The following is a 57519-nucleotide window of genomic DNA, read 5'->3' as shown; positions in this document are numbered from 1 at the left end:
TTTATTTCCGTGACCCCGTCCAGCGAAGTCAGGGGTGAAGGGAGGGGTTGAGGCAAGGGTTGAGGCAAGGGTGCCTGTACCTCGGTGGCACAGCGCCGGTAACGTAGGCCTTCCATGATGCCGGCGGCACCCGCGGCCCGCGCCCAGTAGATGTTCCTGTATCCACACAAGGCGTTAAGTTCATCCGTGTGGTTTGCGACGGCGATGCCAAAGGCGGCGTGGCGCAGGAGGTCCAGGTCATTACCAGAGTCTCCTGCGGTGACTACCTCCGGATGTTCGATACCGTACTGGTTGCGAATGAAGTCCACAGCAAGTGCTTTGCCGCTGTGCAACGGCAGTACATCGAGCAGGTTACCGTGAGAACAGACCAGGCGAGCTGCGTGTCCAGCCATCGCCATCGATTGCTCAAGCTCATTGACCAGGCCCCGTGCGGTCAGGCCCATATTCACAAGTCGGGATTGGCGGATGAAATAGCTGAGCTTGAAGCGGGACTGGGCACGACCTGGCTGTTGCACCAGCGCGGGGTGGTCATCAAGCAACCGCTGGCAGCGAGCCCTGTGCCAGTCCCCCGTAAGCTGCCGTTGCCAGTCTTTCATGGGCCGGGGCTTGCCGGAGTCGTCGAACTGATAAACGGAAGACCCCACGTCCGCAACCAGAATATCCGGGCGGGGTGCACCCCAGGTTTCCAGCTCTCTCAACGCGTCACGTAACGAGCGTCCGGTTGCAATGACGAACAGGCAATGGGGATTCTGGCGGAGCCAGTTCTTCAATTGTTCCAGTCCGTCACGGTGGCCGAGCAATGTGCCATCCATATCGGTGGCAAGCAGACCCGGAGCGAATTGGAATTCCTTGTCTTGCGGGTAGATCTGGTGGGATAAGAAGCCCGTATCCCGCAGGTATTGGCCGGCGTGGCGCGACCAGCTGTAGAAGTCCACGTTGCGGTGCCCGCAGGCGCTGTAACGCTTCCACGCCAGGCCGTCCTCGAGCAGGTGCTGACAGGCGTTGGCTATGGCCTGAATGTCCGTAGGCGGAACCAGCAGCCCGTGCTGGCAGCGATGGATAATATCCACGGGCCCGCCTTCGCGAGTCGCAACCACCGGCATACCCGCGGCTGCAGCCTCGAGCAAGGTCAGGCCGAAGGGTTCGTTGAGGGCCGCGTTCACGAATACTCCGTGGCGTTTTGCTGCCCACTGGTAGATAGCGGGGACCTGTTCGAATTCGTGGTGTTTGGGATACGCAACATCGCCATACAGGTCGTACTCGTCAATCAGCTGTATGAGCCGATCCCACACCTGGCGCGCTTCAGTTTCCCGGGTGTCGATGTTCCTTCGGGTCCCGGCGTAGATAACCAGATTGGCCTGTTCACGAAGCCTGGAGTTTTCGCCATAAGCCTTCACCAGGGCGCACAAATTCTTCTTCTCCACCGGCCGCGCGATGGCCAGCAGGCAGGGGCGGTCAGGATGACGCAGAAACCGTCGGAGCTCCGCATCAACCTGGCTGATCGTCTCGGGAGATGCCGGTTTACGGAAGCTGTTCACGTCACAGCCAGGGGGATTAACCTGGGTTTTGTGCAGATCGTGGTGGCGGTACATGCCGTACTGAACCCGCGCTTCATGCTCGGAACTGGCGATCACGCCGTCGGCATTTTTCAGGACCAGCTCCTCGAAACGTATTCTCCGCCTCAGCTCCGCAGGGACCACCCGCTCGCGGGGTACATGTTTTGACTTGGGAGCTCCCAGAGAGTGCGCTGTGAATACATATGGGATACCGAATGCCGCTTTTAACCGCATGGCCATTACGCCGGCATCCGCATAGTGGGCATGGATGAGGTCCGGGTGCACCCCTTCCCGACGCATCCTCGCCATCAGCGAATCCACCATGGGAGGCAGTTCCCGCCATAAGGCTTCCTTGGGTAGGTATTCCGACGACGCCCCCCGGCAACGCCAGAGTGTGGCGTTTTGCCCCAGCGGTTCCTCGAGGCGCGCGTATTCAGGGCCAAGATGCGGGGCATCGAAGGCCCGGGTAACTACGATCTGATGAGAAATTTCAGGACGTTGGGAGAGCGCCTCCACCAGCTCCAGGAGGTAGCGGATATGGCCACCGGTGTCGGCGGTGCGACCATAGGGAATGGACCCGGACTTCAGGCAACCCTGAAGCGCGATGTGCATGATCACTCCGCGACCTGTGCGGAACCTTCCCATTGGCTTGCCTCCTTTCTTCCAAATGGGCGCGCAGCCCGGCATCAGTGACATTATGAGTAGCGCGGGTGGCATTCATTCCACGCAGCAATATCGCGGATCAGGGCAAACGATTCAGCGTCTTGCAGCTTGGCTTTCAACAGCACTTCGGGCATTCGAAAACCTTCGGCGTGGGCCGGGTCGATGACGCCGAGTTGGGAGCGATGCTGATAAATTGCCTCCCGCTTCAGGGCAACCAGATCCGAAATATCATGGGTATATTTACACTCATTGGCTGAAACCCGGGGTGGACGCTCCTCGGGTGGCCAGATCTGATAACTGAAAAAATGCCCGACCGGATGGTCCACGACGACGTTTGCCAGCAGTCTCGCGGTCATGCGGTGGTCGGCATGACAATCATCGATGGCCGGTACAAACACCGTTCTGATGCTGCGAGACTGCATTACCCTCAGAATGCAATCACGAAGTTGTGAAGACTGCTCAGGCTCGAGGTGCTCCAGCCCGCCATCCGGAAGCGCCAGCCGGATGATGTCCGGATCGGTCAGCCCCAGAACCTTCAGCGCGTTTCGCTGTTCGCGCTCGCGGATACCCCCAAGCCTCGCCTGCCAATCTGTATCGCCGGGATGGGAAGCTTCGCCACGAGTCATGGCCAGCACGGCGACGGCACAACCCAGCGCGGCGCAGCGCGCGATCAGCCCTCCGCAGCCCAGGGTCTCGTCATCCGGGTGGGGCGATGCGATAAGCATCGGACTCAATGCCACAATAGAAATGGCGACAAGGTCGCTCTGGTTTACGGCTTTAAGGGTGACTACAGGGAAACGTTCAGCTGGTTGGCGAGCGCGAGCGATCTGTTCCATTGATCAATCCTCCTGATTTGCAACATACGCGCACCTGGCGGCGTGCAGAAATAACATAAGTTAAATATGGCGATTTCAGGATTACGGACGGCGTAGGCGAAATGAACGTTCTGACCTAATCAAAAGCAAGATGATGTGGTTCTGGAGTCAACGATGCAGAGGCAAAGGAACTATACTTTGAGGATTACCATCCAGCCTCAACGCGGAGCACAGCAGACGCGATCAGTGTTAGCAACCAGTTTATATCATTTATCCTTTTGGTGAAGGCAACGACTACTGAGACATAAATACTGCTCGCCAAACAACTTTGACAGGAGTAGCTTAAAAGTTATCAGCTGAGCATGTAGGGCCAGTTGCTGGCAGTTTGTTTTCAGTGGCCGACTGGTGTGTTTCGTGCCAGCTTCACCAGCAAAACGGCCGACTGGAGTCCTGTCATGAACACGACTTTGCGCTTTGCAATGCTTACTGCTGCCCTGAGTTTCTCCTGTCTTCCCGCCATGGCCTACCAGGACGCCATCGGTAGCGTCGATTTCAATGCGGACTGTGATAAAAATGTACGCGCTGATGTTGATCACGCTCTGGGAATGATGCATCACATGATGTACACCCAGGCTCGTGCCGAGTTTGAGGCCATTGCCAAGACCGCCCCGGGCTGTGCTATGGCTCACTGGGGCGAAGCCACGACCCTGTTCCAGCCGCTGTGGGGCACTACCCCGAGTGCTGGCGACATTGCCCGGGGTCGCCAGGCAATCCAGAATGCTCGTGACAATGTCGAAAATCAGCGGGAACAGTTGCTGATTGACGCCACCGCCGCCTTCTTCGACCCTGATACCGATCAGCTCAGGGAGCGTCTGGCCGGGTGGATCAAGGGCATGGACAAGGCTTATCAGGCCTTTCCCGAAGATCTCGACGTTTCGACACTGTACGCGCTGTCTCGCCTGACCCTCGCACTGTCCGCCGACGACCGTAAAGCGCTGCATAACGAAGCGGAGGGAATTCTGCGTAAAGCCTGGGAAACCACGCCCACTCATCCGGGGGCTGTGCATTACACCATTCACGCTACGGATGCCGATGGCCGTTCAGGCAATGCCCTTGAGATTGTGGAGTCCTATGGGGAGATCGCCCCCAATGTACCCCATGCCTTGCATATGCCCTCACACATTTATGTTCGGCTTGGCGACTGGCCACGGATGATTGACTGGAATCGCCGGTCTGCCGATATTGCGGTTGATCACAAGGTCGATGGCGCTACCTCGTTCCACTACATCCACGCCCTGGATTATCTGGTTTATGGTCATCTCCAGCGTGGAGAGGACAGTGCGGCAAGGGGCGTTTGGGAAACCGCTCAGGCTAATGGGCCTCACGAAGGGAATTTCCCCGGGGCCTACCACCTGGCCTCCATTCCCGCACGGTTGGCGGTTGAATCCCGGGACTGGAAGGCGGCGGCTGCCATAACCCCTCGTGCTGTAGAATACATCAGCTGGGACCAGTTTCCCTGGCCGGATGGCCTGAGCTGGTTTGCACGTGGACTGGGTGCTGTTCACACCAGTGATCTGGACACCGCCCGCGAGGCGGAGCAGCGGTTAGCGGCACTGGTGGAAAGTGCCAGTTCCGCTGCCGATCAACGGTTCTCGACCTACCTTGAAGTGGATCGCCGGATTCTTGCCGGCTGGATTGCACAGGCGGAAGACAAACCCGAGAGGGCCATTGAGCTGATGCGTTCAGCGGGGGAGCTGGAAGCGACGGCCGAGAAACATCCGGTCACACCGGGTGCCCTGCTTCCTCCCTATGAGTCGCTTGGCGACCTGCTGCGTGCACAGAATCGCCCGGGGGAAGCTCTGGTGGCGTATGAGAATTCCGATCGCACCTGGCCGCAACGCTACAACACCCTGGAAGGGGCCGCCCGAGCGGCCAGTGCCAGCGGTGATACCGAGTCCGCCGTGGCATGGTCCCGCCGGCTGTTGGAAGCCGCGCCAGCAACCGAGCGTCACTCGATCAATCAGATCAAAGCTTTGGCGGAGCGTTGAGCAAAGGGGAGACCCTCTTCATGGCAGCCACCGGCCAGACCAGGCATTCTTCTTCCACCCCGGGCTTTGACCGCCTGCAAGGTGCCTGGCGGTCGCGAGGCTACGGCAAGGTTCTGCTGATCGAAGATGACGAGTACACCTTCTTTGAGGAAACTGCCATCAGTTGCCTGAGGCTCCACACCGGGCCGCTCGACGAGCTGGGCCACAGGTACGAGGACCTTAAGGTATCGCCCGGCCAGAAGGCGTTCAGCGCCCGCCGGGCAACGGGGGTGACGCGCGTTGGTTTCCGTCGCCTGCAGGCGCTGCCCGACACCCTCGCCGACCCGCACGGCCGGGACAAGGAGGATCCGGAGTATAACTTCGAGGTGTTCTGGCACACCTTTGCGGAACAGTACGCGCTGTTCCCCCTCAAGGAGGTGGACTGGTACCAGATATACCTGCGGTTTCGTCCCAGGATTACGTCCGACAGCGAGCCGGAAGTGCTGTACGCCACCCTCGCCGCCATGCTGCGCCCGCTCAGGGATGGCCATGTCCGGCTGGACACTCCCTGGGGGCACTACAACGCAGGTGCGCTGCCGGCACTCTACAAACGACTTGATGCCGAGCTCGAGGAGGCCGGTGAACACCGGGAAACCACCAGCTATCTGCGAGAGCTCAGGGACTGGTTGCGCGAGGTGATCCACTTGGATTATCTCGGCGGCCAGGTCCGTCATGGCTGCAATCACATGGTGGAGTGGGGGCACCTGAACCAGACCACCGGTTACCTCAATGTCCGTGCCATGGCGGGGCAAAGCGGCAAAGTGGGGCACCCAGCGGACGACCTCGCCGCTACCCATGCCGTGATGCAACAGGTATTGGCTGAACTGGGCAGCCTGCCCAGCCTGGTCGTGGACGTGCGGGGCAACGGTGGCGGCTACGATGGCGTAGCCCTCTGTTTTGCCTCCTACCTGATGGACCGCAAACGCCTGGCGTTTACCAAATCTGCCCGGCAGGGGGACGGGTTAACGGGACAACAAGCGGTGTATATCACCCCCGCGACCGGGGACACCTACGGCGGCAATCTGTTTGTATTGACCAGCGAACTCACCGCCAGCGCCGCGGAAATCTTCGTGCTTGGACTGCTGCAGCATCCCCGCTTGACGCTTATTGGCGATCCTACCTTGGGCATTCTGTCCGACACCCTCGAACGGCACCTGCCCAACGGCTGGCACCTGACCCTGTCGAACGAGGTATACCGGGCCTATGATGGTGAGACCTACGAAGATATCGGCATTCCGCCGCACATTCGCCTGCCGTTTCTCAGCCGCAGGGGCAGGGAATCGGGCCGGGATCCCATGCTTGACCGGGTGCTCAAATTGGCGCGCTGATACCGGCGTCATGCGAGGGCGGGGCATATTCTTAACTCGCAGGGAGCGGCAACTTGCCACCCACCATGAACGTGTCGAGGGCGAACGCCGAAGCTGTTTTCTGTCCATCCTCGTTTGTCAGGCTCATAGTGACAGTGGTCGGGTCCGCCATTATGATCAGGCGATAGCGATTTCGCGGTTTACTGTCCTTCAGCGCGCGTGGGGAAAACAAGGCGGCGTTAACGCCTTCCGTCCCCGTTGCCGGTGAGTAAGGCAGCCGGTATAGGCCAGCTTGCCGAGCCCGTGCCGACAGGAACTGAAAACCCTCGATTCCGGCTTCCCGCATGGCGGTCCCCACCTGTTGGCAGGCGTCGTAACTGGCGGGATCGGTAAGCTCTTCGTGGAGATCTTCCCAGGCGTTGTCCTGCAAGCGAATGCCTCGACCGGTGCGCATCCTGGTGGCAAACAGGGTGTGCAGGGTTTTGAGGGGCCTGGGGTAGGGCGAAACCATGTCGTTGATAAAAACGAAACGGTAGAACGCCGCCTCGGCAAGCGCTGTATTAATAGCCATGGCCCCGTAAAAGAGGCTTTTCTCGAAGGGCCGGCCAAAACGGGAGCCAAATTTCAGCGGAGGGTAACGGAAGGGTGTGGCCAGCAGGTAATGGAGGTCTTCCGTGTCTTCGGGTCGCCTTGGCTTGCTGCGTTCAAGTAACTCTTCGAGCCTCATCTGCTGCTGGATGTTGTCCACCAGTGCGGTGGTGGCAATCTCTTCCTGGGACTCCACCACGCGATAGATAGTACCCTGAACCACCGTGATGCAAGACTCGATGCGGTCCGCGACGCTCAAATCTTGCCCCGCATGGCGTCAAGGTAATAGTTCACCCGTACCAGCCCTTCCGCCGATTTGACCAGATCGCGGGGCACCGCCCCGAAGTAACGGTTTTCTGTACAGAGCCAGTGCCTCATGGCTTCCTGGTCTCCACCTACCAGGGCGTAAACACTGCGATAGAGGCGAATAAACAACAGGGCCAGTTCGCCTGCTTTGCTGGTTGGATCGATGCCGTCCCGCAGCAGGCCGGTTCGATTGCGACCGACAATCTCCGCTACGTCCGTTTGGGTAAGGCCCAATGCTTTGCCGGCATTCAGCAGGGCTTTGCCAAGCAACGCTTTATCGTTGATGTCGGGCCGGGCGTGGGATGCAACGGTCATAGCAACTCCGATTTCGATGTATACCTTTCACATTATAGCTTTAAATAGTGAAAATGCGACAAACACCGATAGATCATCACTTCGGTGGAGTAATGGCCGGTCAGCCCGAAGGTCATTAGCGCATAGCGTCGATCAGGCGACTGTTGACGTCCTGCCAGCGCTCGAGCCCTTCAGGTTCGCCGATGCGCTCTTGCTGGCCGCCGGGTTGGTTGAGCCACAGGCCCTCACCGTTGAAGCTGTAGACAGGTTCCAGGTCCTGGCGCTGGGATGCAGGTTTGATCTCGTTGATCAGATTATCGAGAATCAGCGGATCGGCGTCGGGTTCCGGGTACCAGGCGAGAACCATGTGGGCCTGATTCAGTTCCAGCGCTTTGACGTACACGATGCGCATTTGCTCGTCAGGAACGCCCATGGATTTGAGGGTGAGATACTTGGCGATTGAAAAATCTTCGCAATCGCCTCCGTTGGTGGTCAACAGCTCCACGGGAGTGGCCCAGTAGTCTTCCTCGCCCCAGTGCTCGATGTCGCTAACAAAGCGCGCCCGGTTAAAGAAGGCGTTGACCAGTTGAAGTTGTCGATCGACGGGCGCTCTCGATGCCAACCGATGGAGGTTTTCCCAGTTTTCGAGGCGTCCGTAGGCCTCACTACCGAATTCTTCGCGAACGTAGTCCATGAGGCGGTCGCTCAGCTCGAACGCGGTAACGGTGGTCACCAGTATGATCAACCCAAGCAGGACGGTGCAGCGGGGGAATGGGCGGGCTGCCGTCTCCATCATCAGGCTTAGCTGTTATTGTTCCGCAGGCGTTCGCGGAGTTGTTCAAGCCGGCGTCGGATTTCTTCGCGGCGCTGGTCATCGTTAGCGGGGGCGGAGGTTTCGGGTGAGGCGTTCGGGGACTCCTGGGCAGCCGGTGAGGTTTCATCATCACCGTTGGTGTTGGCGGCGAAATCGACGCCTTCGCGGTTGTCGACTTCGGGGAAATACAGGTTTTCGAGCTTGCCGTCACGCGCGATGATCACGCGGTTCGCATGGACCGACCGGAGTTCCGCGTTGCCAGGCAGTTCGTCCCCTACCAGGTAGGCTTCGGTTTTACTTTTTTCATCCTCAATCAGAGCACTGCCGGGGAATTCACCGTCCGCCGCCAGCACGCCGCGCAGGAACAGGCGAAGGTTGGTTTCGGGAAGGTTCTCGGTATCAATGTCCGTTGGGCCGGTGCTTTCTCCTGCTTTGCCGAACAGGTCAAGTGAGGCCAGTTCTACATCCGGCGGGCCCTGTTCATCCCCAACGGCCGCCGCATCGGTGGGGCCGTTGCTTGCCTGTTGCGATTTCTGACCTTCTGCTTGCCAAAAACTGTAACCTTGCCAGGCGGTTAGTCCAATCATGGCCGCTGCGGCGATGGCAGCCAGAAGCAGGGGGATGCGAGTGTCGTTCAAAGGCATTGGGTGTTCCGGCTGTGAGTTGTCGGCCTTGTGAAAAGACCACAGGTTATCAGACTGCAGTGCTTAAATGGCAGTATAGTGTATAGAGTTATTCAGCGGTTCCAAAACCTGTGGTAGCCTGCCTGAATCGATTGAATAAAAAGGGTTTACGGAGACAATTTTCCCGTACCTGGCAACAAAACGAGGACGACCTTGAACACAGATCACGAACTACAGCCGCAGGATGCTCCGCTGGGCCGTCTTCCGTTCGCCTTTGCCAAGCGCAACGGCGTTATCCTGACCCGTGATGACGGCGGCGATCCGGTCATTCTCGTTCGTCCGGGGGCAGGGCATTCCGCCCTCGCAGAAGCGAACCGTATCAGTGGCGGCCGGGCGCGTTTTTCTACCGTCGCCCCGGATCATTTCGACGCGGCCCTGAACGCGGCCTATCAGAATGATTCTGCCGAAGCCATGCAAATGGTCGAGGGCATTGGTGATGATATGGATCTGGCCTCCCTGGCTGATTCCGTGCCGGAAACCGAAGATCTGCTCGAGCAGGAAGACGATGCGCCGATTATTCGTCTGATCAACGCCATCCTGACCGAAGCGGTCAAAACCAACGCCTCGGACGTTCATATCGAGACCTATGAGAAACGGCTTGTGGTCCGGTTCCGGGTGGATGGCGTTTTGCGGGAAGTGGTTCAGCCGAAGCGGGCTCTGGCACCGCTGCTGGTGTCACGCATCAAGGTCATGGCGAAACTGGATATTGCCGAAAAGCGTGTGCCTCAGGACGGGCGTATCGCGTTGCGGGTGGCTGGCCGTGAGGTAGACATCCGGGTATCCACCATGCCCTCCTCAAGCGGGGAGCGGGTGGTGTTGCGTCTGCTGGATAAACAGGCCGGCAACATCCGCCTCGAATCGCTGGGGATGGAAGGCCGGGACCTGGATGTATTACGCAAGCTGATTTACCGCCCGTACGGCATTTTGCTGGTGACCGGCCCGACCGGCTCCGGTAAATCCACCACGCTTTATGCCTCTTTGCTGGAAATCAACGACCGGACACGCAACATCCTGACGGTTGAGGACCCGATCGAGTACAACCTGCCGGGCATCGGCCAGACCCAGGTCAACACCAAAGTGGATATGACCTTCGCGCGGGGACTCCGGGCGATTTTGCGGCAGGACCCGGATGTGGTGATGATCGGCGAGATCCGTGACCTGGAAACCGCTGAGATTGCCGTGCAGGCCAGTCTGACAGGGCACCTGGTGCTATCGACACTGCACACCAACACGGCGGTTGGTGCCATTACCCGCCTTATGGATATGGGCATTGAGCCGTTCCTGATTTCATCCAGTCTGGTGGGCATTGTTGCCCAGAGACTGGTTCGCAAGCTGTGCATCGAGTGCCGGGAGTCCTACGTTCCGACCGCCGAACACTGCGAGTTTCTCCAGCTTGATAAAGACAACCCGCCAATGATTTTCCGTGCCACGGGTTGTGACCACTGCAATCACCTGGGATATCGGGGGCGCATCGGTATTTATGAAGTCGTCGAGATAACCCGAGAGATCAGTGCACTGATCCACAAACGGGCAGGGGAGCTGGACCTTGAGCACGAAGCGCGGCTGTCGGGCCCAAGCATTCACGCAGACGGTGTTAACAAAATTATGGATGGCGTAACGACGGTAGAAGAAGTTCTTCGCGTAACCCACCGGAGCCAATAGCGCCATGCCTGCATTCGAATACAAAGCGCTGGATGCCCGGGGCAAGCAGAAACAGGGTGTGGTCGAGGCGGATGCCCCCCGCGCCGTCAGGCAGCAGCTCAGGGAACGCGGCCTTACACCACTGGCGGTTGAGCCAGCCGCCGAGAAGCAGGCCCGTAGCAGCAACCCGTTGAGCAGCCGTGGCAGTCTGGCCGCCGCGGATCTGGCGCTGGTTACCCGCCAATTGTCGACGCTTATCCAGTCTGGTATCCCAGTGGAACAGGCTCTGTCCGCCGCGGCTCAGCAGTCAAGCAAGCCCCGGCTTCGCAGCATGCTGATCGCGATTCGTGCCAAGGTGATGGAGGGGTACAGTCTGGCGGATAGCCTTGGTGAATTCCCCAGGGCGTTTCCCCGGCTTTACCGGTCGACGGTCGCGGCTGGGGAACACGCCGGCCATCTCGACCTGGTATTAAACCGGCTGGCGGATTACACCGAGGCCCGCCAGGAATCGCGGCAGAAAATCCAGCTTGCGGCCATTTATCCGATCATTCTGAGCATCGTGGCCATCGCGATTGTGGTGTTCCTGTTGACCTACGTGGTTCCGGACATCATCGAAGTGTTCGTCAGGCAGGGGCAGGACCTGCCGGGCCTGACGGTGGCCATGCTCGCGGTGTCGGAATTTTTGGGCAGTTTTGGTGTCTACCTCTTCATATTGTTGGTGGTCGGTATCGTTGCGTTCCGGGTTGCCCTGCGCAAACCGGCGTTCCGGCTGAAGTTTCATCGTGCGTTACTGCATATGCCGCTGTTTTCCGGAATGGTGCGGGGCGTTAATACCGCCCGTTACGCCAGCACCCTCAGCATCCTGACCACCAGCGGTGTGCCGCTGGTGGATGCCATGCGGATTGCCGGGGAAGTGCTGTCAAACGATTACCTGCGGCAGTCATTGCGTGATGCGGCGCGAAAAGTGAGCGAGGGCGGGTCCTTGCACCGGGCATTGGACCAATCCGGGTATTTCCCGCCGATGATGTTGCACATGATCGCCAGCGGCGAGTCCAGTGGTGAGCTGGATAGCATGCTGGAGCGCACTGCGAAAATGCAGGAAAACACCCTGCAATCACAAATTGCGGCCATCGTTGGTTTGTTTGAGCCGATGATGCTGTTGTTCATGGGCGCGGTGGTTCTGATCATCGTGCTGGCCATCATGCTGCCAATTCTCAATATGAGTAATCTGGTCGGCTGACCTGAAACCTTATCCCGACGACACTGGAAAGAGAGTTCTTCAAATGACCCATACAGCAATGCCCCCTCAAACGAATCGAGCTCTGACGGCTAAACAGAAGGTGAGCGGCTTTACCCTGATCGAAATCATGGTTGTCATGGTTATTCTGGGCCTCCTGGTGGCGATCGTTGCGCCGAACATTATGGGCCGCAGTGACCAGGCGAAAGTGACGGTGGCGGAAACCCAGTTGAGCAACATCGCCAATGCGCTGGATCTGTATAGGCTGGATAACAGCCATTATCCGTCCACTCAGCAAGGTCTGGAAGCGCTGGTCGATAAACCCAGCGGTAGCCCGGAGCCCAGGAACTGGAACCCGGACGGTTACCTCAAAAACGTTCCGGAAGATCCCTGGAATGCGGAATACGAATACGTCAGCCCCGGCACGGAAGGCCCTTACGACCTTTATTCCCTTGGTTCTGACAACCAGGAAGGCGGCGATGGCGATGCGGCCGATATCAGTGTCTGGAAAGCCCGGGACTGATGACAGGTGGGTAATCGAACAACAGCCTCAGGCTTCACGCTCATCGAAATACTGGTGGTCCTTGTTGTGGTTGGGCTCCTGGCGGCATTGGCGGTGATGAACCTTGGTGGCGGCTCCCAGCAACGTGAGATGGAAAACCACGTGCGGGAAACGTTTCTGATGATGCAGACAGCGTCGGAGCAGGCGGTGTTGAACAACATCGAACTGGGGTATGTGCTCGAGAGTGAGGGTTACCGGTTTGTGATGTTTGACGAGCAGGCAAACGAATGGACCGAGCCGGCGGAGCGTATGTTCCGTGAGCGAAGCTACCCGGAATGGCTGGTACTGACCGAATACATTGAAAGCGACACGCCGCGCCTTGCCTCGAAAGAAGATGAGTTGCGCCCCGATATTGTGTTTTTTTCAAGCGGCGAAACAACCCCTTTTGAACTTGAATTCACCATTGGTGACGACAGTTCACACATGCACGTCCTGGCGTCTGATGGTTTGTCTCCCATGGAGTGGCGAAAACCTGGTGGTGACGGGGACGACGAATGAATCGAAACCGCGGCTTCACGCTCATCGAAGTGCTGGTGGCGCTGCTGGTGTTTGGCCTGATAGCAACAGCGGCTGCAGAAGTTGGCAGTCAGTATATCGGAAGCTATGAGCGTGTTCGGGATAAAACCCTGGCCGCCTGGATTGCCGGTAACCGGATCAATGAATTGCGGCTTGACGAGGCGTTGCCGGCTATCTCCGAGAATTCCGATGACATGGACTACGGGCCTTTTCGCTGGCAGGTTACCACGGCGGTGCTCGCCACAGAGGAACCTACCATGCGCCGGGTCGAGGTGACGGTTGCCCGCTTTCGGGAAGACGGCAGTGAACCGCTTCCCGTTCATACACTGTCAGCGTTCCTCGGAGAGAACTGATGTCCCAGAAGGGCTTTACGCTGATGGAAGTGCTGATCGCTGTCACGATCACTGCGGTGATAGGCCTCGGTGTGTGGCAGGTGATCAGCAGTGTTGTGTTGTCCCGGGATCGGGTGAATGAAGCGGCGGATGCGTTTGATCAGGTTCAGCGCACCATGCTGCTGCTCGAGCGCGACCTGACACAACTCGTTAACCGGCCCGTTCGGGATATGTACGGTGATTTTCAACCGGCGTTGACCAGCCGCGAAGATGAATTCGAACTGATCCTCACCCGGCAGGGGTGGCGTAACCCGCTGGGAACCCGCCGTAGCTCGCTGCAACGTGCCGGATGGGAATATACCGGTGAGGAGCTCAGGCGCAGACATTGGCTCACCGTTGATCAGGCCCAGGAAGACAACAGCCGGGACCTGCTCGTGCTGCCTGACGTGACGTCCTTCGAGGTTCGTTTTCTCGATTCCGATCGCAACTGGTCAGACGGTTGGCCAACCGAAGAGGCCATGGCCAACCTCAGCCCAGGTTCCCGCCCGGAGATACCCATGCCCATTGGCATTGAGATAACGCTGGAACACGAGCAGTTCGGCGAACTCGCCCGTACCTTTGCTTTGCCTAATTTCGATGGCAGCGGTGCCCAGGGTATGGTGAATGCCGTTAATGAAGCGGGGGCTGAGACGGATACGGATGAACAGGAAGAGGATGACGCCCAATGATCCGTCATCGCCAGCAGGGTGTGGCATTGATTATGGTGCTTCTTGCCATGGCTCTGATCGTTATGCTCGCCACAGGCATGACGCAACAGCAAAGCGTTCGGGTTTTCCGCGCCGGGCACTACCTGGCGCAACAGCAGGGTCAGGCCGTTGCCTTGGGCGCGGAAGCGTTTGCGCGTCAGATTCTGGTTAAGGACTTCGAAAAAGATAAAGAAGACAATGTCATGGTCGACAGCCTCGACGAGTTCTGGGCCGCCAATGCCGCCATTCTCCCTCTGGATGACAATGGCGTGGCCGAGGTTCAGATCGACGACCTGGGCGGGCGCATCAATCTCAACGATCTCGTGTCCGCCAATGGTCAGGTTGATCCGCTTACCCGGGACCGGCTGACCCGGTTGCTGATGGCGCTGGGCATTTCCGCGTTATCGGTTGATACGCTGGTAGACTGGGTTGATCCCGATGACCAGACGGTCAGCGCTTATGGTGCGGAAGATGGCCAGTACCTGATGGCCGACCCTTCGTTCCGGGCGGCGAATCAACCCTTTGTCAGCGTGTCGGAACTGCGACTTCTGGAGGGGATGACGGAGGAAATCTACCGGCAACTGCAGCCCCATGTAGCCGCGTTACCGGTCAGCGGTCTGGGCATTAATGTTAACACCGCCAGCGCCCCGGTTTTGCGCTCCCTGCATGAGGAGCTGACACAGGCACAGGCAGAGTCTATTCTTGAGAAAAGGAAGGAGGAACGATTCGAAAACCTTCAGGATTTCCTCGCTCTGCCTGAGTTTTCAGGCCTGGGTCTCAAGTCAAACGGGCTGGGGCTGCAGACCCGGTTCTTTGAAGTCGTTTCACGAATTACCTACGATGATCGCGTGGCGAACCTGGTCAGTACCGTATTCCGCAGCCCTGAGGGTGAGGTGCAGACGGTTCACAGGGACACCGGCCAAAAGAACCGTATTACCAAAGAGCCTTTCACCATTTCAGAAGGATAGACATGTCTTACCGACTTTATGTCAGGCCGCTGCCTCCTTTTGCCGACCCGGATCAAAGCCCGGAGGCGCAGCTGTATAACTGGGTACTCCATGACGCCAGCGGAGACTCACAGGCTCGCGGAACGGCCGATCCCAGGGCGACAATTGAGCAGACGCTGAGCCAGAACGCTCTGGACAACGTGCTATTGATCGGGCTGGTACCCGGTGATGAAGCCATTTTCTGCGTGGCGGACATTCCGGCCAAGCAGACCCGCTTCATTCAGCAAGCGCTGCCTTATGCCGTTGAAGAGCAGATAGCACAGGACATCGACTCCGTTCACCTGGCTCTCGGGAGCCGATCTGACAGCGGGTTCCAGGTAGCTGCTATTGATCGGGAGCGCATGGCTGGATGGCTCGAGCTATTCAGAGGGTGGGAGCACCTCCGCCTTGAGGCTATTTACCCGGATGCCGCTTTGCTGCCGCTTACCGATGGCGGCTGGTCAATATGCCTGGATGGCGACAACGCGATGCTTACCAGTGATCGGGGCGAGTGGCTGAGCATCCAGGCCAGTAATCTGGGCATGTTCGGCTATTCCATGGCCGCACCGCCGTCGGAGGATGTGGTCGCGGAAGTTCCGGTTACTATATACGGCACTGAGCCGGAGCTGGAGCAGCACCAATCTTCAATCAGTGACCTGCGTGGTGCAGGTCGATTGGCAGTGCGCCTGGAAACCATTGAGCTGATGCCCCTGGAGTTGTTGGCTCACGCCCATCACCACCATTTGTGCCAGCCCATCAACCTCTGCCAGGGCAGCTTTGGTGTGACAAGTGGCAAGGCAAGCCCATTGCTGGCCTGGAAGCCTCTGATTGCGGTTGCCTGTGTGTGGTTTGTCGTGCAGTTGGGCATTGAAGCAGGTATGGGGTATCACTTGCAGCAACAGGCGGATGAAACCCGTTCGCAAGCCATGGCGATCTACCGAGACGCGTTTCCGAATGATCGCCGCACTCACGCCAGCAACGTGCGCAGGGTCATCGAAGGGCAACTGCGTGCCATGGGGTCAGGCGGGCCGGGAGCGGATTTCATCACGTTGATGAAATACACCGGTGACCAGTACGCCAAAGTGCCGCAAAACCAGTCGCTGAGCTTTAACTCCATCAATTACACCCGCTCCCGTGGTGAGCTGGTGGTCGACCTTCGGGCTGACAGTTATGACCGTATGAGCGCACTGCGCAGTGGTTTGACCAAACAGGGGCTGCAAGCGCAGATCGGCTCGGTGGTTAATGAATCCGATGGGGCCCGTGGGCGCCTCACGGTCTCGGGAGGGTGATGCAATGCTATCGAAGCTGAAAGAGCAGCCTGCGGTTGAGAAACTCGTCGCTCAGTATGACCAGCTCCCTCGCCGTGACCAGCAAGCCCTTATGGTGCTTTCGGTTGCCGTGTTTCTTGGGGTTTTGTACTTCCTGATCTGGAGCCCGGTAGCGAGCTTTCACGACCAGGCGGTGACTTCCAGGGAAAGCGCCGAGGAACTGCTGGTCTATATGCAATCAAACCGCTCCGGCCTTGAACGTTTGGCGAACCGTGAGGGCGGCGGTAGCCCCGCCACTAATGCGCCGGAGGACGGCCGGGCGTTGATGGCGCTGGTAACCCGCAGTGCGGGCGAATCGGGTCTGTCATTGCAACGTTTTGAACCCAGCGGAGACGGGGCCATTCGGGTATGGCTTTCGGATGTGCCGTTTGCCGACGTCGCCGCATGGCTTGAAGACCTGAACCTAAACCACGGCGTGGTCATTGATCAGGTTGCTCTCGATAAACAGGACGAACCGGGCATCGTGTCGGTTCGGATGACCCTTACGATCTGACTGGAGATAGCTGGATGAGTGATGGCGAGGACAAAAACAACAACCCCGAGCCAGTGGTCGTGCGCCTCGATGAAAGTGCGAGGAACGAGGCCCGTTCGATACTGTTTCATGCGTACCTGAAAGAGCCCACATTTCAGTATCTGTTTGATCATCGAAAGTCGGGTTATGAGCAACGGGTGAGGGCGACCGTACGGGAGTTGATCGATGTTTACCTCGGTCTGAACCAGGAATCGGTCGGCGTGATGGTTGACGATACCCTGGTGGCCGTTGCGTTTATTGGCGAGCCGGAACTGCGGCTGAACCTTGCGGAACAGATCAGTTGGCGCATCCGGATGGTGCTCACCGCCGGGTTCGCCTGCACGCGCCGTTACCTGGATTACCATGAGAAAATCAAACAGTTGCTTCCCCAGCCTTTGGCGCATCAATTACCGTTGATGGGGGTTAATCCGAGCTACCAGAGCCAGGGCTACGGGCGTCTGCTGTTATCGACGGTAGAGCGTCTGTGTGCGGAGAACCCACGGGGTAGCGGGCTGGTTCTGGACACCGGAAACAGCCGGTATCTGCCGTTTTACGAATCCGAAGGGTTCCGCAGCCTGGGCAAGATCCGCCTGGGGGATTTTGAGGACCATGTATTGTTCCGGGAAGTCCGGCCAGCAGAACAGGTCGCCGTCCCCGGCTGAAGTCATCACTTTTTACAGTCAGGAGACTCTGTGTCTGACCAACAGGATTTTGATCTGATCATCATTGGTGCCGGTTCCGGCGGCGTGCGGCTGGCCCGAATGTCCGCTCAGCGTGGCGCGCGAGTAGCCGTCGTGGAATCACGTTATCTCGGTGGCACCTGTGTCAACGTGGGCTGTGTGCCCAAGAAACTGTTCGTATACGGTGCTCATGTCGGTGAGGATCTGGGCGATGCTGCGGGTTATGGCTGGTCCGTGCCGCATGGTCAGGTAAGGTTCGACTGGCCGACACTGGTGGCCAACAAGAACGCCGAAATTGATCGGTTGAACGGTATATACGGCAGAATGCTCGAGAATGCCGGGGTCACCATTATTGAAGGGACCGCGTCACTGACGGACCAGCATACGGTACAGGTGGGCGAGCGACGCTACACGGCGAAACACATCACCGTGGCCACCGGTAGCTGGCCGGTTATTCCGGATGTACCCGGAAAAGAGTGCATTCTCACCTCCAACGAGATGTTTTACCTGCCACAACTGCCGCGTCAGGCTGTCGTATGGGGCGGAGGCTATATCGCCGTGGAGTTCGCTGGCATTCTCGCGGGCCTCGGGGTTGAAACCACCCTGCTATACCGAGGGGAGCTGTTTCTACGGGGTTTTGATGACGATATCCGCGAATTCACCGCTCAGGAAATGCGCAAAAAGGGTGTCGACCTCCGTTTCGGCGTCACCATTGAGGCGGTCGAAAACGACGGAACTCATTACGATGTCACTCTGAACGATGGCAGCCACATCAATACCGGGCTGGTCATGGCGGCTACGGGGCGTCGCGCACTGATCGACGGGCTTGGGCTGGAAGAGTTGGGCGTTCAGATCAGTGCCGCGGGTCACGTTGTGGTCGATGAGCATTTTCAGACCGCAGTGCCCTCCATTACGGCCCTTGGCGATGTCATTGGTACACCCCAACTGACCCCGGTAGCACTTGGCCAGGGCATGGTGTTGTCTCGTCGTCTGTTTGGGGATGGCGAGGGCGAGATGGATTACGGCTGCATTCCAACGGCCGTGTTCTGCCAGCCGAACATTGGAACCGTCGGCCTGACCGAGGCGGAAGCCCGGCAGGCCGGGCACACCGTCAGTGTTTACCGGTCTGAGTTCCGGCCCATGAAACATACTCTCAGCGGCCGGGATGAGCGTTGCCTGATGAAGCTGGTGGTGGACACGGAAACAGACAAAGTGCTGGGTGCTCACATGGTGGGGCCAGATGCCGGCGAAATCACACAGGGGCTGGCGGTTGCCCTGAAAGCCGGTGCTACAAAGGCGCAGTTCGACAGCACGCTCGGCATTCACCCAACCTCTGCAGAGGAATTCGTCACCATGCGTGAGCCGGTCGCCTGACCCGGCCTTGCTGACGCTCAGCTGCTGGGTCAGAGCTTGATCCAGCGGCTGAGCACCTCCCGCAGGCCTTCTTTGCGCACGGGTTTGGTCAGGTAATCATTCATGCCGGCGTCGCGGCAACTGGCCTCAGTGCCGGGCAAGGCGTCGGCAGTCAATGCAATAATCGGCGTACCACCCTGGCCGTTGCTCTGCTCCCACTCCCGAATACACCGCGTGGTTTCATAGCCGTCCATCAGGGGCATCTGGCAGTCCATCAGAATGACATCGTAACCAGCGTGGTTGGTGCGAACGAGGTCGAGTGCTTCCTTGCCGTTATTGGCGGCGTCGGTTTCAAACCCCAGGCGGGTGAGCAGGGCGGTTGCGACCCGTTGGTTGACAGGGTTGTCTTCCACCACCAATGCTCGTGACACAGTACCCAGCCGAGCAGCGGCAAGCTCATGGACGGCAGGGTGCCTCTGGGGTACCGCTATGCCGAGTTCAAACGGGAGCTCAAACCGGAATGATGAACCTTTGCCCAGATCTGTCTCGACCTGAACGTGGCCACCCATCAGTTCGACCAGCCGTTGGACCAGCGATAACCCCATGCCAGTACCGTTATAACCGCGATTGTCCCCGCTTTCCAACTGCTCAAAGGAATTGAAAATATTGCTCAGCCGGTTGATGGGGATCCCTGAACCGGAATCGTTCACGGAGCAATTCAGTACCATGCAGTTGTCTTCCAGAGCAAACCAGCCAGCCTGAATGTTGATGTAGCCGGCACCGGTAAATTTCACCGCGTTGTCGATCAGCCCTGCGAGTATTTGCCTGAGGCGAGGCGCATCGCCCACAGCGAACGCTTTGTATGGCCACTCCCCGTAGAACGTCAGGGTAAGAGTCAGGCCGTGTTCCTCAGCCACCAGCTTGTAACTGGCGGTGCAATTGGTAATGAGCTGGCGAACGTCAAACTCACGGTTTTCAAGGTTAAGCGCGCCCCGATCAATGCGGGAGTAATCGAGGATGTCGCCTATCACCGTTAGCAGGTCTTCCGTGGATTGCCGGGCGGTTAACAGATAATCCTTCTGTCTGGGGGTCAGCGGTTCTTCGTTGACCAGTTCGATCATACCGAGTACGCCGTTGAGGGGCGTGCGTAGTTCATGACTCATCGCCGCCAGGAATTCGGACTTGGCCTGGTTGGCTTCCTCAGCCTTGTTTCTCGCGTTCTCCGAGGCCGCGAGTGTCTGCGCCCGGGATTCCTTGAGATTATTCAGGTGGCTCGCCAAAGCATTGAGGTTTTCGTCCAGTTCCTGAATTTCCTGAGTATTGGGCTCATTACTGGCAGGCACCTGGTGATATTCACGGTTCATGAGCAACTTAACGCGGCTGGACATTCCGCGAATCGGCGACAGAATGCCCGAAAGGGTACGGTTGACAATCAGCATGGTGAACAGCAGCAAGGCAATGCCCACCACCATTGATGTCCACAAGATGTCGCTGCGCCGGGCCGCCAGGTACTCTTTGCTCACGCCTACCTGAACGGTGCCCACTTTAAGAGCCCCACCGCCAAAACCGTAATCTGGTTCAAACCAGTCAGTCTGTTGGCTGCTTCTCAGGTCCAGGGGCTGCTGCAGTATCTCTGCCTCGAATATATGAAGAGTTTTGCTGTTGACGGTCACTTGGTCGGAAGAGCTGGTCACGAAACCGACTTCATCGCCCATGACGTCGGATACCCGTATCCACAGTGCACGGCTACGGCGTAATGATTGCGACAAAACCTGCTGAAGTGCCGGTGTGTTGCCGGACACCACGGCGTATTCGACGGCGGGTGCAAGGCTGTCGGCCAGCATCTGGCTGCTGTCCGCAAGGTCCCGGCGGGCGTCTTCCAGCCGAGCCGAGGTGAAAAACACCATGAGCACAATAAACATGACAAAGGCGGGGGCTGCGCCCAGCAACATCAGTTTTCTGACCAGTGGAGCGGGTCTACTCATCATTGCTCTCCCTGAGACTGGAGAGCCGCAACTCAATGGCTGCTCGTAGCTCTTCCTCGGTCGGGAGTGGAATATTCAGTGACCGGGCAACCTGGCGGTTAATCTCCAGTTTGAAGGTGTCGGGGTAGCTGGGGGCGGGGAAGCGCCCAGCTTGCTGGTACCCAGCCACCTGTTGCGCGGCTTCATCGGCGATGTTCTTCAAAGGTGCGTAGTTGGAGGCGAGGGCACCAGCCCTGACATAAGCCCGGCTGGGGCCAATAACAATCCGGTTGCGCCGGTAGGTGGTCAGCAGAACGTGCTTGATGGTTCGCGGGTTATAAATGTCACTATCAGGCGCAGCCAGGAGAAAATCGCCGTACCCCAGCGCGCGGATCAGCGTAGGAATGAGATTGTCATTCTGGCTGACAATAAACACTCGTCCCTCCATGCCAAGATCGGCTAGCTGGTCCATCAGGCCTTCATAGAGCTCGACGCTTTCAGGCGTTGCGAGCATGGCAACATGAGTGGCATGGGGGAGAATGGCCTTGCCGGCTGCGACCTGGCGAATCAATGGTGGACTGTAAAGCACAGCCCCAACACGACCTTCAGAGCGGCCGAAATACCCTTCGATAAAAGCAGAATCGACCATCAATGCCAGAATGGGCACCGAGCGGCTTTCCTGGCGCACTTGGGTGAATGCCTCTGGCCCGAGGGTGATTGCCAGGCTGTCTGAATCCTGCGAGGTCTGGCCGCTCTCGAACGGCCGCAGGCTAACGCCTTGGCCAAGGGCCTTTGCGAGCAGGCCGGTCATGTGTTGAGTCAGTGTTGGGTTATTCTCTGGACCGGCAACGTAAATCGTGGTTCGTGGCACGTCGTCCTGGGCAAAAACGCTGTGGGGTAACGTCATCAGGCATAGCAAAAACCCGACAAGCCAAACCCCTGTATATGACAGAGCGCTCGGGAAGTCCTGTTTTGTGTGTTTGTCTGGTTTCATACCGTCCCGGGGTCCAAACAATCCATAGACTGGTTCAGAAGCGGACACCTGCTTCCACAAAAAACTGGTTGTGATCACTGATCAGATTATCCGGACTAAGTTCAGGATCCCTGTTCAGGTAGTGTTGCATGGTCAGGGCCAGTTCGTAACTATACCTTGACGCGTCAATTCGCCGTGCGATTCGGAAATCTGCCCGTTCGAACTGTGAGCGCCTGAATTCGTCCGCCCAGTAGAAGGTTGCCGCCGACGTAAGGTTGAACGGCAGCTTCTGAATCCAGGAGAAACTCCCGGAATGTCGTACGGACAAACGCCCCAGCAATTCGACCACATAGTCCTGATCATCTGCATTCAGGGCGTCGGGTTGGCCGGTATACCACCCATCCTGATCCAGATAGGCGTAGGTCGCCCGCAATTTGGTGTGGGCGTAATCCAGCGAGCCTTCCACTTCAAAGCCTTCCTGGTCCAGCGCCACGTTGTTGGCAATGAACCAGTCCTCCTCGTTGATGACGCCGCTGATCATGTCTCTGAGCTCATCATTGAAATATCTGAGCTCCAGCGACATCAATGCATGGCTCATATAGAACTGACCAAAGTAGCTGACCTCGCGAGACACGATGCGCTCTTCTTCCAGTTCCTGGCCGAAGGTAGAGGTGGTCGGATCAACCAGGTCTTCCACTCGAAAACGTCGACCTTCTAGCGCCGTATAGGGTGCGCGAACATTGCTGGGACGGTATGACCAGTCCGGTGTCTGCTCGAACGCGTCAGGCGTCCTGACGGCTTCGGAATACACAAACCGAATGGCCTGATTCTCGGAAATAATAAAGTTGGTCGCCACCCGAGGTGAAAAATAGCCCTCATCCGTCGTGGTGGTCGTTTCCCAGTTGCCACCGGCATTCAGCGTTACCCACTCAAAGGGGGAATACTCGGCGTTGACGAACGCCCGAGACTGGTAATTGTTGCCTCGCCCGTTGAAAAAGGTTTCCGAGCGGAAGGTATCCCTTCGGTAACCCAGCCCAGACACCAGTTTGAGGTCCGGGCGGAAATACAGGGTGTCCTGCAGTTCAAATTCCAGGCGCGATTCTTCGATGTCTTCGTTCAGGTTTGCGACCAGGGGCGCGGGTGTGTCCCCGGGGGAACAGTCGCCGGGGTCAAAATCGCTGTCTGGCGGGTTCCCTGCAATCATATTATCAAGGACCGGGGCGGGGATACAGATGGGCCAGCGTTGGCGGCGTTGATAGTTCTGGTAGCTGACCTGTAGATGATAGAAATGCGTGTTGGACGTTGTGACGTTCAATCGGGTCTGGAGGTAATAGTCGTCCACGATAATATTGGGGTCGTCGGTTGCGCCAAATTTTCCGTTTTTGCGCAGATCTTCCTCGTTGATGCCATCGACGACGCCGCCCCGAAGCTCCAGGTTAAGCTGGTCGGTTAACCGGGCAATGCCGTCATAGCTGAAGGTATTCATGTTGTAGCCGTCATTGAACGGATAAAGCTGGCCGCCGTCTACTTGCCTGTCAAAGCCGTCGGATCTGCGCTTTTCATAGGCCAGGCGCCAGCTGTATGGCTCGCTGGCGCTACCCACCGAGCCGAAGGTGCGCAGGTAGCCCCGGGAGCCTGATGCTGCGCCGAGCTGAACGCCGGCGGTATCGTCCGGTGAACGGGTAATGATGTTGACGGTGCCCAGGAAGGCGTTGATCCCGTGGGCCGCAGAATTGGGCCCGCGGCTGACCTCGATTCTTTCTATCAGCTCCAGCGGTACCGGCATGGTGTGCCAGTCTGTGTCCGACAGGCTGGCGCGGTAGGATGTGCGGCCGTCCACCTGAATCTGGAGGCGGCGCTGTTCGTAGTGAACCGTGCCGTGGTAACTGGTGACAGGGTTGTTGCTGCCCACCTCGGTCACGGTCATGCCCGGTACCAGGCGGAACACCTCAACGAGGTTCATAACCCCCAGATCCCGAATCAGATCGCCCTCTATAATGGTGGTTGTGCCGGGCACCTTGGATTTCGGTTGGCGCAGTCGGGTGGTTGTCAACACTTCCGGCAACGGCGGTTCCAGCAGTTCCGGCTCTGACAACTGCGATGATGGCTCACTGTCATCCGCGATAGCCGGTGACAAGAACAGCCATGCAGACGCCAGAATCAGAGCATTAAGGGGGCACAGATTGTGGCGGATGAGGTTTACAGATGACGTTTTTGCAAGACGGTTCGTAACGGGCATGGGTGTCGTTTTATAATAGACCGAGTTGGGAGGTGGTTTTTGTCATTCAGGGGCTACATATCTGTATCCTAGGTGACGAAACCTTGTTTGTCTCTCAAACTTGTAATGAATCTCCACTACAAGAGTTACCAATACATGACTTGTTGGGAAATATTAGGCATTGAGCCCACCCGAGACGCCCGGCAGATTGAGGCCGCCTACGAGCGGCAAAGCAAGTTTGCCAGCGGTGACGAAGCGCAAAGCCTGGAGCGAGCGTACCGGGAAGCGCTTGGCGATGACGTGGCGCAGCCCGCGGACGACACGGAACTGAACGCGTCCGAACGGCAAATCGCTCGGGAAGTGGTTATTCAGGTTAACGCGTTATTGAATGACAGCGGCCGCAGCAAGGACCCGCAGATCTGGAAGGCCATTCTGGGTGAACCACCGGCTGACCAGCTCAGACTGAGGCGGGAAATCGGGCGGAGCCTGGAGCCACAGCTGCGGCCAATGGCCGAAAATGGCAGCTTTCCGCCTCCGGTGGCGCAGTTTTTGGGTGGATGGTTTGAGTGGCACAGCCTGACAGAGGTTGCGAGCGAAGCATCCCGGGCAGAAGTGGCGGCGCAGCGTGACCAGTCACAGGAAACCGAAGAAGAGCAGGCCCCCCAATTGGTGAACTTCTGGCCTGCTGTGATTGGGTGGGTCGTCGGCCTAGCTATTCTGGCCATGCTGTTCGGTGGCATGGGCGGCGGCTGAGGCTGCCTCGATCTTCTCCTTGTATTTCTGGGCCAGGATGGCCCCGACGATCACCTGAATCTGGTTGTAGCACATAATCGGCAGCACAATCATGCCGAAGCCCGGGTGCCCGGAAAACAGCACTTTGGCCATGGGCAGCCCAGACGCCAGGCTCTTCTTTGAGCCGCAGAACACCACTGCGGCTTCGTCCTCCAGACTGAATCCGAACCGCCTGACAAGAACGCGTGCCATCAGCATGAACAGGCCAAGCAGCAGGACGCACAATACAATCGTCAGCACGATGGCGGTAACCGGAAGGTTCTGCCACAGACCGCTTTCAACCGAGTGTGAGAAAGCGGAATAGACGATGATCCAGATCACACACTGGTCATAACGCGACATCAATCCCTCGTTCCTCGCCAGAAAGCTGCCCAGCAGGGGCCGCAGCGCGTGGCCCACAGCGAAGGGTAATAACAGCTGCAAAACAATGTCCTTCAGCGCTTCTGCTATGGAGAAGTCGCCGCTGCCGGAGGTGCTGACGAGCAGCAACAGCAGAAACGGTGTCAGCATCATGCCAAATACGTTGGAGGCCGCCGCGCTGCAGATCGCTGCCGGCACATTGCCCCTGGCCATGGCCGTGTAGGCAATCGATGATGACACCGCAGAAGGCAGAACCCCCAGGTAGAGAAATCCGAGCCCCAGATCTTCCGGCATCCAGTTCGGTGCAAATTCGCTGATTTCGTTGATGGGAAGGACGGCCAGCGGGAAGAACACAAACGTCAGCGATGTGATCAGAATGTGCAGTCGCCAGTGGGTTGCCCCGGCGACGATCTGTTCACGAGAGAGCGCGGCACCGTGTAAAAAGAAGAGTAGGGCGACGGCCACCGTACCCACGGTCGTCAATACGTCGGCCGCATCGCCACGCACCGGGAGGAACGACGCCAGAACGATGGCACCGAGCAGCATCAACGTGAAAGCGTCGATCCGAAACTTCATACACGGCCACCTTTTACGGTGTCGAGGCTGGGCTTGAGCAACGCTTTTGCCAGGGTTTCCGCTTTGTCTTCATCCTGCCGCCGGATGGCTGCGAGCAGCAATTCATGATCTTCCTGGGAAGGTTCAGGCAGATCCGGATCGGTTTCCGTGCTTTCGATGGTATGCGATACCCCCTGAGCGAAATAGTCGTAGAGCTCGGCGAGGGCAGGGTTGTGGGAGGCCGCAACAAGGGCGCGGTGGAAGGATCGGTCATGTTGAATTCGGGTCGCGACATCCTGGCCGGCCCGGGCTCTGGCATCCAGCGCGTGAGTCATCGCCTGGAGATCCGACTCTGTACGGCGGCGTGCGGCCAACCGGGAGGCTTCCGTTTCCAACATGATGCGCACTTCCAACTGGTCACCCAACTGCGCTCGGGCAATTCGACGCAGCGTTTCGCCGGCATCGCGGGTCGCGCGAACGTAGGTGCCGTCTCCCTGCCGGGTTTCGAGCATTCCGACATGGACCAATACCCGAACCGCTTCTCTCACCGTGTTGCGGCTGACCCCAAGCGCAGCGGATAACTCCGCTTCTACCGGGAGCCGGGCACCAATGGGCCATTGCCCTTGTTCAATGGCCTGGCGGAGGCTTTCTATGGCGGTCTCGACCAGCGAGCCTTTTTTGATCGGTACCAGTGGCATGTTTATGATCCTTTGAAACGATAACCCAATCATCCTATGTATAGGAATAAAGTTCAACTCCCGTCCTTACGGAGGGGAGTTTACGGTGATGAGATGCTTTGACTAACGGGCTTTAGCGGGGTTCAGGAACTGGTAGTCGGTGGTATCAACTTGACGGGTTGAAAAGCGATAACTGAACGTAAAGCCCGGCCAGTTAATGGTGTTCCTGCCGTCTTTGTCGAGATACCAGGAGCTGCAGCCGGACGCCCATACGCTCCCTTCCAGGCCGGTCTGCACCGTCTCGGCAAACTCACTCTGTCGTTCGGGCAGCACATCCATGGCCGATCCGGGGTAGGCTTCGAGGGTGCGAAGGCAGTCCATCACATACCGAACCTGTGATTCGAGCATGTACACGATGGAATTGTGAGCAAGGTTGGTGTTGGGGCCATAAAGCATGAACAGGTTGGGAAATGCCGCCACCGAGATGCCTTTATAGGCCTGCGCGCCACTCGACCAGGCTTCGTTGAGCGTGACTTCGTCGCGACCTTTTATCTCCATGGGTGCCAGAAACTGTGAAGCCGCAAAGCCGGTGCCCAGGATAATGGCGTCTACCTCATGGTGTTTGCCGTCCCGTGTCACCACACCGGTTTCGTTGACGTGGTCAATCGTTGTGGTAACCAGGTCCACGTGCGGCTGGTTGATGGCGGGGTACCAGTCATTGGAGATGAGGATACGTTTACAGCCAATCTGGTAGTCCGGAATGATGTGTTTGAGTTTTTCCGGATCGGTCACCTGTTTGTGGGCGTCCTTGCGCGCCTGCCTGGCAAACAGCTCCAGCAAACCGCTGAAGCGGGTAAAGGCCAGCGCGCGGCTTTCGTTTTTCCAGTAAATCATGGAACGGTAGAGACGGTCCCAGGCAGGCACCGATTTAAACAGAGCCTGCTCCCAGGGTTTGAACGGGCGGTCCGGCTTGGGCAGCACCCAGGCGGCCGAGCGCTGGAACAGGCTCAGGGATTTTACCTGTTTGACGATTTCCGGAACAAACTGAATGGCGCTGGCACCGGTGCCAATCACCGCCACGGTTTTATCAGACAGGTCGTAGCTGTGATCCCAGCGTGCGGAATGGAACAGGGTGCCCTTGAACCGGTCCATGCCGTCAATTCCCGGGTAGGCGGGCTGGTTCAGCTGGCCCGTAGCGGTCACCACGACATCCGCAACCAGTGAGGTTCCCTGGGTGGTCGTGACCGTCCACTGATTGGCGGCCTGGTCAAACACCGAGCTGGCGACTTCGTTGCGAAAGCGGATATGGGGGGCGAGGCGGTATTTTTCGACACACCGCTCCATGTACCCGAGTATTTCCGCCTGAAGCCCGAACTTTCGGGACCAATCATGCTTGGGTTCGAAAGAGTAGGAATAAAAATGGGACTGAACGTCACAGGCGGCACCCGGATAGGTGTTATCTCTCCATGTGCCGCCCACTTTGTGCGCTTTCTCCAGCAGGATGAAATCCTCATACCCTGCGCGCTTCAGCTGAATGGCCATGCACAGACCGCCAAAGCCAGTGCCAATAATGATTACAGAGGGTTTTCGCCCGGTTTTCCGCTTCGTCATCGCCTGAATCCCGTTGTTGTTATTGCATCGCTAATGCAGGGAGTATATAGCTCAGAGCGCGCTTCAGGGATGGCTGATGTGTGCAACCCGGGTAGTCAGAACGATCAATAGCGGAGCAGGGCAGAACCCCAGGTAAACCCACCCCCAAACGCTTCCAGCAGGACCACCTCGTTCTTGCGGATACGACCGTCACGCACGGCAACATCCAGTGCAAGCGGTATTGATGCGGCGGAGGTGTTGCCGTGTTTGTCGACGGTGATCACTACCTGATCCATCGACATGTTCAGCTTCTTTGCCGTCGCTGAGATGATTCGCAGATTGGCCTGATGGGGCACCAGCCAGTCGATATCGGACTTTTTCATCCGGTTGGCGGCCAGGGTTTCGTCCACAATTTTACCAAGCGTGTTGACGGCAACCTTGAACACTTCGCTGCCCTTCATCTCAACAAAGCCAAGGCCCGCTTTTACCCGGTCGTAATCGCTGCCCACCCCGCAAGGTACATGAAGCAGTTCCTCATAACGGCCATCAGCGTGGATGTGGGTTGAGAGAATGCCGGTTTCTTCATTGGCTTCCAGCACAACTGCGCCGGCACCATCTCCGAACAACACACAGGTTCCCCTGTCCTCCCAGTTGATGATGCGGGAGAAGATTTCCGCACCCACCACCAGGGCTTTTTTGCTGCTGCCAGTTTTGATGAACTTGTCTGCCACCGAGAGGGCATAGACAAACCCGCTACACACCGCTTGCACATCAAACGCCGGGCAACCACGAATCCCCAGGCGAGCCTGAAGAATGCAGGCGGAACTCGGAAAGATCTTGTCGGGCGTGGAAGTGGCAAAAATAATGAGGTCAATGTCCTGCGCATCCACCCCGGCCGCCTCGATGGCGCGACGACTGGCCTGCTCGGCGAGATCCACAGTGGTTTGATCATCAAGCGCAATGTGGCGTTGCTCGATGCCGCTTCGTTCACGAATCCACTGGTCAGAGGTATCCACGATCTTTTCCAGGTCTTTGTTGGTAACCACATTGTCCGGCAGGTAAGAGCCAGTGCCGGTAATTCGTGCAAAGGTCATTCGTGAGCGTCCCAGGGTGTAACCGTTGTATTGTTTAACCATGCTATACCTATGGACTGCGCTACGTTATTAGCGATTTGTCAAAGACCCCCGAAGTGGCCCATGCTGATCTATGATGAGAAGTAGGGGATCAACACGTTGTTAGATAGGAGAGCGTCACATGGGCATTTCCAAACACGAACTTCACGGTGAGTTTCCGCAGTACAGTGGTCTGATCGATGAACTTAAAGCCAGAGACACAAAGTTTCAGGTGCAGTTGCAGCAGTATTCGGACCTGGATCAGGAAATTGAAGGTTTGGAGCTCAGGGATTCCCCGATCGGAGATGACAAACTGCATCGTATGAAACAGAAAAGGGCGCAGTTAAAGGACGACCTGTACCAGGTGTTGGCGCAGCAATCTGAGCGGTCTGAGTAGCCCAGAAGCAGAAGCAATTCCCCGCAAACCCGGCTTAAAATGCCGTTCTGGGTGTTCTGCTGAGCCAATTGTTCAGCCTCACCTGCTGGTGCCTCATTTATTGGTCTTCAGTGAGTGACATAGCCATTACCAAGCAGTTGGCTAAACGCATCAGCAGGCAAGGGTTTGGAAAAATAAAAACCCTGACCATAGTCACAACCGGCGGCGACCAGCCAGTCCCGTTGCTCAGCGGTTTCAACGCCTTCCGCCACCACCTTCAGCCCAAGCTTATGGGCCATCACAATGATTGTTTCGGCAATGGTCTGACCGCTGGAGTTGGAAATGCCGCTTCCCCGCACAAAGGACTGGTCAATTTTCAGGTAGTTGACGTCAAAGCGCTTCAGGTAGGCTAGAGAGGAATAGCCAGTACCAAAATCATCGAGCGCCAGCTGGATCCCCGCATCCTGTAGCTCGGCAAAACGCGAGGACAGGTTTTTTGAATCATGCAGGAAGACGTTTTCTGTCAGCTCGACGGCAATTTCCGTTCCCGACTTTGCAAAGGTCTCCAGGTGGGGCTCCCACGGTTTGCTGTTACCGTGCATGAACTGCAGTGGCGAGGTGTTGATCGTGATCTGGAAGGCTTCGTCGCCGGCCAGGGCGGACCATTGGTCAGTCGAGAGCGCCGCCTGCGCAAAAACCCAGTTTTCGAGGGAACACATGATCCCTGTCTCTTCCGCCAGGCCGAGGAAATCCGCGGGTAACAGCAGCCCGCGGCGAGGATGCTGCCAACGCAGCAGGACCTCAGCCTTTGCGATCCGACCATCGGTGAGGTCAATAATCGGCTGGTAGTAGAGCCGCAGCTGATCGCTGGTAGGGGCGGCCCGTAATTCGCTGATCATCAGCTGCCTGTCCGTTCGGGAACGTTGTGCTACGTCGGTGTAGAGGAAGATCTGATTGCGCCCGGAATATTTGGCATAGTACATGGCTTGATCAGCATTGCTGAGTAACTGCTGGGGGGTCGTGGCATCTTCCGGAAACAGCGTGACACCAATGCTGCCGGAAATAGTGACTTCCTCGTCGCCGAGCTGAAACGGTTTTGTCAGTTCCTCAAGAATCGCGCCAGCGATGTTTTCGATGAGGTCCATATTGCCGGTATCCAACAGGATAACGGTGAACTCATCTCCCCCGATTCGGGCCACGGTATCGGACTGCCTCACACAGGCACTGATACGTGTGGCAACCTCTTTTAGCAGGTCATCGCCCGCGTCGTGCCCGAGTCGGTCATTGATCTCTTTGAATCGGTCCAGATCAATGAACAGCAGGGCGAACGGATCCCCGGTACGTAAGGAATGGGCGGCGTGTTGCTCCAGGCGGTCTCGAAACAGACGACGGTTTGGGACGTTGGTAAGAATGTCAAAATTGGCGTGCTGCCAGCTCTCAGCCTCGGACGCTTTACGTGACGTCACATCGTGGGCTATCCCGGACACCGCCTCGACTTCCTCGTTATCGTCCAGCGCGGGCACATAAACATACTCGAAGCAGCGTTTTTCGCCCGCCGGAGTCGAAATTTCGACCTCGCCCTCGCGCTGCGTCTTACGATGGATCACCTCGCAGAGTTGTTCTCGGCCGTTGTAATTGGCCGGCAACGGCAGTTCACAAAACATACGGCCGATAACGTCATCGGGGGGCAGGCCACACATGTTGGCCATCGCATCGTTGGCATAGATAAACCGGCCCTCCAGGCTGAGGATATAACAGGGGTCCGGAAGTGAGGAGAGCATGGTTTCGAACAGACGCCCCTGTCGCTCTTTACGCCGGGCGTATTGGTCAATCGACTCTGCCAGCGCCCGATCGACCTCTTTGTGGAAACGCATAAGATCATTGAGATCAAGGGGGTTCGTCGGGGCACTGTCCCGGGTCCAGAGCTGAACCACCGCCGTGCGCATGGCACTGAATTCCGTTGCCACATCGACAATATCAATCCCCAAATCATGGCGCTCCACCCCGTGCAGCTGGGCAGGGATATCGTTACCGGAGGGGGTGTCATCAATATGAATAACCCGCTGAACATCCGCCTGTCTTTTCTCAACTTCGCCAGCGATTTTCAGCAAAATCTGGTCGACATGATCCCTTACCTCGACACGGGTGAGGCGATACTCATAGGGGATAATCTCTTCGGCGTCCTGCTCCCAGATCTGCAGGATTTCGTTCCTGTGGGTGCGGATAAACTCAGCTAACCTCATTCGCCCGGCCTTAACCCGTCACAATGATTGTCTACTTTAGATCGAATTTCGTCCTGTGGGTAATGAATCCTGCTCATGGGCGTGACCATTTTGTTAGGTGCGGCTAAAGGAAAGGGGCCTCAAAGAGCCCTCAGCTCGGACATAATCGACGGAAAATTGTAAGATGGGACGGTCGTGCCGCCTTAGTACAGTGGAGCTGATACGCATGCAGAGCTTGGATCACCGGGTTATCGAACAGGCCATCTCCTGGCTTGCCAACGGCAGAACGGTCTGGCTTTGCACCGTTCTGTCTACTTTCGGCTCGTCACCGAGGGAGCCGGGGTCACTGATGGTCGCCACGTCGGATGGAGACCACGTGGGCTCGCTCTCGGGTGGCTGTGTTGAAGAGGACTTTCTGGAACGCCTGGCGGCCGGTGGGTACGAACTGCCCGCCATGATTGTGAGTTATGGTGCGCCAGCGGATGGCATGGAGAACGCCCGTATCCGCTTGCCGTGTGGCGGTGTTCTTGACGTTCTGGTCGAACGATTGCCCGCAAACCCTGGCAATCAAGCCCACCTGGAACAGGTACATCGTGCCTTGTCGGGTGAAAGGGAGCTGCTGCGATTGGTTGCCCTGACAGACGGACAAGCCTGGCTTGAGTCAGCAGAGCCGACCGGCCCGAAAGTGCTTCGGGAGGAGGGCGCAGAAATTGTCGGGATTCGTATTGGCCCGGTGGCGAAACTGATCCTGGCGGGTTATTCAACGGTGGCAGAGGCCTGCGCGAGTTTCGCCATCAGCCTTGGCTACCAGGTGGTGCTCTGTGATCCCAGGGATGAAGTCACGCGGGGCCTAACCCTGCCGCAGGGGGTCGAATTCATCCCGCAGCTGCCTTCGTTGTACATTGCGTCACCCGGTGCCTGCACGCCGTCCACGGCCGTCGTTGCCGTCACCCATGATCCCCGCATTGATGATCTCGCCATGATGGTCGCCGTAAAAACCTCGGCCAGCTACATCGGCGTGATGGGGTCCAGGCGCACCTCTCAGGCTCGTGCCGAGCGCCTGCGCCGCACCGGTGGGTTGAGCGATACTGAGATTGAACGGATTCATATGCCCATCGGGCTGGACCTTGGCAGCAAAACGCCCGCTGAAATTGCGCTGGCCATCATGGCGGATATTGTTCGCGTCAGGCGAGGGCGAGACCCTCATTCACGCCTTTCTGAGTAAACCCCGGCATGGCCTCGCCCCGCTTCGGTTCCGGGGTTTTTGGGGTTCTTTGGATAATAACGCTCAGGCAAGCGCTCGATGTGCGGGAAAAACCGCGTGTCTTTGTAGGGCATTTTCATAAAGCCGGACACACCCAGACCGGTGATCTGTTCCACCGCCGACAGGATCTCGTTCAGTAGCCGGCTAAATTCATGTTCCTGATCCGGATCAAGCAGCCGGTAGTGGCTGTGAATTTTGAGATGGCGGGGCATGGCCTCGAAGATGATCATGCCGGTGTGGTGGATAGTGTTCAGCGCCTCCAGCGAGTGGATGATGGTCTTGGGCAGAACGAGAAACTCTTCCGGATCGGGGCCGTCTTCGAAATAGGAGTGCACGCGGCTCTCGTCTTCCACCTCCGGTGCTGCGCTTACCTCGTAATGCAACCGCATGTCGGGCGACACGAGAAAAGGCTGATCAGGGTCGTCGCGGTCAATGTGCAGGGTGTTGCGGGCATTGAACAGGCAGCTTTTGAAAATGCCTTTGCGATAAATCGCCTGGGCCAGATAGACCATGTTGTTGACGGCCTGTATGAAGGCGGATTTCAACTCGGGATTATGCAGATTTAATGAGGTATCGATGTAAACGCCGTCGGTTTCCCAGCGCACCGCCAGGCCGCCTTCCACCGGGTATCGCCCCAGCCGGCTGACGGCCGCCAGGAACGCCTTTTCGGTTTCGCCCATGCCCTGCATGAAGTTCTTGTAGTAGCGGTCCAGTTGCACGTCATTCACATCGTTCAGGGTTTCTGGCGCGCCTTCTTCGCGCAGAAACGATTTGCGTGAACTGTAAACCACCGTGTCGATGTCCTGGTCTGAGGCTCGCACCCAGACCGGCACCTGTGCCGGAACGGCTTGCTCAGGCAGATCCACCATCACCGTGCGCGCCAGTCTCGGCATTTCCTTCAGGTAGTAATCACCGGCCTTGCGGCGGGTTTCCAGATCCGGTGCCAGCATGCCGTCCAGCATGCGGGCAAACTCCATCGGCAGCCCCAGTGCTGTAGCAGTAATAGCCTGGTGACCAAAACGGCAGGATTGCGCCGACGCCAGAGCGTAGAGTGTGCCCGCCGCACCCTGTTCATCAAAACGTGGCGAAGACAGCCCACCGTTGAGCTGTTCTTCGCCGATAAAGTACACGTCTCCCAGCCGGGCATTGGTTTGCTGAAGATTGTCAGACATCAGCTCCATGACATTGGTGGTGATGAATTGCTGGTTTGCATCCAGCTGGGCAAACACCGACGAACCCCAATCAATCAACGCAATGTTTTCGGTGCGGTCATCAAACACCAGGTTCGAGGGTTTGATGTCGCCATGGACGATAGGGCGTCCGGCGGGGCCGTTTTCCCGGCGCAGGCTGCGCAGAATGTCGGCCAACTGGTCGGCGATTCGCATGATGACGCGCGGTTTCAGGCGGCCCTCACGCAGGGACACTTCCTCCAGGTTGAGCCCGGCAGCGCGGTCCATCACCAGGATCGGCTGGTTGTTGGCCCGTTGGTAGGAAATCAGCCGTGGGACCCTTGGGTGCCGGACCTGCTCGAGAATGTAAGCCTCATCCTCCAGGCGGTCCTGCAGATGTTGGGGCAGATTAATGCGGGTGAACTTGAAGACGTGATCCGGGCCAGTGTTGCCCGGGCGCGGCAGGCGGCCAGCGAATACAAAGCCGTAGGCACCCTTGCCGATCAACTCAATGTCCAGATAACCCAGTTGGCGGAGCTGGGCGGCGCACAGCGCCACCCAGTCCTTGAGTTTCTTGGCATCGTCATGGCTGAGCAGATAGATCGACTGCTCTTCGGGTATGTAGAACTGCTGCAGTTGAGTCTTCTGCGCCATAACGCCCCGTTAGCCCATATGCAACAGCATGGATTGGGGGGATTCCAGGTAACCTTTCCAGCAATTGCAGAACCGTGCAATGGTACCGCCGTCGATGATGCGGTGATCGCCGGCCCAGCTCACGGTCATGATAGCTCGTTCCACCACCTCGCCATTGGCACCAAATCGCGGCAGTTTCTGGGTTCGGCCCAGAGCCACAATGGCCACTTCCGGCGCGTTGATAATGGGCGAAGCGTAAGTTCCGCCCAGGGCGCCGATGTTGGAAATGGTGATGGTGCCGCCTTTCAGGTCTTCCTGGCTGACACGGCCAGATCGGGCCGCTTCGGTCAGGCGGGCGACTTCGCCGGCAATGCCCAGCAACGTCAGGTTTTCGACACCTTTGATGTTGGGCACCATCAGCCCCGCCTTGCCGTCCACGGCCATGCCGATATTGCACTGGGGCAGGTAATGAATCTCCGTGACGTCCTCATTGACCTGGCTGTTGAGCACCGGGAAGTCCTGAATGGCCAATGCCATGGATTTCATGAAGAAGGGCATCAGGGTCAGGCGAGATCCGCTGGCTTCGGCTTCTGGTTTGAGCTGCTCCCGCAGCTTCAGCAGGTCGGTGACGTCGATGTCCTCGCTGTAAATGAAGTGAGGGATGGTGGTTGCCGACGCGACCATGCTGCGAGCCATCGCTGCTTTCATGCCGCGAATAGGCTCCACCCGCACTTCCTGCCCACGCTCTGGCTGCCTGCTGCGCCCACGGGTGCCTGCGGCTGGTGAGTCGTCAGTGCTGTCCTGGACCTGTGCAGACCTGCCGGGCTGGTCAAGGTGGCCGAGTACGTCAGCTTTCAGAACACGGCCATCCCTGCCGGAACCGGCAATGTCACCCAGGTTCAGTTCGTGTTCGCGAACCAGGCGGCGCACGGCGGGGCTGGCCGGAATGCGGTGCCGGCTGGCGGCTGCTACCGGGCTGGCCGTTGCCGGCGAGGTCACTGAAGCGGGTGCCGGTTCGGGATTTGTCGCGGCCGGCTCAGGTGCGCTGGGTGCATCTTCCTGGTCACTGCCCCCGCTTTCATCGACCAGCTCAAACAACGGGGCATGGACCTTCGCGAGGTCGCCTTCTTTGTAATAAAGACGCGTCACACGGCCCTTATACGGGGCCGGAATTTCCACCAGGGCCTTGTCGGTCATCACCTCAGCCACCGGCTGGTCTTCTTCAATCACTTCGCCTTCGCTGACCAGCCATTTGACCAGTTCACATTCCACGATACCTTCGCCGATATCGGGCAGTATAAAATCACTCATGCTTGTTCTCCTGTCCTGATATCAGCCTAGAATTCAACGCTCGCCCTGATGGCCTCGTAGACCTTCAGGTGATTGGGCAGGTGCTCTTTTTCCAGCACCAACGGGAAAGGTGTGTCCATCCCGGTCACCCGTGCGATCGGAGACTCCAGATACAGGAAACAACGCTCCTGAATCGTGGCGGCGATTTCACCGGCGAATCCGCCGGTCAGGGGAGCTTCGTGGGTCACCACCAGCCGCCCGGTCTTGAGCACGGACCTGGCCACCGTTTCCACGTCCCAGGGCAGAATCGTTCTCAGGTCGATCACCTCGCATGAAATGCCTTCTTTCTCGGCCCGCTCGACGGCCTGTTCGATCACTTCCATCTGGGCACCCCAGCCCAGAAGCGTCACGTCGGTGCCTTCCTTGATGACTTCGGCCTCGCCCAACGGCAGCCGGTAGTCTTCATCCGGCACCTCGCCAACGGAGGCCCGGTAAAGACGTTTGGGCTCGAAGAACAGGGTAGGGTTGGGGTCATGAATAGCGGCCAACAGCAGGCCTTTTGCCTGGTGCGGGTTGCGCGGCACCACTATTTTCAGGCCCGGCGTGTGGGCAAAGTAGGCTTCCGGTGACTGCGAGTGATACAGCCCGCCGGCAATTCCGCCACCGTAGGGCGCGCGAATGGTGAGGCCACCGACATCGAACAGGTTGCCCGAGCGATAGCGGAACTTGGCGGATTCGTTAACGATCTGGTCGAACGCCGGGAAGATGTAGTCGGCAAATTGAATTTCAGCCACCGGAACCGAGCCTTGCGCGGCAAGGCCGTTTGCAAAACCGATGATGCCCTGTTCCACCAGCGGCGTGTTAAAGCAACGGGACTTGCCGTACTTCTGTTGCAGGTTGCTGGTCGCACGGAAAACGCCGCCAAAAATGCCGACATCTTCGCCGAAACACAGCACCCGCTCGTTCTCGCCCATGGCGGTATCCAGGGCGTTGTTGATGGCCTGAAGCATATTCATTTTAGTCATTTCAGGCCTCCTTCTGGTTGGCGCGTTCCCTGGGCGTGTTCGGCACTCTTTGGATACTCATCGGGATGGCGGCGAATGTGCGCCTTGAGTTTGTCGAACTGCTCGGCCAGGGCCGGCGGTACCTCGTCATACACGTCGCTGACCAGTGTATCCAGTAGAGGTGGTGGCCGCTTCTGCGCCCGTTTCATGGTTTCAAGCACTTCGCGGCGCATGTTTTCCTGGAGTTTTTTCTCGTCGCTTTCGCTCCACCATTTTTTGCGCTCGAGCCAGAGGCGCATCCGCAGGATCGGGTCTTTTTCACGCCATACGGCTTCTTCGTCTTTGCTGCGATAGCCGGAGGGATCATCGGAAGAAGAGTGGGCGGCCAGGCGATAACTCATCGCCTCGATCAGCACCGGGCGGTTGTGGTCCACCGCCAGGCTGCGAGCGGCCCGGGTGGCTTCGTACATGGCCAGGATGTCGTTACCATCCACCCGGATGACGTCCATTTTATAGCCGTAGGCCCGTGGTGCGACTCCGTCAGCCGCGAACTGTTCAGCGGCAGGCGTGGAAATGGCGTAGCCGTTGTTGCGGCACAGGAAAATGACCGGCACCCGGTGAACCGCCGCCATGTTCAGGGCGGCGTGGAAATCACCCTCGGAGGCCGCGCCCTCACCAAAATAGGTAATGGTGCAGTGACCATCGCCGGCCAGTTTCTGGCCGTAGGCGTAACCGGTGGCCTGGGGTATCTGGGTTGCCAGCGGCGACGAGATCGTCATGTAGTTGAGCGTCTTGGAGCCATAATGAACGGGCATCTGGCGGCCCTTGCCATAGTCCAGTTCGTTGCCGAACAGCTGATTCATGAACTCGTCGATGGTGAAACCGCGGTAGGCGAGGGCACCCTGCTCGCGATACTGCGCCATGATCATGTCGTCATCACTCAGCGCAGCGGCGCTGCCAATAACGGCGGCTTCTTCGCCGGTGCATTGCATGTAGAAACTCAAACGCCCCTGCCGCTGGGCAGCCAGCATGCGCTCATCGAGTATCCGGGTGGTGATCATGGCCCGGTATATACGCAGGGCCTTTTCTTTGTCGAGATCAGGGGCCTTGGCACTCTTATAGAGCGAGCCATCCTGCTTCAGAAGCTTGAAGGTGGGAATCCGAAATTCCGCACCGTCAGTAAACACTGGGGAATACACAACGTTGGATTTTGTTGTTGTCATAATCCTCTTCCTGGGGTGTTGGCCTGAGGAACAAAACACTCCTTGTGGGAGTGTAGCTAATGTCATTGTAGACAGCCTGGTGGAATCTGGTGTGATTCGGGACAGGTCGATGTTTACCTTAACGTAAACTGCGATTAACGGGTAGACTTGTTCGCAGGATTTTTAGAGTGAGGTGACGCGGCTGCGTTCAAAACCTTCGGGTTTTCAGTGTATGCCGGAAGCATGGTATTTTTGAGTCAGAAGCTGTCGATGATCAACATCCTGAAATTAACACTGGCGAGCAGACCTTATGAACGTAATCATCATCGGTGCGGGGATTATGGGAACCACCTTTGCCACTCTGGCGAAAGAGTTGGCACCCGAACTGGATATCACCATTCTCGAAAGGCTGGAGGGACCCGGGGCCGGCAACTCATGGGTATTCAACAACGCCGGTACCGGCCACGAAGCGAACTGTGAACTGAACTATACCCCAGTTGATGAAGAGGTCATTTCGGTCGAAAAAGCCCTGAAGATCCATGCTCAGTTCAATGTTGCCAAGCAGTTCTGGGCGCACCTGATCGACAAAGGGGCCATCAAAGATCCCAAGTCCTTTATCAATCAGACCAAGCACTGCACGATCGTTTCCGAAACAGCGATTGACGAATTGCGCCTGCGATTCAAGGAAATGTCTGCTCACCATTTCTTCGAGCAAATGCGTTACTCGGAAGACTTCGATGAAATAAAGAGCTGGATTCCCTACACCATGGAAGAGCGCCCCCGTCATGAAAAAATGGCGGCCACCGCGATTGAAACCGGCACAGACGTCAATTTTGGTGCCCTGACAGAGCAGATGGCGGAATATGCCGTCAACGATCTGGGGGTCAACATTGAGTACGGTACCCATGTTAAGCGCGTACACCGAAGCCCATCCGGAAGTTGGCTTGTCGAAACTCAAAACAGCGGCGGCGAAAAGCAGTACAGAGCCGACGTGCTGTTTGTGGGTGCGGGTGGAGGTGCCTTCCCCATCCTGAAAAAGAGCCATTTGCCATTTCGTCACCGTTACACCGGCTTCCCCGTGGGCGGGCGGTTTCTGCAGGCTCCGATCAGCGCAGAACAGGCGGATCAATACCGGGCGAAAACCTATGGTAAAGCCAAGGTTGGCGCACCGCCCATGTCGGTGCCGCACCTGGATTTGCGGGTAGCGAAGGGGCAGCATTATCTGTTGTTTGGGCCGTTCGCATCCTTCAAGCCGGTTCTTGAAAAAGGCCGTGGATTTATCGATTACCTTCGCTCAATGCGCCTGCACGATATTCCTGGCTTGTTGAACGTTTCCCTGGAGCATTTTCCTCTGGTCAAGTATCTGGTTTCGGAAACCTTCAAGGGTGAAAAAAGCATGTTCCAGGAGCTGGACAGCTTTGCTCCGGGCATGAGCAAAAAGTTTGACTGGAAACCGATCCACGCCGGCCAGCGTGTGCAGATCATCAAGGATGGCGACCTGCAGATGGGCACCGAAATTGTGGTCTCGAAAGACAAAACCTACGGCACTTTGCTGGGCGCATCGCCCGGAGCGTCGGTTTCGCCCGAGGTTATGTTGCGCTGTCTGGAAGAGCTGTTACCTGCGATATTCACAAAAGAAGACGCCAGGAAAAAGAAGAAAGAGATTTTCCCGGAAGATGATCTAGAGGCATTAGCCAATAACCCCGAACGTTACCGGGAGATTCGCGATGCTGTTAACCAGCGGCTGGGGATAGCCAGCGCCATTCGGCCACAGGACACTCAAAGATGAATCGAACACAGTTTCTCCAGGATTTGATCAAGCAGCTTTCACCAAAACTTGATCCGACTTCCTATGTCTACTGCACAGTGCCTAACGCAAAGTATGGCGAACTGGAAAAGCTCAAACCCATTGTCAGCATTGCTGAACTGGAAGGCCTCACGCTGGTCATATCTCTGGAAGAGGCCAAAGCTGAGGGGCTGGACTACTACAGAGTCTTCCGCCGCATTACGCTCAAAGGGCATTCCAGCCTGGAAGCTTTGGGGCTTACATCGGTTGTAACGAGTTTGCTTGCCGAGCGGGGAATCACCACCAATGTCATCGCCGGCTTTTATCACGACCACATGTTTGTGCCCAGTGATCGAAGCGATGAGGCAATGGAAGCCCTGAAGGAGCTCGCCAGCCAGCCGAGCGGTTAAGGGCAGGTATGTCAAAACGTTTTTTTCAGGCAAAAGTCATTGGCAATTTGGGGAGGCTTCAGCCTCCCCTTTAATCAATGTCCCAGAACGTCCGTTTCATTTTTCTTTGATTTTTTCTCTTTCTTCTTTTCCTTTGCGGTTAAAAGCGGTTTCTTTTTACTATCTTTTTTTCTGTCCTGGCCTTTACTCATACTATCAATGGACCTCTGATTGCGGATGCATTGGCATTAATGCGCCGTCTGATGCCAATGCTTTCACTATCGAGTATGAGCCCAATTACGACTAACTGATAGGATTATGAGCGCCCTGGTGCCGTAAACCACACCCACAACCGCTGTCAGGGGGTGCACCCCCAACGTAAACTCAGCCTTTCAGAGCGGTAAAGCTCTGCATCAGGTTTTCGTAGTGCGGCAGATATGGCTGAAGCCGCCGGAGCTCTTTGAGGTTGGTGGTTCGTCACACTACAGTTGCTCGTCGTGACCGGTCTCCCGATAAAAAGCTCGGCTTTTTTCGTAGACTGGTGCCATATCTACCAGGACAAAACCCAGCCCCGATTCGTGCAGGAAGAAGGTGTAAACCTCTTCTGAAGGAAGGCTCTGCCAGTATTCAGGGATATTACTTTCCCGTTGGTTGATTGCAGGGTAATGGGAATGCTCAAAGTAGCCCGCTTCTGTCCTGTCGTACGTTGCTGAAAGGGGGTCGGGTGAGGCCATCAATGCGTACCGCTGCAGGCCGGGATAGGTGGCTGCCGAGGCGACGACACAAAGCACGGCAGCAAGGCCCAGGTGCTCTGCGCGGGGAGCACCTTTCCCCAGCCGGACTCCCAAAACACCTGCCAACAGTGCTGTAGAAACAAACGGCCAGAGTGGCAGGTCACCGGCAACGAGGTAATTGGTGAGCAGCAGGTAGTCAACGAGGGCATAGGTACCTAGCCCGGCAAGCAGAATTAACTGCAGCACCATGCCTTTGTGTTTCAACAAGTTAAAGTGGTTTGCCAATGGCCCGGTTCGATCAGTTGGAGTCGACGTAAAGTCCGCGTTGCCTGAGATCCTGGACAGAGCTCTGACCAGAGGAGCCTCTTTAATGAGGGCCTCCACCTTCGTTTTCGGTTTCCCAAAGGCGCTGCCAATGCCTATGCGATGATCTGGCTGGCCCTGTTGTGAAAAATGATAAGGCTGCAGCCGGTAGGTCCGTCTGTCAGTCACGAGGCTGAGTTTTGACTGCTGAAGAGCCTGGGCCATATTCCGGAAGCCGGTAACAGGGTTTAGTTCAATTTTCCGGATGGTGTTTAACGGAATGCGATGGTCTCCAGTGGTGAACCCCATGAGTCCGAGGCCAGTCAAGCGCGGGATGTGCAACGTGAGGTTCTCGCTATCCAGCTCCAACCAGACCTGTCGATTGACGAACGCCACCACGCAGCCCAACAGCAGGCACAAAGCCAATAGGTACAACTCGACAGGTACGTTACCTTGTTCATTCAGGTAAAGCTGGCTGAAATCCAGCTCGCTAATGCTAGGCAGTGCCAATAACAACAGGCTGCCGAACAAGAACGCCAGTAAAACTCCGATTCCTGCAAACAAGTGGCTGGTTTTGAGGATGCTTGCGGAGTAACGAAAACGCTGTTTGCTCATGGTTCAATGTCGTCCCTGACTCGGTAAGTTAGACATCTATGATAAATGGGAAGGTTTGAGCGGTCTAACTTCCAGCAAGTCTCCAGATGTAGTTGGTAGTCCAGGCACCCTTCGCAAGGCATTCGTCATCAGGCTGTGGCTAACTCCCGATTGTCCAGCGATGCGGAGATCCGCGTGAGGAGCAGGGCACCCAGAACAATTAGCCCGCCAATCCAGGGCGTATCCATCAAGCCCATCCCCTCAACAACGTGACCGCCCAGCCAGGCACCAACAGCAATACCTATGTTGAATGCAGCGATGTTAAGGCCGGAGGCAACGTCCACGGAGTGGGGCGTATAGCGCTCGGCGAGCTGAACCACGTATACCTGCAACCCCGGCACGTTGCCGAATGCAAATGCGCCCCAGACTAGTAGGGTGATGACGGCAGCAATCGGGTTGTAAGCGCTGAACGTGAGCACGAACATGATCGCAGCCAATCCTCCGAAAATGATGTAAAGCGCCGAGGTCGGGCCCAGGCGGTCGGCCAACTTTCCACCCCAAATGTTGCCGGTCGCAACGGATACGCCATACACCAGGAGCAGCAGACTAACCATGCCAGGCGCAAATCCGGTCACATCCTGCAGGATGGGTGTGAGGTATGTGAAGGCGGTAAAGGTGCCGCCATATCCGATGGCTGTCATCGCATACACCAGCAGCAGCCGTGGGTGTGTGACCACCTCAAGTTGCTGCCGAAGTGTCGCTGGTGCCGATTGTTTCAGGTTTTTAGGCACCAACAGGGCACTACCAATCAGAGCGACGCCCCCCAACGCAGCCACTGCGAGGAAGGTGGCCCGCCAGCCAAAAGTCTGGCCGACGAAAGTTCCGAGCGGCACGCCCGTCACCAACGCAACGGTCAGGCCGGTAAACATGATGGCAATGGCGCTGGCTTCTTTTTCCCTGGGAACCAGGCTGGTGGCAATGGTGGAACCGATTGAAAAGAACACACCGTGCGCAAGTCCCGTAAGCACCCTGGCGGTGATAAGAGAACCATAGTTTGGTGCCATCCATGCCAGCACGTTGCCAACGATGAACAGCGCCATCAGCGACAGTAACACCAGCTTTCGATCCCAGCGGCCAGTGAGAGCCGTCAGTACCGGAGCGCCAACGGCGACACCCAGGGCATAAAGGCTGACCAGCAGGCCGGCAGAGGGCAGAGTCACCCCCAGATCCTGGGCAATGGTCGGAACCAGGCCAACGATGACGAATTCGGTGGTCCCGATTGCAAAGGCACTCAGCGTCAGTGCAAAGAGGGCAATGGGCATAGCAGATTTCTCCGATGGGTTTGATTGACGGTGCTTAGTGTGACGCCGCATACTTTTGCGATAAACGGTGATTACTGAAAAATACTTTTGCGGAAAATGAGAATGAAAAGTCGGTCGGACGATCTGAATCTTCTGCTTTCGGTGGTAGACAGTGGCAGCTTCAGCGGGGCCGCTGAGCAGCTTGAGGTGTCAGTGACGCGGGTATCACGAGCGGTATCGAGGTTGGAGCAGTCACTGAACACCACACTTCTTAACCGAACCACGCGCAAGCTCGGCTTAACGGAAGAAGGGCGCATATTTGTCGAGAAGGTGCGGTCCGGACTGGCAGCGCTTGAGGAGGCGGAAGAACAGCTCGCGATACGGAAACAGCGACCGGCCGGGCGTTTAAGGGTCGATGCGGCCAACCCGTTTTTGCTGCATCAGATCGTTCCCCATATCCGGGATTTTCGGGAGGCCTATCCGGATATAGAGCTTGAACTGACTGCCAGCGATCAGATCGTGGATCTACTGGAGCGCAGGATTGATGTTGCTATCAGAATCGGAGGGCTTGAGGATTCGACCCTGCACGCCAGGGCGCTCGGGCGTTCTCCGCTGTCCATTGTTGCATCCCCCGGGTACCTGAAGAAGAACGGTCCCTGCGAGTCTCCCTCCGATCTCAAAGATCACTCCATCATCGGGTTTACGGCGCCAGAGTCCCTGAATATCTGGCACTTGGGTGAAGGCGTCCGTGTTCGGCCGACTCTTCGGGCCAGTAGCGGCGAGGCCGTGCGCCAGCTTTGCCTCCAGGGCAATGGCTTGGCTTACCTGTCGTGTTTCATGATCAGTGAGGATATCCGGCGCGGGGAACTGCTAGAGGTTCTGGACGAGCACCTGGTTCGCCCGAATCCTCGAGAATTGGTCAATGCGGTTTACTATCGAAACACGGCGCTGTCTGCTCGTATTCGGGTATTCCTGGATTTCTTCGAGAATCGGTGGGGTTAAGATGAGACGGAACTCATTTAACCATGCACAATCATACTGTTGACCATAACCAAACCAACGCATAAGGAGTCCCTATGCTAGAGCGACGTCACCGGGAAACGCCCACAATTGTCGCGACCCTCGACGATCTCGCAACCTTGGCAGACTATTCGCTCATGGACACTCTCAACTGCGACCCTGAAGCGAAAGCAAACGGAGCTGACCACGCGCCGCGACAGGTCTTCTCGGGCCACTATGTTTCGGTCAGCCCCACGCCCATTGAAAACCCCGAATACGTCGCGCACAGCCAAAACCTGTTTCGCGAACTGGCCTTCGCCGACAGCCTGGCGCAGTCGGACGACTTCGTCCGCATGTTCTCCGGTGACTTATCGCGCGTTCCGGAGCCGATGCGCAACGTCGGGTGGGCGTGTGGCTACGCGCTGTCTATTTACGGGAATGAATACATTCAGCAATGCCCGTTTCAGACCGGCAACGGATACGGCGACGGTCGCGCCATATCCGTGCTTGAGGCTGTCATCAACGGTCAGCGCTGGGAAATGCAGCTGAAAGGGGCAGGGCGCACACCCTACTGCCGCGGCGCGGACGGCCGGGCCGTTTTGCGGTCCAGTGTCCGGGAGTTTTTGGCACAGGAGCACATGCACGCGCTCGGAGTGCCAACGTCACGATCCCTGAGTCTGTACGTGTCGAAAACCGAGACAGTCAGGCGGCCATGGTATTCGGAGGGTTCGCGCTCCATGGATCCGGATGTGTTGATATCCGAGCCAGTTGCCATCTCTACGCGTGTGGCTCCTTCGTTCATACGGGTAGGGCAGTTGGAGCTCTTTAGTCGTCGTGCTCGCAAGCAGGAACACCCGCAGGCGATGGCGGAGCTGGAGAAGATCGTCCTGCACCTGATCGATCGTGAGTACGGTGACGTGATCGACCAGTCACTGCCTACCGCCGAAAAAGTGGTGTTGCTTGCAGAGGAGTTCCGCAGCCGATTGACGTCGCTGGTGGCGAACTGGATCCGCGTGGGCTACTGCCAGGGCAACTTCAACAGCGACAACTGTGCGGCCGGCGGCTTCACGCTCGACTATGGCCCCTTTGGATTCATGGATGTGTTTGATCCGCAGTTCCAACCCTGGACGGGTGGCGGGCAGCACTTCGCGTTCCTGAATCAACCCGTGGCGGCAGAACGAAACTTTCACTCGTTTTGTTCAGCGTTGCGGCCGTTATTGGCGGCGGAACCGGATTGTCTGCAGCAGCTTGACGAGATTCAACGTGATTTTCCGGAGGTGATGCAGGAACAGATGGAGAAGATGTGGGCGGCCAAGCTTGGACTTGACGCTTTTGACGCGGCCTTGTTCAGCGAGCTCGCAACGCTGATGATGCTAACGACCGTTGATTACACCCTGTTCTTCCGGGAACTCTCGTCGTTGCCTGACGATATTGGCCCACTCAAGAAGAGCTTTTACAAGGGCCATACCTATGCTGCAGACCCCGGGGGCCTGGACAAGCGCTGGTCAGTGTGGCTCTCAAAATGGCAATCGCTCACTCAATCTCACTCTCGAGAGGAGCTTTCCAGTCAGATGAAGCTGGTCAATCCCAAGTACAGTTTGAGGGAGTGGTTCGTTGTGCCTGCCTATCAGCAAGCGGCAGCCGGGGATTACGCTTTGCTGCGAGAACTGCAGGACGTCATGACGCAGCCATACGCCGAGCAATCGGCGGACGTAGAAGAAAAATACTACAGGCTGAAGCCGCCGGAGCTCTTTGAGGTTGGTGGGTCGTCGCACTATAGCTGCTCGTCGTGACCGGTCTCCCGATAAAAGGCACGGCTTTTCTCGTACACTGTCGACATATCGACCAGGACAAACCCCAGCCCTGATTCATGCAGAAAGAAGGTGTAACCCCCTGCTGGGGGAAGACTCTGCCAGTATTCGGGGATGCTGCTTTCCCGTTGGTTGACCGCAGGATAACGGGAATGCTCAAAGTAGCCGGCTTCTGTCCTGTCGTAAGTAACTGCAAGGGGTTCGGGTGAGACCATTAACGTGTACCGCTGCAGGCCAGGATAGGTGGCCGCCAAAGCGATGACACAAAGCAGGCCAGCAAGGCCCAGGTGCTCTGCGCGGGGAGCCCCTTTCCCCAGCCGGACACCCAGAACACCTGCCAGCAGTACTGTAGAAACAAACGGCCAGAGGGGCAGGTCACCGGCAACGAGGTAATGGGTGAGCAGTAGGTAATCAACGAGGGCATAGGTACCGAGCCCGGCAAGCAGAACTAACTGCAGAACCATGCCTTTGTGTTTCAATAAGTTAAAGTGGTTTGCCAATGGCCCGGTCCGATCAACCGGGGTCGACGTAAAGTCCGCGTTGCCTGCGATCCCGGACAGCGCTTTGACAAGCGGGGCCTCTTTAATGAGGGCTTCCACCTTCGTCTTGGGTTTCCCAAAGGCGCTGCCAATGCCTATCCGATGGTCTGGCTGGCCCGCTTGTGAAAAATGGTAGGGCTGCAGCCGATAGGTCCGCCTGTCAGTCACGAGGTTGAGTTTTGACTGCTGAAGAGCCTGAGCCATATTCCGGAACCCGGTAACCGGAGCTAGTTCAATCTTCCGGATGGTGCTTAACGGAATGCGGTGGTCTCCAGTGGTGAACCCCATGAGCCCGAGGCCGGTCAATCGGGGGATGTGAACCGTGAGGTTCTCGCTGTCCAGTTCCAACCAGACCTGGCGATTGACATACGCCACGACGCAACCCAGCAGCAGGCACAAAGCGAACAGGTGCAGCTCGACAGGCACGTGACCTTGTTCGTCCAGGTAGAGCTGGCTGAAATCCAGCTCGCTAACGCTAGGCAGTTCCAATAACAACAGGCTGCCGAACAAGAACGCCAGTAAAACTCCAATTCCTGCAAATAAGTGGCTGGTTTTGAGAATGCTTGCGGAGTAACGAAAACGCTGTTTGCTCATGGTTCAATGTCGTCCCTGACTCGGTAGGTTTGAAATCTATGGTAATGGGGATGGGAGCATCGTTGGCGAGAGAGTATAGCGTTTTGGACGACCATAGAAAGTGCTAGATTCCCACAATGACCAACCCACCTACGACTGGACCTACCGGTACGACGGCAACTGGACCCACGACATCAATGGCACAAGAAGAACCATCACCTGGGACGACGAAAACCGCATAAGAGAAATCAGGGACAACGGCCACCGGCTGACCTACACCTACGATGCAGCCGGCCAGATGCACGCGGCCCGCGGCCGCGAGGGCCATTACGATTATCTCAACGTGCAAAAAGAGCCGAGACAAGTAGCCCGCGGCTTATATTTCGATTAATTTGTGTGGGAGAGGCACATGTCATGCTCATTTCGCGCCCACTCCAGCAGCACATCGGACAAAGGCTCGTAGGTCGAGGCAAGGGGAGGGTGATAGTGGTGGGTCTTTATTCTCGTCGTTGTGGGTGAATCAGAGGAAACCTCGGCCACTAGAACATGGCCCGAATCGTGATCCGGTGCGTCCTTTAGTTTGAACAGATAGGCAAGTATGAAGGCATATTCGTCCTTTCCCGGGTAGAATCGAACGAAGCGGTCAGTTGTGCGTCCGATTCCCGTTACCTGATCGGAAGCTGGCTTTTCAAAACAGCGTGGAGCAATGGTTTTCAGGTCAGACTTAACATCGGCGTAGCTGCGGTCAATCATTTCAGTTTGGGTGTTGTAAAAGAAACCACCATCTTCTTGAATGATTCTCTGGTGGTCTCTCATCAAGTCTGTTGGCGCAACGCAGCCCGATAGTATCGCGACCAGAGCGGGTAGTACGAATATCTTCATGGAGCTAATTCCTGGCTGGCGTGTTAGTCAATGTGTTAATCGAAGTATTTGTCGCAGATGGAGACATCGAAATCGGCAATTTTTTCGATATCGGCCATACCTTCCGGGGTTTGCATCTTGAAGTAAAAATCCCCGACAACCATCCCGGAAGATGTTTTCAATCGCTTATAGCTGATCGAATAATCCGTGTCAGCCTCAGCTAGAAACACCACATCAATGAAGTTGATAATGGTTGAGTTTCCTACGGAATCATCGAATTCGACATAAGCGCGGAGAGGTTTCGTCGGAATGCTTAGTGTTGCACTGGGATCATCTGAGTCTGCCTCGATGGTGCCAAGGTACGCGTTATCCTTGATGATCGGCTCTTTGAAGATCAGTCCCTCTTGGCCACAGGCTTCGCCGCTTTGAATCATTTCGAAATCGTAAAGATGTACGTAAATCTCTCGATCGAATATCGTATCGGTTTCGACGCTTACCTTTAAGGTGGCAGTGTTGCCGGGGTTTCCATTGTCTCGGTAAGTATTGATACCGGAGCAACCGCCAAGAACGGCTGAGGCAAGGATAAGGGCCAGGCTTGTTTGGATTCTCATTGTTTTTCCTTTTTTGGCGATTGGTGGCCGAATGTAGCGTTTCAGGACATCGCACCTCCTGGCCCCCCGAGCCATCCAGGCGGGGTCAATCGCGAACGCGAAGGCATGAAAATCCCATTAATTTCAGTAGTTAGGGACGTTAACAAAACGGCACTGTACAAACATGCGACGTTTGGTGACGGATTGAAAAGAAAGGTAACTAGGTTGAGGACGCACGCCCTTAGACGTCCGTGGTATTCGAAGGGCTTTCGTTTTGTTCAGCGTTGCGGTGGACGACCACACTAAGTACTAAAACTGCCTAACCGAAAATCACATAGTTAGCGCCGGGTTTCCACGCGCAGTGCTAAACAAACTTAAAGTAAATTCTAGAATAGAGCACGCGTTTTAGTTTACACACAAAGTACTAAATTTGTCGTCCGGGCCAGCAGCCGAATTTTTCCAACTCCGGGTGGACCTGCCCCTACCTAAGCAGAAAGCGGTTGAGCTAGCGGAGAGCAGGTCACTTGAAATCTAGGAGAAATTAAATAAGCTTAGTAGCTAACTAAAAATCATAAGGGATTCGTTTGGTCTCCTTGGAATATACGGCTACCAACAAGCCAGTCAGATCTCGGATTGAGAATTGTATGGAGCTAGCGTGCAGGCGACCAATATCCCATTCCATGGAAGGACGCGCAGTATGCCAGTAGCATTTGGCCGTCACCTTAGAAACGTCTGTTTCGCTAAACTTGCGACTCACACATTACTCGTGTCGTCGCTATTTGCGAGCTCAGCCTACGCTGCCACTTTAGAGGTGCCCCCGATTTATGGGCCGCCCTACAGTTTTCCTGTTAGATATGGGGGGGATGTGGTCGCTGATTCATCTACAGTAAGCGGGGCTGTTCAAAGAGTAATTTAAAAACAACAAACGCGAGCCGTTCATTGGTGGCCTTTTAAAAGGAATGAAAAGATATGGAAAGAAGCCAAAGAAGAACATCGACTACGGCTACGACGCCAACGGCAATCGCTCGAGCCGCAACGTCACCGACGGCCTGAGCACCCAGGAAGCGACCTACGAGTACGCCACCGACAGCCACCACCTGTTGAGCGTCAATACCACCGAAAACCTCATCTCGTCCGAGCGCACCTTCAGCTACAACGCCGCCGGCAACCTGATCGAGGACGCGTCACCGGATCGGATCCTGACCATGAACTACAGCCAGCAGAACCGCCTGGAAGAAGTCCAGCAGACCGACCCGGCAACGGATTCCTTCGGCGGTTTGCTGGGCTCGCTCGGAGGAGAGCTGGCCCCCCCGGAAACGCTTGCGCTGTATCTCCACAATGCCTTGGGCCAGCGGGTGGTCAAGGTCGCCACCGACCCGGCCGCCAACACCCACTTCCAGTACAACCTGGCGGGACAGTTGATCGGAGAGACGTCCGCCAGTGGTGAATTGGTTCGTGAGTACCTGTACCTGAACCTGAACGGCACCCCGGTGGCGATGCTGGAGGCCGACAATGCGCAATAACGAGAATACCCCTCGGTCATCCAGGAACCAAGGAGTCAGGACCGCCATGACCAGACAGCTCATTGCCCTCATTGCATTGGTGTTCAGCACCATGACCGCCCAGGCGGCCAGCCAGCTTTACTATATTCACACCGACCACCTGGGCACGCCCCAGGTAGTAACCGACAGCGACCAGCAGGTGGTGTGGGAAGGACGGCAGATGCCGTTCGGGGAGTTGCACAGCCAGCAAGGAACGATCACCCAGCCACTGCGCTTCCCGGGGCAGTATGCGGATCAGGAAACGGGCTTTAGCTACAATTACTTTCGAGACTACGACGCCAGTTTGGGCCGGTATATCCAGAGTGATCCGATTGGATTGGGAGCTGGACTCAATACCTATGGCTACGTAAGCCAGAACCCATCAAGGTTTGTGGATGTATTTGGCTTAGTGCAAGGAAGCATTACTTTTGATGTTTCAGGAATAGTTGGACCCTTTGGAGGTAGCCGATCTGGTGGAATTGCATTCGACGATGAGGGTCGAGTTTGTGCTGTATATTCCACCTGCCAAACCAATGGGGAGCCGGAAGGCAAAGATGGAGCCTTTGGTTTATATGTCCAAGGTGGTTTTGGTGCAAGTATAGCTTCTGGCCAATTGTGTGACGGAAGTACTGAGTCCACCAAAGACTCGCTCGAAGGTGCTGTGTTTGGGGCATTTTCTGGAAGTTTAAGTGAGGATGAAGAAGGAAATGTGTCGGCTGCAAAGGGTGTTGTTGGTTTGGGTTTTGGGGCTTCTGTAAAAACGGAGCAATGCACTACATCCGTTCACTGCTTTTAGAGGTGAGTTGTTATGGAAAAAGTAAACTATAGGCTGGCACTGTGGCCGTTTTTTACTGGAGTTATGTTTATTTTTTTAGGGATCTGTCTCAATAAAGGGCTAGGCCTCACATCGCTGGGCGTAAATACAACATTTATTGGGCTTGGTATAGTGTTTACAGCAATGGCTTTGGCCCTGTTTATATGGTTGAAGTGGTTGATCGGTCGGTAAGGAGGACTTGGGAGCCCCGTCACCCTGAATTACATTTCGGTGTTTGGGCGGTATGTCCAGAGTGATCCGATCAAGCTTAACGGTGACTTTGGGGCTAGATGTAGCAGATCGAGAAAGTTGGGCGTTCTGCCGTACGGGAGAGGCACACTTTGTTGTTCGGCAACCGAATGACGGTAGAGCGCTATAGTTTGGGGCAGTACGCCGTTTTAAGTACTTTGCGTGGACGTCTAGTTAAAACATGTAAAAAAAGGGGGATACGTCACGGTTTCGTGAGGGGTGGGCTCTCCCGCGAATTATCACAACTGCGCATAATGTATATTATGTTAAATTCGCTATACGAATATGCAATCATAAGGAATGTGAATGCGCTTGCTGCGCTTCTACCTGTTGCCTTAGGCCTTAGCCCAACTGTCATGCCCAAGCCCAGTGGCTCGCGCAACCTCCTCTTGAGGAACGGCGGCCAAGTCTCCCAACTCTCTCGTGTCATAGTGAAACACGCACAAACGCGAAGCGAATTCGGCGAACACCAGCGACACTTCGCCGTGAAGCTCACCGGTGCCATAAAAGCGCCTCAATAGCCGTATAGTCGGGCGCGCCCTGTCGCAATGTTCGCGCGGCCAAAGCAGGCTGCAGGATGGCAGGTTTGCCCCAGTCAGTGTTGGCAAACAGCCCCTTGGATTCCATAGCCGCTACCCGGGCAGACAGTGCGTTCAGTCCGTCGGGTTCTGCCATGACGGTGAGCGCCACCGCCAGTACCTCGCTATTGCGAGCCTTGGGGTCGCTCTGCCGGGCAAGCGTAAGCTGTTTCAATGCCTCATCAAACTTTGCAACGGCAGCGCTGTCACCTGAATTTGAGCCCGGATTCGTCATGATCTTTTCCTTGCTGACTTTTTGCGCCATGTTGGGATCGTCCAAAGATGCTCTTGAGGCGTTCGGGAAGCAAATCATTCCGGGGCTTTGTTTCTATTTGTAACCATACCGACTATATTGAAAAGGATTATTGGGATCTATTGGCCCGCTTTATCCGTCCGGTGAGTACGTCAACAACTTTAGTGTTCTGGCTCTATCTGGGTCACTCATCCCCCCCTGTAAACGACACTGCCAACTGGATCAGTTCACCTAGTGCGTTCGATTGTGAGCGCAGTTTGTCTGGGTTAACCAGCAAGGAGAACACCGAATGTCGATAACTTCAGATAAGACTTTACCAACGGAAATCGCCGCGTGGCTCGATCCGACCATGGATTCAGTTCGCGGTACGGAAACCCCCAAAGACCCGAACAAAGGCTACATCGCCCTGCTTGGCTGGAGCGTCAATGCGATCAAGGCAGCGCAAAAATTTGACCGCCGCTATATCGTCGTTGCTCCGGATTGGGCTGCGGATTTTTGTTCTGCAAACAAGATTCCGTTCATTCCATGGGATTTTATCCGTCTGAATGACCGGTCGATAGAGATCGCCCAGTTACTTAAGGCGGAGGGTGTCGATGTCGCCATACCCTTATTCGAGGAAACCGTTGAATGGTCTGGTGCGATCAACTCCGTGCTTCTCGATAGCCCCCGCATGTACGGGCAATCGATTCTGTTCCGAGACAAGGCGTTGATGAAGCGCCGTGCCCAGCTTGGCGGTATACGGGTCGGCATCTTCGAAGAAGCACACGAGAAGGAAGACATCGTGCGCTTTATGAAGCGCGTTAATCAAACGCTGCTCAAACTGGATGGTGATCCGGACGACCCGATTCACGTTAAAGCCTTCGACAAAGCCGGTTGCCTGGGCCATCGGATGATCCGCACGTTAGAGGAAATTGAAACCATTCCCGCAGAAGAGTATCCGCTGCTCATGGAAAGTCACCTCGATGGCTGGGAGTTTGCTGTAGAGGCCTGGATCCACGACGGAAAAATCAAGTTCCTCAACATTTCCGAATACGTAACGCTGGGCTACTCGGTCTTCGTACCCGCCACCGAGCAGCTTGAAAGCTGGCGTAACGCGATCACCAAACAGATCGAGTTGTTGATCAAAACGTTCGAGATAAAATTCGGTTTGATTCATCCAGAGTACTTCGTCACCGCAGACGGCGAGATGTACTTTGGTGAGGTTGCGTATCGGCCGCCGGGCTTCAAGGCTTTCGAGCTGATTGAGCGCGCTTATGGCTTCAGCGCCTATCAGGCGTCCATGCTGGTGTTCGATCCGAAAAGCACCAAAGAGGAGGTAGATGCGTTCTTCCCTAGCGAAGTGGTCGATGCGAAGGGCTACGCCGGTTGCTTCGGTGTATACCCCCGGCGTCGTGTGGTCAGCAAGCTGGAAATGCCCAGGGAGACCGTGGATCACCCCTACTTCGAGTCCCATGAGTTGGTCGCACCGAAAGAAGAAACCGTGCCTGACCGCTCGGCCTTCGGGACCCACTGGGGCCTGATCTTCTTCTTCGGTGACGACCCCATCAAGATGAGGGACTTGCTGAAATCTCAGGAAGAACTGGATTTCTACGTCTAGAGGCTCCTTGTGTGGCGGATATCCTTTCGGCTATTCACCATGGCTTCGGCCAAAGAACCGAGGCGGCCACGAATGGCTGCCTCGGTGATCGTTGCCCTGACGATCTCCCGTTGGGCGTGGCTACCGCCAAATTGATTGGCAATGAATAACGCCGGATACAGGGTTTCTGCCGCCTCGCGGTAGCGGCCCTGCCAGAATGCGAGGAATCCGCTCACCAGTGGTAACCCGAGCTTTTCTGCCCAGGTTGCAACTTCGTTGGACCCTTGGGCGACGGCCTGCAGTGTACGGATCACCTTCTCCAGAGCTTCCATCAGGTCAGCGCCGGCGTAGGCCATTGCGGCGTGCCAGTCGTTAAAGGGATAGTTAGATGGATAGCTGCTTTCGGTCATGTGAACATCCCAACCCATCGCCAGCTTTTGCCACCGGTCGCCGGTGTCTATGCCTTGCAGGCTGAGTCGCCACAGAACGCAGAGGCGTCGACAAGATCCAGGGCCACAGTACTTCCTGTGTTCCGAATACGCCGGTCATAAAGTGCCAGCGCTTTATGGGGTTGGCCAAGTTCCAGATAGAACAGGCACTGGTGCCACACGTTGTGCACCTTGAAAAAATTGTTGTCTCCCGACCAGTGCGGATAGCGGGTAACCATCCAGCCAATGCCATCTTCCGCGCGCCCCTGCATCTCCATGACGTGCGCAACGGCGTGGTGGGCCCAGCAATCCAGTGGCTCCAGATCGACAGCTCGCCGCCCTGCTTCTTCTGCCCGGCCGTAGTGCCCCGTTTCTTCCAGCCCGAAGGCATGCATTCCCAGAAGGATGGAATACCCCTGCATGTCAGGCGTCCATTTTGGCAGAACCCGGGCGATGCGCTCTCGCAGGTTCTGTGAGTTGGCGCGGTAAAAATCGATCAGGTGCCCGGCCTGAATGCCCAGCAGATCATGGGGGTAGTCCATGTTGTGCCAGTCCAGGGTAATGGCGGCACGGGTCCAGTCACCGTCAAGCAGTTGCTGAAGTGCTGCAAGGTGCGATGTTTCCCGCTCCGGCAGCCGTTGATCTTTCAAAGAATCGACAACCGCCCTCACCTCGGCATTCGCGCCGGGTTCCGTAGCCAATGCCAGCAAATAGGCCCTCAGTATCCTGGCCATAATGAAGCCGGGCGAAGATTCGATAACCCCGTCAATAATCGCCACTGGGTCACCCAGGTAGAGGTTAAAGGCGTTAATGGCCGTGTCATATCCTTCCGTAGCCTGGGTATTCGCGCCGTACAAGGTGTTTCCCTGGTTATCAGTCAGCATGGTGTGTGATCTCTGGTTGAGCATTCGTTTTGCACGATTCGCGACTGCTGCTGATTCACCCGGAATCTTCATGCCTGCTCTTCGGCTCCGGTGTTATTATCAAGTGATTCGCGCTGCGCCAACATGATCAGGACACCGGGATTTATGGCTGATCCGCCGTTTTTGACACGAAGGCAGGCCTCAATGAATGGCAACCTGGATTTGCTTCTGGATATTCACTTCACAGGCGGGGTTTTCCTTGATGCCCGCTTTTCAGCACCCTGGTGCATTACGGCACAGGTCGGTCCGGAAGACTGCGCTCCATTCACCCCGCAACCGCGCCATATCATTGCCTACCACCTTGTGACCAAAGGTCGAATGCGACTGGCATTGAGCAATGACGAACCCATATCCGTAGAAACGGGACAGCTGGTGGTAATTCCGAAAAATGACGTTCACACCATTGGCAGCGACCTGACTCTGAGCCCAACGGACGTCACCAACCTCATCGAGCCGGGTGATAACGGGGGCATCGCACAAATCGTACATGGCGGCGGCGGGGACTGGACGCATCTTTTATGCGGATTTCTTGGCAATGATCAGCCCGGAAACGCGCTCTTTGCCCTATTGCCCAGTGTGCTGAAGCTCGATGTTACGGACGTCGCCACCAGCGCGTGGATCGAGAGCTCCTTTCGTTTTGGTGCTCTGACGCTTTCCGGGCAAAGCTCGGAATCCCACCGGGTGCTGGCGAGGCTTTCGGAACTACTCTTTATGGATGCGGTTACCCGATACATTAGCGCGACCCAACCGCGACAGCTTGCATGGAGGGCCAGCCAGAGAGACCCGATTATTGGCCGAGCGCTTGGACTGATTCACGGCCGGATAGCCGAGGACTGGACCACGGAGCGCCTGGCCCGAGAGGTGGGGTTGTCGCGCTCTGCGTTTGCGGACCGTTTCTCCCGGTTAATCAAAGTGCCGCCTATGGCCTACCTGGCCAGCGTGCGGCTTGAGAAAGCATCGGTAAAACTCCGTGAAAGCGCAGTGCCCATCCCCAGAATAGCCTCCGCCATTGGTTATGAATCCGAAGCTGCGTTCAGTCGAGCATTCAGGCGGGTATACGGGGTGCCCCCAGGCACCTGGCGTAAGCAAGCCGGCACCTGATCTGTCGAGATTGTGACGTCACCCCGCTGCCTTAATCTGCTGGTGTCGTGTTGTGGTCGCTCTCGGCAAGCTTATCCAGAGTTCGGTGTTCGCATTCTTTCTCGGCAAGAAAAGCCTCGGCAGAGGTCACAAGAATGTTGTCGTCGCTCATGAATCGCCGGCCGAGTAAGGCAGGGTATGAGAACTTCCCCCGGTCGGTGAGTGAAAATTCCGTTTCATGGGTGGACCCCGCAATGCAGAACTCCATTCTCACGACGTATCGGCGCTGTGATTCAGCACCTTTGCGCTTGATTTTTACGGTGCGCTCAACCGGGCGCTCAAACTCAAGAGTGACGTCCTCAGGCGCTGGGCCGCCTTCGCCGTCTTCCTGATCACGATGATCGGCAAGCGGAACCTGGAAACTCACCCATTCGTCGTCCCCTTTTTCAAAAGGCTCGACATTGACCGCGTGCAGGGATGACGTCTTGGCACCGGTATCCAGCCTGGCTTTGAGCCGCAAGCCGGTGTCCTGCAGTACAACCCACTCTACAAAGCCGAGAGACTCCGGTGGGCGTTCTGATTTTTCTCCGCCCAGGGCGGTGGCGGGCGCAGTTGAGCTTAAAATCGCTGCGAGGGTGAGTCCCGTCACTAATTTCATTCAATATCTCCGGCGTAGGTGATCAAATCAGGGAAGAACACCAGGAATCGATTTTCAAGCTCTTCCTGGTGGTCCCGGAGTTCGTCGATAACGTCATAAAAGCGATGTTCGAATCGTATACGTGCGGCAACGCGATTCAGAGCGTAGCCGAGCGAATCCAGGTCGGCGTATGCGTTGAACCAGTCGTGGTCGGCCATTCTACGCGTGGTGGTTTTCATGTTATCTGGCATCAGGTGTTCGTACTCGCGGAACTCACGGTAAACCTGATCGATAAAGGTAGCGGTGTTGAGGTTACTGAATCGTTGCCAGTGCCTTAACAGATAGTGATCGTACAGCATGTCCAGCGCTATGCCCGCGAATCGTCGCCGCTGGCTGGAGAACAGGCGCTTGCTGGCAAGCACCTGTGGGTGGCGGTCAGTAAAGGCATCGACTGCCCGGTGGTGCAGGATGCCTTCCCTGACCTGGGGTGTTACCGACTCAAGCGCCAACCCTCGTGCAAAATCCCCCATCAGGCTGCCAATTCGGATCTGTGG

General features: G+C 56.7%; 54 protein-coding genes (1 of these 54 only partly in view). 26 read left to right on the top strand and 28 right to left on the bottom strand.

Annotation, left to right across the window (positions count from 1 at the left end; translation table 11 throughout):
* Positions 1-2168, bottom strand: partial view of an HAD-IIB family hydrolase gene (locus tag WD429_RS12540; RefSeq protein ID WP_368422518.1) — the 5' portion only. The gene continues 13 nt to the left of window position 1, outside the view; only the first 2168 of its 2181 coding nucleotides appear in the window; the start codon lies at positions 2166-2168; the stop codon falls past the left edge of the window.
* A gap of 83 nt (positions 2169-2251) precedes the next feature.
* Positions 2252-3055 carry a PIG-L deacetylase family protein gene (locus tag WD429_RS12535; RefSeq protein ID WP_368422517.1) on the bottom strand — a complete coding sequence of 268 codons (804 nt, stop codon included), beginning with the start codon at positions 3053-3055 and terminating at the stop codon, positions 2252-2254.
* Positions 3056-3489: 434 nt separating this feature from the next.
* On the opposite strand from WD429_RS12535, the gene WD429_RS12530 reads away from it, so the two are divergent.
* Together WD429_RS12530 and WD429_RS12525 are read left to right on the top strand one after the other, a co-directional pair.
* Positions 3490-5082: a hypothetical protein gene (locus tag WD429_RS12530; protein ID WP_368422516.1), complete on the top strand. Its 1593-nt coding sequence runs from the start codon at positions 3490-3492 to the stop codon at positions 5080-5082.
* 20 nt (positions 5083-5102) lie between these two features.
* Positions 5103-6449 (top strand): S41 family peptidase, encoded by a 1347-nt coding sequence (locus WD429_RS12525; RefSeq protein WP_368422515.1) that lies wholly within the window; start codon positions 5103-5105, stop codon positions 6447-6449.
* A gap of 31 nt (positions 6450-6480) precedes the next feature.
* Here WD429_RS12525 and WD429_RS12520 read toward each other — a convergent pair whose 3' ends face one another.
* From WD429_RS12520 to WD429_RS12505, 4 genes are all read right to left on the bottom strand, one after another.
* Positions 6481-7275 (bottom strand): RES family NAD+ phosphorylase, encoded by a 795-nt coding sequence (locus tag WD429_RS12520; RefSeq protein WP_368422514.1) that lies wholly within the window; start codon positions 7273-7275, stop codon positions 6481-6483.
* Positions 7272-7637, bottom strand: coding sequence for an antitoxin Xre/MbcA/ParS toxin-binding domain-containing protein (locus tag WD429_RS12515; protein WP_368422513.1), 366 nt, complete (start codon positions 7635-7637; stop codon positions 7272-7274). Before WD429_RS12515 ends, WD429_RS12520 begins: the two co-directional genes overlap by 4 nt.
* Positions 7638-7752: 115 nt before the next feature.
* Entirely contained in the window at positions 7753-8409 is a 657-nt protein-coding gene (locus WD429_RS12510; protein ID WP_368422539.1) for a transglutaminase-like cysteine peptidase, read from the bottom strand.
* A gap of 8 nt (positions 8410-8417) precedes the next feature.
* On the bottom strand, positions 8418-9074 hold the full coding sequence (locus WD429_RS12505; protein WP_368422512.1) for a type II secretion system protein N: 657 nt from the start codon (positions 9072-9074) through the stop codon (positions 8418-8420).
* Between the two features lie 192 nt (positions 9075-9266).
* Here WD429_RS12505 and gspE point away from each other — a divergent pair, with 192 nt between their 5' ends.
* The 11 genes from gspE to gorA are packed head-to-tail and all read left to right on the top strand — an operon-like array spanning position 9267 to position 19026.
* On the top strand, positions 9267-10775 hold the full coding sequence (gspE, locus tag WD429_RS12500; RefSeq protein ID WP_368422511.1) for a type II secretion system ATPase GspE: 1509 nt from the start codon (positions 9267-9269) through the stop codon (positions 10773-10775).
* Between the two features lie 4 nt (positions 10776-10779).
* Positions 10780-11994, top strand: a complete 1215-nt coding sequence (gene gspF / locus WD429_RS12495; protein ID WP_368422510.1) for a type II secretion system inner membrane protein GspF — start codon at positions 10780-10782, stop codon at positions 11992-11994.
* A 58-nt stretch (positions 11995-12052) separates the two neighbouring features.
* Complete coding sequence (gene gspG / locus WD429_RS12490) at positions 12053-12514, top strand: type II secretion system major pseudopilin GspG (RefSeq protein ID WP_368422538.1); 462 nt, start codon at positions 12053-12055, stop codon at positions 12512-12514.
* 6 nt (positions 12515-12520) lie between these two features.
* Positions 12521-13051: a type II secretion system minor pseudopilin GspH gene (gene gspH, locus WD429_RS12485; RefSeq protein WP_368422509.1), complete on the top strand. Its 531-nt coding sequence runs from the start codon at positions 12521-12523 to the stop codon at positions 13049-13051.
* Positions 13048-13422: a type II secretion system minor pseudopilin GspI gene (gene gspI / locus WD429_RS12480; protein ID WP_368422508.1), complete on the top strand. Its 375-nt coding sequence runs from the start codon at positions 13048-13050 to the stop codon at positions 13420-13422. Before gspH ends, gspI begins: the two co-directional genes overlap by 4 nt.
* A complete protein-coding gene (gene gspJ / locus WD429_RS12475) occupies positions 13422-14129 on the top strand; it encodes a type II secretion system minor pseudopilin GspJ (protein ID WP_368422507.1) in 708 nt (235 codons plus the stop codon). The genes gspI and gspJ overlap by 1 nt, the downstream gene beginning before the upstream one ends.
* Positions 14126-15115 (top strand): type II secretion system minor pseudopilin GspK, encoded by a 990-nt coding sequence (gspK, locus tag WD429_RS12470; RefSeq protein WP_368422506.1) that lies wholly within the window; start codon positions 14126-14128, stop codon positions 15113-15115. The genes gspJ and gspK overlap by 4 nt, the downstream gene beginning before the upstream one ends.
* Before the next feature lie 2 nt (positions 15116-15117).
* Complete coding sequence (gene gspL / locus WD429_RS12465; RefSeq protein ID WP_368422505.1) at positions 15118-16422, top strand: type II secretion system protein GspL; 1305 nt, start codon at positions 15118-15120, stop codon at positions 16420-16422.
* Between the two features lie 4 nt (positions 16423-16426).
* Positions 16427-16954: a type II secretion system protein GspM gene (gspM, locus tag WD429_RS12460; RefSeq protein WP_368422504.1), complete on the top strand. Its 528-nt coding sequence runs from the start codon at positions 16427-16429 to the stop codon at positions 16952-16954.
* Between the two features lie 14 nt (positions 16955-16968).
* Positions 16969-17634, top strand: a complete 666-nt coding sequence (locus tag WD429_RS12455; protein WP_368422503.1) for a GNAT family N-acetyltransferase — start codon at positions 16969-16971, stop codon at positions 17632-17634.
* Between the two features lie 30 nt (positions 17635-17664).
* The gene (gorA, locus tag WD429_RS12450; RefSeq protein ID WP_368422502.1) at positions 17665-19026 is read left to right on the top strand and encodes a glutathione-disulfide reductase; all 1362 of its coding nucleotides are present in this window, start codon (positions 17665-17667) and stop codon (positions 19024-19026) included.
* A 29-nt stretch (positions 19027-19055) separates the two neighbouring features.
* Here the strand turns inward: gorA and WD429_RS12445 are convergent, their stop codons facing one another.
* The 3 genes from WD429_RS12445 to WD429_RS12435 all read right to left on the bottom strand — a co-directional run bounded on the left by WD429_RS12445 (position 19056) and on the right by WD429_RS12435 (position 24181).
* Complete coding sequence (locus WD429_RS12445) at positions 19056-20990, bottom strand: ATP-binding protein (RefSeq protein WP_368422501.1); 1935 nt, start codon at positions 20988-20990, stop codon at positions 19056-19058.
* Positions 20983-21876, bottom strand: a complete 894-nt coding sequence (locus tag WD429_RS12440) for an ABC transporter substrate-binding protein (RefSeq protein ID WP_368422500.1) — start codon at positions 21874-21876, stop codon at positions 20983-20985. Before WD429_RS12440 ends, WD429_RS12445 begins: the two co-directional genes overlap by 8 nt.
* 121 nt (positions 21877-21997) lie before the next feature.
* Positions 21998-24181, bottom strand: coding sequence for a TonB-dependent receptor plug domain-containing protein (locus WD429_RS12435; RefSeq protein ID WP_368422499.1), 2184 nt, complete (start codon positions 24179-24181; stop codon positions 21998-22000).
* A 135-nt stretch (positions 24182-24316) separates the two neighbouring features.
* On the opposite strand from WD429_RS12435, the gene WD429_RS12430 reads away from it, so the two are divergent.
* On the top strand, positions 24317-24913 hold the full coding sequence (locus WD429_RS12430) for a J domain-containing protein (RefSeq protein ID WP_368422498.1): 597 nt from the start codon (positions 24317-24319) through the stop codon (positions 24911-24913).
* Here the strand turns inward: WD429_RS12430 and WD429_RS12425 are convergent.
* From WD429_RS12425 to WD429_RS12410, 4 genes are all read right to left on the bottom strand, one after another.
* Positions 24869-25888 (bottom strand): bile acid:sodium symporter family protein, encoded by a 1020-nt coding sequence (locus WD429_RS12425; protein ID WP_368422497.1) that lies wholly within the window; start codon positions 25886-25888, stop codon positions 24869-24871. The genes WD429_RS12430 and WD429_RS12425 overlap by 45 nt on opposite strands.
* Positions 25885-26565, bottom strand: coding sequence for a FadR/GntR family transcriptional regulator (locus WD429_RS12420; RefSeq protein WP_368422496.1), 681 nt, complete (start codon positions 26563-26565; stop codon positions 25885-25887). Before WD429_RS12420 ends, WD429_RS12425 begins: the two co-directional genes overlap by 4 nt.
* Before the next feature lie 102 nt (positions 26566-26667).
* Positions 26668-28155 (bottom strand): flavin-containing monooxygenase, encoded by a 1488-nt coding sequence (locus tag WD429_RS12415; RefSeq protein ID WP_368422495.1) that lies wholly within the window; start codon positions 28153-28155, stop codon positions 26668-26670.
* Between the two features lie 104 nt (positions 28156-28259).
* The gene (locus tag WD429_RS12410) at positions 28260-29228 is read right to left on the bottom strand and encodes a beta-ketoacyl-ACP synthase III (RefSeq protein WP_368422494.1); all 969 of its coding nucleotides are present in this window, start codon (positions 29226-29228) and stop codon (positions 28260-28262) included.
* A gap of 160 nt (positions 29229-29388) precedes the next feature.
* Between WD429_RS12410 and WD429_RS12405 the strand changes: the two genes are divergently transcribed.
* Positions 29389-29643 carry a YdcH family protein gene (locus WD429_RS12405; RefSeq protein WP_368422493.1) on the top strand — a complete coding sequence of 85 codons (255 nt, stop codon included), beginning with the start codon at positions 29389-29391 and terminating at the stop codon, positions 29641-29643.
* Positions 29644-29750: 107 nt separating this feature from the next.
* Here the strand turns inward: WD429_RS12405 and WD429_RS12400 are convergent, their stop codons facing one another.
* Complete coding sequence (locus tag WD429_RS12400) at positions 29751-31865, bottom strand: putative bifunctional diguanylate cyclase/phosphodiesterase (RefSeq protein WP_368422492.1); 2115 nt, start codon at positions 31863-31865, stop codon at positions 29751-29753.
* A 205-nt stretch (positions 31866-32070) separates the two neighbouring features.
* Here WD429_RS12400 and WD429_RS12395 point away from each other — a divergent pair, with 205 nt between their 5' ends.
* Positions 32071-33069 (top strand): XdhC family protein, encoded by a 999-nt coding sequence (locus WD429_RS12395; RefSeq protein ID WP_368422491.1) that lies wholly within the window; start codon positions 32071-32073, stop codon positions 33067-33069.
* Here the strand turns inward: WD429_RS12395 and WD429_RS12390 are convergent.
* Genes WD429_RS12390 through WD429_RS12375 form a run of 4 tightly spaced genes read right to left on the bottom strand, consistent with a single transcriptional unit; the run spans position 33048 to position 38427 of the window.
* On the bottom strand, positions 33048-34931 hold the full coding sequence (locus WD429_RS12390; RefSeq protein ID WP_368422490.1) for a protein kinase: 1884 nt from the start codon (positions 34929-34931) through the stop codon (positions 33048-33050). The genes WD429_RS12395 and WD429_RS12390 overlap by 22 nt on opposite strands.
* Before the next feature lie 9 nt (positions 34932-34940).
* Entirely contained in the window at positions 34941-36221 is a 1281-nt protein-coding gene (locus WD429_RS12385; RefSeq protein ID WP_368422489.1) for a 2-oxo acid dehydrogenase subunit E2, read from the bottom strand.
* A 26-nt stretch (positions 36222-36247) separates the two neighbouring features.
* Positions 36248-37225 carry an alpha-ketoacid dehydrogenase subunit beta gene (locus WD429_RS12380; RefSeq protein WP_368422488.1) on the bottom strand — a complete coding sequence of 326 codons (978 nt, stop codon included), beginning with the start codon at positions 37223-37225 and terminating at the stop codon, positions 36248-36250.
* A complete protein-coding gene (locus WD429_RS12375) occupies positions 37222-38427 on the bottom strand; it encodes a thiamine pyrophosphate-dependent dehydrogenase E1 component subunit alpha (RefSeq protein ID WP_368422487.1) in 1206 nt (401 codons plus the stop codon). Before WD429_RS12375 ends, WD429_RS12380 begins: the two co-directional genes overlap by 4 nt.
* Positions 38428-38716: 289 nt before the next feature.
* Here WD429_RS12375 and WD429_RS12370 point away from each other — a divergent pair, with 289 nt between their 5' ends.
* Together WD429_RS12370 and WD429_RS12365 are read left to right on the top strand one after the other, a co-directional pair.
* Positions 38717-40195 carry a malate:quinone oxidoreductase gene (locus tag WD429_RS12370; RefSeq protein ID WP_368422486.1) on the top strand — a complete coding sequence of 493 codons (1479 nt, stop codon included), beginning with the start codon at positions 38717-38719 and terminating at the stop codon, positions 40193-40195.
* Entirely contained in the window at positions 40192-40602 is a 411-nt protein-coding gene (locus WD429_RS12365) for an ACT domain-containing protein (RefSeq protein WP_368422485.1), read from the top strand. The genes WD429_RS12370 and WD429_RS12365 overlap by 4 nt, the downstream gene beginning before the upstream one ends.
* Before the next feature lie 461 nt (positions 40603-41063).
* On the opposite strand, the gene WD429_RS12360 is transcribed toward WD429_RS12365, so the two are convergent.
* A complete protein-coding gene (locus WD429_RS12360; protein ID WP_368422484.1) occupies positions 41064-42233 on the bottom strand; it encodes a hypothetical protein in 1170 nt (389 codons plus the stop codon).
* Positions 42234-42361: 128 nt separating this feature from the next.
* Positions 42362-43534, bottom strand: a complete 1173-nt coding sequence (locus tag WD429_RS12355) for an MFS transporter (protein WP_368422483.1) — start codon at positions 43532-43534, stop codon at positions 42362-42364.
* 102 nt (positions 43535-43636) lie between these two features.
* Between WD429_RS12355 and WD429_RS12350 the strand changes: the two genes are divergently transcribed.
* Together WD429_RS12350 and WD429_RS12345 are read left to right on the top strand one after the other, a co-directional pair.
* Positions 43637-44515, top strand: a complete 879-nt coding sequence (locus WD429_RS12350; RefSeq protein WP_368422482.1) for a LysR family transcriptional regulator — start codon at positions 43637-43639, stop codon at positions 44513-44515.
* Between the two features lie 74 nt (positions 44516-44589).
* Positions 44590-46305, top strand: a complete 1716-nt coding sequence (locus WD429_RS12345; RefSeq protein WP_368422481.1) for a YdiU family protein — start codon at positions 44590-44592, stop codon at positions 46303-46305.
* Here the strand turns inward: WD429_RS12345 and WD429_RS12340 are convergent.
* Complete coding sequence (locus WD429_RS12340; RefSeq protein ID WP_368422480.1) at positions 46287-47456, bottom strand: hypothetical protein; 1170 nt, start codon at positions 47454-47456, stop codon at positions 46287-46289. The two genes, WD429_RS12345 and WD429_RS12340, sit on opposite strands and share 19 nt — an antisense overlap.
* A 100-nt stretch (positions 47457-47556) precedes the next feature.
* On the opposite strand from WD429_RS12340, the gene WD429_RS12335 reads away from it, so the two are divergent.
* On the top strand, positions 47557-47826 hold the full coding sequence (locus WD429_RS12335) for a hypothetical protein (protein ID WP_368422479.1): 270 nt from the start codon (positions 47557-47559) through the stop codon (positions 47824-47826).
* Here the strand turns inward: WD429_RS12335 and WD429_RS12330 are convergent.
* Both WD429_RS12330 and WD429_RS12325 read right to left on the bottom strand, forming a co-directional pair.
* Entirely contained in the window at positions 47823-48317 is a 495-nt protein-coding gene (locus tag WD429_RS12330) for a hypothetical protein (protein ID WP_368422478.1), read from the bottom strand. The two genes, WD429_RS12335 and WD429_RS12330, sit on opposite strands and share 4 nt — an antisense overlap.
* A gap of 35 nt (positions 48318-48352) precedes the next feature.
* Positions 48353-48907 (bottom strand): hypothetical protein, encoded by a 555-nt coding sequence (locus tag WD429_RS12325; RefSeq protein WP_368422477.1) that lies wholly within the window; start codon positions 48905-48907, stop codon positions 48353-48355.
* 938 nt (positions 48908-49845) lie between these two features.
* On the opposite strand from WD429_RS12325, the gene WD429_RS12320 reads away from it, so the two are divergent.
* Genes WD429_RS12320 through WD429_RS12310 form a run of 3 tightly spaced genes read left to right on the top strand, consistent with a single transcriptional unit; the run spans position 49846 to position 51433 of the window.
* Positions 49846-50409: a hypothetical protein gene (locus WD429_RS12320; RefSeq protein ID WP_368422476.1), complete on the top strand. Its 564-nt coding sequence runs from the start codon at positions 49846-49848 to the stop codon at positions 50407-50409.
* Between the two features lie 46 nt (positions 50410-50455).
* Positions 50456-51223, top strand: coding sequence for an RHS repeat domain-containing protein (locus WD429_RS12315; RefSeq protein WP_368422475.1), 768 nt, complete (start codon positions 50456-50458; stop codon positions 51221-51223).
* Positions 51224-51235: 12 nt separating this feature from the next.
* On the top strand, positions 51236-51433 hold the full coding sequence (locus WD429_RS12310; protein WP_368422474.1) for a hypothetical protein: 198 nt from the start codon (positions 51236-51238) through the stop codon (positions 51431-51433).
* 549 nt (positions 51434-51982) lie between these two features.
* Here the strand turns inward: WD429_RS12310 and WD429_RS12305 are convergent.
* Positions 51983-52348: a hypothetical protein gene (locus WD429_RS12305; protein WP_368422473.1), complete on the bottom strand. Its 366-nt coding sequence runs from the start codon at positions 52346-52348 to the stop codon at positions 51983-51985.
* Between the two features lie 262 nt (positions 52349-52610).
* On the opposite strand from WD429_RS12305, the gene WD429_RS12300 reads away from it, so the two are divergent.
* Positions 52611-53918, top strand: coding sequence for an acetyl-CoA carboxylase biotin carboxylase subunit family protein (locus tag WD429_RS12300; RefSeq protein WP_368422472.1), 1308 nt, complete (start codon positions 52611-52613; stop codon positions 53916-53918).
* On the opposite strand, the gene WD429_RS12295 is transcribed toward WD429_RS12300, so the two are convergent.
* Together WD429_RS12295 and WD429_RS12290 are read right to left on the bottom strand one after the other, a co-directional pair.
* Positions 53915-54307 (bottom strand): hypothetical protein, encoded by a 393-nt coding sequence (locus WD429_RS12295; protein ID WP_368422471.1) that lies wholly within the window; start codon positions 54305-54307, stop codon positions 53915-53917. The genes WD429_RS12300 and WD429_RS12295 overlap by 4 nt on opposite strands.
* Positions 54308-54354: 47 nt before the next feature.
* Positions 54355-55209, bottom strand: coding sequence for a hypothetical protein (locus WD429_RS12290; protein ID WP_368422470.1), 855 nt, complete (start codon positions 55207-55209; stop codon positions 54355-54357).
* A 183-nt stretch (positions 55210-55392) separates the two neighbouring features.
* Between WD429_RS12290 and WD429_RS12285 the strand changes: the two genes are divergently transcribed.
* Positions 55393-56349 carry a cupin domain-containing protein gene (locus WD429_RS12285; protein WP_368422469.1) on the top strand — a complete coding sequence of 319 codons (957 nt, stop codon included), beginning with the start codon at positions 55393-55395 and terminating at the stop codon, positions 56347-56349.
* Positions 56350-56380: 31 nt separating this feature from the next.
* Here the strand turns inward: WD429_RS12285 and WD429_RS12280 are convergent, their stop codons facing one another.
* Complete coding sequence (locus WD429_RS12280; RefSeq protein ID WP_368422468.1) at positions 56381-56986, bottom strand: ATP-dependent zinc protease; 606 nt, start codon at positions 56984-56986, stop codon at positions 56381-56383.
* Positions 56983-57519: ACP phosphodiesterase (locus WD429_RS12275; protein WP_368422467.1), on the bottom strand; the 537-nt coding region annotated here is incomplete at its 5' end. The genes WD429_RS12275 and WD429_RS12280, both read right to left, overlap by 4 nt.

Origin of the sequence: Marinobacter sp., from assembly GCF_040904845.1 — a bacterium.
Taxonomy (GTDB): Bacteria; Pseudomonadota; Gammaproteobacteria; order Pseudomonadales; family Oleiphilaceae; genus Marinobacter.
This window is presented reverse-complemented; position numbering and strand designations above follow the sequence as displayed.

Coding starts and splice junctions, on each gene's coding strand:
- WD429_RS12535 (WP_368422517.1), bottom strand. CDS start 3,055: ATGGAACAGATCGCTCGCGCTCGCCAACCAGCTGAACGTTTCCCTGTA.
- WD429_RS12530 (WP_368422516.1), top strand. CDS start 3,490: ATGAACACGACTTTGCGCTTTGCAATGCTTACTGCTGCCCTGAGTTTC.
- WD429_RS12525 (WP_368422515.1), top strand. CDS start 5,103: ATGGCAGCCACCGGCCAGACCAGGCATTCTTCTTCCACCCCGGGCTTT.
- WD429_RS12515 (WP_368422513.1), bottom strand. CDS start 7,637: ATGACCGTTGCATCCCACGCCCGGCCCGACATCAACGATAAAGCGTTG.
- WD429_RS12510 (WP_368422539.1), bottom strand. CDS start 8,409: ATGGAGACGGCAGCCCGCCCATTCCCCCGCTGCACCGTCCTGCTTGGG.
- WD429_RS12505 (WP_368422512.1), bottom strand. CDS start 9,074: ATGCCTTTGAACGACACTCGCATCCCCCTGCTTCTGGCTGCCATCGCC.
- gspF (WP_368422510.1), top strand. CDS start 10,780: ATGCCTGCATTCGAATACAAAGCGCTGGATGCCCGGGGCAAGCAGAAA.
- gspG (WP_368422538.1), top strand. CDS start 12,053: ATGCCCCCTCAAACGAATCGAGCTCTGACGGCTAAACAGAAGGTGAGC.
- gspI (WP_368422508.1), top strand. CDS start 13,048: ATGAATCGAAACCGCGGCTTCACGCTCATCGAAGTGCTGGTGGCGCTG.
- gspJ (WP_368422507.1), top strand. CDS start 13,422: ATGTCCCAGAAGGGCTTTACGCTGATGGAAGTGCTGATCGCTGTCACG.
- gspK (WP_368422506.1), top strand. CDS start 14,126: ATGATCCGTCATCGCCAGCAGGGTGTGGCATTGATTATGGTGCTTCTT.
- gspL (WP_368422505.1), top strand. CDS start 15,118: ATGTCTTACCGACTTTATGTCAGGCCGCTGCCTCCTTTTGCCGACCCG.
- gspM (WP_368422504.1), top strand. CDS start 16,427: ATGCTATCGAAGCTGAAAGAGCAGCCTGCGGTTGAGAAACTCGTCGCT.
- WD429_RS12455 (WP_368422503.1), top strand. CDS start 16,969: ATGAGTGATGGCGAGGACAAAAACAACAACCCCGAGCCAGTGGTCGTG.
- WD429_RS12445 (WP_368422501.1), bottom strand. CDS start 20,990: ATGAGTAGACCCGCTCCACTGGTCAGAAAACTGATGTTGCTGGGCGCA.
- WD429_RS12440 (WP_368422500.1), bottom strand. CDS start 21,876: ATGACGTTACCCCACAGCGTTTTTGCCCAGGACGACGTGCCACGAACC.
- WD429_RS12435 (WP_368422499.1), bottom strand. CDS start 24,181: ATGCCCGTTACGAACCGTCTTGCAAAAACGTCATCTGTAAACCTCATC.
- WD429_RS12430 (WP_368422498.1), top strand. CDS start 24,317: ATGACTTGTTGGGAAATATTAGGCATTGAGCCCACCCGAGACGCCCGG.
- WD429_RS12425 (WP_368422497.1), bottom strand. CDS start 25,888: ATGAAGTTTCGGATCGACGCTTTCACGTTGATGCTGCTCGGTGCCATC.
- WD429_RS12420 (WP_368422496.1), bottom strand. CDS start 26,565: ATGCCACTGGTACCGATCAAAAAAGGCTCGCTGGTCGAGACCGCCATA.
- WD429_RS12415 (WP_368422495.1), bottom strand. CDS start 28,155: ATGACGAAGCGGAAAACCGGGCGAAAACCCTCTGTAATCATTATTGGC.
- WD429_RS12410 (WP_368422494.1), bottom strand. CDS start 29,228: ATGACCTTTGCACGAATTACCGGCACTGGCTCTTACCTGCCGGACAAT.
- WD429_RS12405 (WP_368422493.1), top strand. CDS start 29,389: ATGGGCATTTCCAAACACGAACTTCACGGTGAGTTTCCGCAGTACAGT.
- WD429_RS12400 (WP_368422492.1), bottom strand. CDS start 31,865: ATGAGGTTAGCTGAGTTTATCCGCACCCACAGGAACGAAATCCTGCAG.
- WD429_RS12395 (WP_368422491.1), top strand. CDS start 32,071: ATGCAGAGCTTGGATCACCGGGTTATCGAACAGGCCATCTCCTGGCTT.
- WD429_RS12390 (WP_368422490.1), bottom strand. CDS start 34,931: ATGGCGCAGAAGACTCAACTGCAGCAGTTCTACATACCCGAAGAGCAG.
- WD429_RS12385 (WP_368422489.1), bottom strand. CDS start 36,221: ATGAGTGATTTTATACTGCCCGATATCGGCGAAGGTATCGTGGAATGT.
- WD429_RS12380 (WP_368422488.1), bottom strand. CDS start 37,225: ATGACTAAAATGAATATGCTTCAGGCCATCAACAACGCCCTGGATACC.
- WD429_RS12375 (WP_368422487.1), bottom strand. CDS start 38,427: ATGACAACAACAAAATCCAACGTTGTGTATTCCCCAGTGTTTACTGAC.
- WD429_RS12370 (WP_368422486.1), top strand. CDS start 38,717: ATGAACGTAATCATCATCGGTGCGGGGATTATGGGAACCACCTTTGCC.
- WD429_RS12365 (WP_368422485.1), top strand. CDS start 40,192: ATGAATCGAACACAGTTTCTCCAGGATTTGATCAAGCAGCTTTCACCA.
- WD429_RS12360 (WP_368422484.1), bottom strand. CDS start 42,233: ATGAGCAAACAGCGTTTTCGTTACTCCGCAAGCATCCTCAAAACCAGC.
- WD429_RS12355 (WP_368422483.1), bottom strand. CDS start 43,534: ATGCCCATTGCCCTCTTTGCACTGACGCTGAGTGCCTTTGCAATCGGG.
- WD429_RS12350 (WP_368422482.1), top strand. CDS start 43,637: ATGAAAAGTCGGTCGGACGATCTGAATCTTCTGCTTTCGGTGGTAGAC.
- WD429_RS12345 (WP_368422481.1), top strand. CDS start 44,590: ATGCTAGAGCGACGTCACCGGGAAACGCCCACAATTGTCGCGACCCTC.
- WD429_RS12340 (WP_368422480.1), bottom strand. CDS start 47,456: ATGAGCAAACAGCGTTTTCGTTACTCCGCAAGCATTCTCAAAACCAGC.
- WD429_RS12330 (WP_368422478.1), bottom strand. CDS start 48,317: ATGAAGATATTCGTACTACCCGCTCTGGTCGCGATACTATCGGGCTGC.
- WD429_RS12325 (WP_368422477.1), bottom strand. CDS start 48,907: ATGAGAATCCAAACAAGCCTGGCCCTTATCCTTGCCTCAGCCGTTCTT.
- WD429_RS12320 (WP_368422476.1), top strand. CDS start 49,846: ATGAAAAGATATGGAAAGAAGCCAAAGAAGAACATCGACTACGGCTAC.
- WD429_RS12315 (WP_368422475.1), top strand. CDS start 50,456: ATGACCAGACAGCTCATTGCCCTCATTGCATTGGTGTTCAGCACCATG.
- WD429_RS12310 (WP_368422474.1), top strand. CDS start 51,236: ATGGAAAAAGTAAACTATAGGCTGGCACTGTGGCCGTTTTTTACTGGA.
- WD429_RS12300 (WP_368422472.1), top strand. CDS start 52,611: ATGTCGATAACTTCAGATAAGACTTTACCAACGGAAATCGCCGCGTGG.
- WD429_RS12295 (WP_368422471.1), bottom strand. CDS start 54,307: ATGACCGAAAGCAGCTATCCATCTAACTATCCCTTTAACGACTGGCAC.
- WD429_RS12290 (WP_368422470.1), bottom strand. CDS start 55,209: ATGCTGACTGATAACCAGGGAAACACCTTGTACGGCGCGAATACCCAG.
- WD429_RS12285 (WP_368422469.1), top strand. CDS start 55,393: ATGAATGGCAACCTGGATTTGCTTCTGGATATTCACTTCACAGGCGGG.
- WD429_RS12280 (WP_368422468.1), bottom strand. CDS start 56,986: ATGAAATTAGTGACGGGACTCACCCTCGCAGCGATTTTAAGCTCAACT.